Source organism: Aquirufa sp. (genome assembly GCF_044377215.1).
In the GTDB taxonomy this organism is placed as follows: Bacteria; Bacteroidota; Bacteroidia; order Cytophagales; family Spirosomataceae; genus Aquirufa.
This window is the reverse complement of the sequence record NZ_JBILJM010000001.1, coordinates 1-57,671: the sequence shown is the minus strand read 5'-3', so window position 1 is coordinate 57,671 and position 57,671 is coordinate 1. Positions and strand designations below refer to the sequence as shown.

At 40.2% G+C, this 57,671-nt stretch carries 56 protein-coding genes and 1 tRNA gene (1 of these 57 running past the window's edge); 21 read left to right on the top strand and 36 right to left on the bottom strand.

Translation table 11 applies throughout. From position 1 onward, the window contains the following. The 5 genes from typA to cysS form a co-directional block, all read right to left on the bottom strand. Positions 1-1,268, bottom strand: partial view of a translational GTPase TypA gene (gene typA, locus ACIQ6T_RS00285; RefSeq protein ID WP_395783025.1) — the 5' portion only. The gene continues 541 nt to the left of window position 1, outside the view; the window shows 1,268 of its 1,809 coding nt (coding positions 1-1,268); its start codon is at positions 1,266-1,268; the stop codon falls past the left edge of the window. Positions 1,269-1,383: 115 nt separating this feature from the next. After that, entirely contained in the window at positions 1,384-3,342 is a 1,959-nt protein-coding gene (gene dxs / locus ACIQ6T_RS00280) for a 1-deoxy-D-xylulose-5-phosphate synthase (RefSeq protein WP_395783023.1), read from the bottom strand. A 58-nt stretch (positions 3,343-3,400) separates the two neighbouring features. Further along, positions 3,401-4,252, bottom strand: a complete 852-nt coding sequence (locus ACIQ6T_RS00275) for a rhomboid family intramembrane serine protease (protein WP_395783021.1) — start codon at positions 4,250-4,252, stop codon at positions 3,401-3,403. A gap of 1 nt (position 4,253) precedes the next feature. Next, complete coding sequence (locus tag ACIQ6T_RS00270; protein WP_395783019.1) at positions 4,254-4,994, bottom strand: rhomboid family intramembrane serine protease; 741 nt, start codon at positions 4,992-4,994, stop codon at positions 4,254-4,256. Between the two features lie 2 nt (positions 4,995-4,996). Next, on the bottom strand, positions 4,997-6,487 hold the full coding sequence (gene cysS, locus ACIQ6T_RS00265) for a cysteine--tRNA ligase (protein ID WP_395783017.1): 1,491 nt from the start codon (positions 6,485-6,487) through the stop codon (positions 4,997-4,999). Between the two features lie 128 nt (positions 6,488-6,615). On the opposite strand from cysS, the gene ACIQ6T_RS00260 reads away from it, so the two are divergent. After that, a complete protein-coding gene (locus ACIQ6T_RS00260; RefSeq protein WP_395783015.1) occupies positions 6,616-7,785 on the top strand; it encodes a hypothetical protein in 1,170 nt (389 codons plus the stop codon). An 11-nt stretch (positions 7,786-7,796) separates the two neighbouring features. Next, positions 7,797-8,705: a PfkB family carbohydrate kinase gene (locus ACIQ6T_RS00255; RefSeq protein ID WP_395783013.1), complete on the top strand. Its 909-nt coding sequence runs from the start codon at positions 7,797-7,799 to the stop codon at positions 8,703-8,705. On the opposite strand, the gene ACIQ6T_RS00250 is transcribed toward ACIQ6T_RS00255, so the two are convergent. The 11 genes from ACIQ6T_RS00250 to ACIQ6T_RS00200 form a co-directional block, all read right to left on the bottom strand. Then, positions 8,702-9,973 (bottom strand): M16 family metallopeptidase, encoded by a 1,272-nt coding sequence (locus tag ACIQ6T_RS00250; protein WP_395783011.1) that lies wholly within the window; start codon positions 9,971-9,973, stop codon positions 8,702-8,704. The two genes, ACIQ6T_RS00255 and ACIQ6T_RS00250, sit on opposite strands and share 4 nt — an antisense overlap. Before the next feature lie 77 nt (positions 9,974-10,050). Beyond that, entirely contained in the window at positions 10,051-11,223 is a 1,173-nt protein-coding gene (gene porV, locus ACIQ6T_RS00245; RefSeq protein ID WP_395783009.1) for a type IX secretion system outer membrane channel protein PorV, read from the bottom strand. A 102-nt stretch (positions 11,224-11,325) separates the two neighbouring features. Beyond that, positions 11,326-14,556: a type IX secretion system sortase PorU gene (porU, locus tag ACIQ6T_RS00240; RefSeq protein ID WP_395783007.1), complete on the bottom strand. Its 3,231-nt coding sequence runs from the start codon at positions 14,554-14,556 to the stop codon at positions 11,326-11,328. Next, positions 14,528-15,148 (bottom strand): hypothetical protein, encoded by a 621-nt coding sequence (locus ACIQ6T_RS00235; RefSeq protein WP_395783005.1) that lies wholly within the window; start codon positions 15,146-15,148, stop codon positions 14,528-14,530. The genes porU and ACIQ6T_RS00235 overlap by 29 nt, the downstream gene beginning before the upstream one ends. A gap of 60 nt (positions 15,149-15,208) precedes the next feature. Next, on the bottom strand, positions 15,209-15,382 hold the full coding sequence (locus ACIQ6T_RS00230) for a hypothetical protein (protein WP_377983060.1): 174 nt from the start codon (positions 15,380-15,382) through the stop codon (positions 15,209-15,211). 207 nt (positions 15,383-15,589) lie between these two features. Then, entirely contained in the window at positions 15,590-16,081 is a 492-nt protein-coding gene (locus ACIQ6T_RS00225; RefSeq protein ID WP_395783003.1) for a GtrA family protein, read from the bottom strand. Between the two features lie 12 nt (positions 16,082-16,093). Further along, positions 16,094-17,491 carry an NADH-quinone oxidoreductase subunit N gene (locus ACIQ6T_RS00220; protein ID WP_395783001.1) on the bottom strand — a complete coding sequence of 466 codons (1,398 nt, stop codon included), beginning with the start codon at positions 17,489-17,491 and terminating at the stop codon, positions 16,094-16,096. A gap of 21 nt (positions 17,492-17,512) precedes the next feature. After that, a complete protein-coding gene (locus tag ACIQ6T_RS00215) occupies positions 17,513-18,964 on the bottom strand; it encodes a NuoM family protein (RefSeq protein WP_395782999.1) in 1,452 nt (483 codons plus the stop codon). 21 nt (positions 18,965-18,985) lie between these two features. Continuing rightward, positions 18,986-20,866, bottom strand: a complete 1,881-nt coding sequence (nuoL, locus tag ACIQ6T_RS00210) for an NADH-quinone oxidoreductase subunit L (RefSeq protein WP_395782997.1) — start codon at positions 20,864-20,866, stop codon at positions 18,986-18,988. Positions 20,867-20,896: 30 nt separating this feature from the next. Beyond that, on the bottom strand, positions 20,897-21,226 hold the full coding sequence (gene nuoK / locus ACIQ6T_RS00205; protein WP_377983055.1) for an NADH-quinone oxidoreductase subunit NuoK: 330 nt from the start codon (positions 21,224-21,226) through the stop codon (positions 20,897-20,899). 62 nt (positions 21,227-21,288) lie between these two features. Next, positions 21,289-22,098 (bottom strand): exonuclease domain-containing protein, encoded by an 810-nt coding sequence (locus ACIQ6T_RS00200; RefSeq protein WP_395782995.1) that lies wholly within the window; start codon positions 22,096-22,098, stop codon positions 21,289-21,291. A 51-nt stretch (positions 22,099-22,149) separates the two neighbouring features. Between ACIQ6T_RS00200 and ACIQ6T_RS00195 the strand changes: the two genes are divergently transcribed. After that, positions 22,150-22,830, top strand: coding sequence for a YjjG family noncanonical pyrimidine nucleotidase (locus tag ACIQ6T_RS00195; RefSeq protein WP_395782993.1), 681 nt, complete (start codon positions 22,150-22,152; stop codon positions 22,828-22,830). Here ACIQ6T_RS00195 and ACIQ6T_RS00190 read toward each other — a convergent pair whose 3' ends face one another. Genes ACIQ6T_RS00190 through ACIQ6T_RS00170 form a run of 5 tightly spaced genes read right to left on the bottom strand, consistent with a single transcriptional unit; the run spans position 22,831 to position 25,518 of the window. Continuing rightward, positions 22,831-23,454, bottom strand: coding sequence for a hypothetical protein (locus tag ACIQ6T_RS00190; protein ID WP_395782991.1), 624 nt, complete (start codon positions 23,452-23,454; stop codon positions 22,831-22,833). A 6-nt stretch (positions 23,455-23,460) separates the two neighbouring features. Further along, positions 23,461-23,763, bottom strand: coding sequence for a (2Fe-2S) ferredoxin domain-containing protein (locus ACIQ6T_RS00185; RefSeq protein WP_395782989.1), 303 nt, complete (start codon positions 23,761-23,763; stop codon positions 23,461-23,463). Then, a complete protein-coding gene (locus ACIQ6T_RS00180; RefSeq protein WP_395782987.1) occupies positions 23,763-24,536 on the bottom strand; it encodes an exodeoxyribonuclease III in 774 nt (257 codons plus the stop codon). The genes ACIQ6T_RS00185 and ACIQ6T_RS00180 overlap by 1 nt, the downstream gene beginning before the upstream one ends. Before the next feature lie 5 nt (positions 24,537-24,541). Further along, entirely contained in the window at positions 24,542-24,892 is a 351-nt protein-coding gene (locus ACIQ6T_RS00175; protein ID WP_395782985.1) for a hypothetical protein, read from the bottom strand. Between the two features lie 8 nt (positions 24,893-24,900). Then, the gene (locus ACIQ6T_RS00170) at positions 24,901-25,518 is read right to left on the bottom strand and encodes a hypothetical protein (RefSeq protein WP_395782983.1); all 618 of its coding nucleotides are present in this window, start codon (positions 25,516-25,518) and stop codon (positions 24,901-24,903) included. Positions 25,519-25,745: 227 nt separating this feature from the next. Between ACIQ6T_RS00170 and ACIQ6T_RS00165 the strand changes: the two genes are divergently transcribed. Continuing rightward, positions 25,746-26,990: a 4-hydroxy-3-methylbut-2-enyl diphosphate reductase gene (locus ACIQ6T_RS00165; protein WP_395782981.1), complete on the top strand. Its 1,245-nt coding sequence runs from the start codon at positions 25,746-25,748 to the stop codon at positions 26,988-26,990. Here the strand turns inward: ACIQ6T_RS00165 and ACIQ6T_RS00160 are convergent. The 6 genes from ACIQ6T_RS00160 to rpmH are packed head-to-tail and all read right to left on the bottom strand — an operon-like array spanning position 26,976 to position 31,353. Beyond that, positions 26,976-27,860, bottom strand: a complete 885-nt coding sequence (locus ACIQ6T_RS00160) for a fructosamine kinase family protein (RefSeq protein ID WP_395782979.1) — start codon at positions 27,858-27,860, stop codon at positions 26,976-26,978. The two genes, ACIQ6T_RS00165 and ACIQ6T_RS00160, sit on opposite strands and share 15 nt — an antisense overlap. A gap of 22 nt (positions 27,861-27,882) precedes the next feature. Next, entirely contained in the window at positions 27,883-28,410 is a 528-nt protein-coding gene (locus tag ACIQ6T_RS00155) for a DUF2480 family protein (protein ID WP_395782977.1), read from the bottom strand. A 1-nt stretch (position 28,411) separates the two neighbouring features. Then, complete coding sequence (tsaB, locus tag ACIQ6T_RS00150) at positions 28,412-29,095, bottom strand: tRNA (adenosine(37)-N6)-threonylcarbamoyltransferase complex dimerization subunit type 1 TsaB (RefSeq protein ID WP_395782975.1); 684 nt, start codon at positions 29,093-29,095, stop codon at positions 28,412-28,414. A 4-nt stretch (positions 29,096-29,099) separates the two neighbouring features. Next, on the bottom strand, positions 29,100-30,749 hold the full coding sequence (locus tag ACIQ6T_RS00145; RefSeq protein ID WP_395782973.1) for a S41 family peptidase: 1,650 nt from the start codon (positions 30,747-30,749) through the stop codon (positions 29,100-29,102). Beyond that, the gene (gene rnpA / locus ACIQ6T_RS00140; protein ID WP_395782971.1) at positions 30,746-31,138 is read right to left on the bottom strand and encodes a ribonuclease P protein component; all 393 of its coding nucleotides are present in this window, start codon (positions 31,136-31,138) and stop codon (positions 30,746-30,748) included. Before rnpA ends, ACIQ6T_RS00145 begins: the two co-directional genes overlap by 4 nt. Positions 31,139-31,197: 59 nt before the next feature. Then, positions 31,198-31,353, bottom strand: coding sequence for a 50S ribosomal protein L34 (gene rpmH / locus ACIQ6T_RS00135; protein WP_127802947.1), 156 nt, complete (start codon positions 31,351-31,353; stop codon positions 31,198-31,200). Positions 31,354-31,466: 113 nt separating this feature from the next. Between rpmH and ACIQ6T_RS00130 the strand changes: the two genes are divergently transcribed. Next, the gene (locus ACIQ6T_RS00130; protein ID WP_395782969.1) at positions 31,467-32,219 is read left to right on the top strand and encodes a glycosyltransferase family 2 protein; all 753 of its coding nucleotides are present in this window, start codon (positions 31,467-31,469) and stop codon (positions 32,217-32,219) included. A gap of 54 nt (positions 32,220-32,273) precedes the next feature. On the opposite strand, the gene rpsJ is transcribed toward ACIQ6T_RS00130, so the two are convergent. Then, positions 32,274-32,579: a 30S ribosomal protein S10 gene (gene rpsJ, locus ACIQ6T_RS00125; RefSeq protein ID WP_092014386.1), complete on the bottom strand. Its 306-nt coding sequence runs from the start codon at positions 32,577-32,579 to the stop codon at positions 32,274-32,276. Positions 32,580-32,685: 106 nt separating this feature from the next. Next, the gene (locus ACIQ6T_RS00120; RefSeq protein ID WP_395782967.1) at positions 32,686-34,836 is read right to left on the bottom strand and encodes a hypothetical protein; all 2,151 of its coding nucleotides are present in this window, start codon (positions 34,834-34,836) and stop codon (positions 32,686-32,688) included. 176 nt (positions 34,837-35,012) lie between these two features. Between ACIQ6T_RS00120 and atpD the strand changes: the two genes are divergently transcribed. The 6 genes from atpD to ACIQ6T_RS00090 all read left to right on the top strand — a co-directional run bounded on the left by atpD (position 35,013) and on the right by ACIQ6T_RS00090 (position 40,655). Further along, positions 35,013-36,530 (top strand): F0F1 ATP synthase subunit beta, encoded by a 1,518-nt coding sequence (gene atpD / locus ACIQ6T_RS00115; RefSeq protein ID WP_395782965.1) that lies wholly within the window; start codon positions 35,013-35,015, stop codon positions 36,528-36,530. An 8-nt stretch (positions 36,531-36,538) separates the two neighbouring features. Continuing rightward, positions 36,539-36,769, top strand: coding sequence for a F0F1 ATP synthase subunit epsilon (locus tag ACIQ6T_RS00110; protein ID WP_395782963.1), 231 nt, complete (start codon positions 36,539-36,541; stop codon positions 36,767-36,769). Positions 36,770-36,775: 6 nt separating this feature from the next. Beyond that, positions 36,776-37,312 carry a hypothetical protein gene (locus tag ACIQ6T_RS00105; protein WP_395782961.1) on the top strand — a complete coding sequence of 179 codons (537 nt, stop codon included), beginning with the start codon at positions 36,776-36,778 and terminating at the stop codon, positions 37,310-37,312. Positions 37,313-37,404: 92 nt separating this feature from the next. Further along, entirely contained in the window at positions 37,405-37,875 is a 471-nt protein-coding gene (locus ACIQ6T_RS00100) for a MarR family winged helix-turn-helix transcriptional regulator (protein WP_395782959.1), read from the top strand. Beyond that, on the top strand, positions 37,872-39,662 hold the full coding sequence (locus tag ACIQ6T_RS00095) for an acyl-CoA dehydrogenase family protein (RefSeq protein WP_395782957.1): 1,791 nt from the start codon (positions 37,872-37,874) through the stop codon (positions 39,660-39,662). Before ACIQ6T_RS00100 ends, ACIQ6T_RS00095 begins: the two co-directional genes overlap by 4 nt. A gap of 90 nt (positions 39,663-39,752) precedes the next feature. Then, the gene (locus ACIQ6T_RS00090) at positions 39,753-40,655 is read left to right on the top strand and encodes a flagellar motor protein MotB (RefSeq protein WP_395782955.1); all 903 of its coding nucleotides are present in this window, start codon (positions 39,753-39,755) and stop codon (positions 40,653-40,655) included. Between the two features lie 48 nt (positions 40,656-40,703). Here the strand turns inward: ACIQ6T_RS00090 and ACIQ6T_RS00085 are convergent, their stop codons facing one another. Both ACIQ6T_RS00085 and ACIQ6T_RS00080 read right to left on the bottom strand, forming a co-directional pair. Further along, positions 40,704-41,018 (bottom strand): LytR/AlgR family response regulator transcription factor, encoded by a 315-nt coding sequence (locus ACIQ6T_RS00085; protein WP_395782953.1) that lies wholly within the window; start codon positions 41,016-41,018, stop codon positions 40,704-40,706. Positions 41,019-41,305: 287 nt separating this feature from the next. After that, a tRNA-Met gene (locus tag ACIQ6T_RS00080) sits at positions 41,306-41,378 on the bottom strand. 98 nt (positions 41,379-41,476) lie between these two features. Between ACIQ6T_RS00080 and era the strand changes: the two genes are divergently transcribed. Then, entirely contained in the window at positions 41,477-42,379 is a 903-nt protein-coding gene (era, locus tag ACIQ6T_RS00075; RefSeq protein WP_395782951.1) for a GTPase Era, read from the top strand. Between the two features lie 12 nt (positions 42,380-42,391). Further along, positions 42,392-43,714 (top strand): ribosome biogenesis GTPase Der, encoded by a 1,323-nt coding sequence (gene der / locus ACIQ6T_RS00070; protein ID WP_395782949.1) that lies wholly within the window; start codon positions 42,392-42,394, stop codon positions 43,712-43,714. Here der and ACIQ6T_RS00065 read toward each other — a convergent pair. Both ACIQ6T_RS00065 and ACIQ6T_RS00060 read right to left on the bottom strand, forming a co-directional pair. Then, positions 43,694-44,731 carry a WD40/YVTN/BNR-like repeat-containing protein gene (locus tag ACIQ6T_RS00065; RefSeq protein WP_395782947.1) on the bottom strand — a complete coding sequence of 346 codons (1,038 nt, stop codon included), beginning with the start codon at positions 44,729-44,731 and terminating at the stop codon, positions 43,694-43,696. The two genes, der and ACIQ6T_RS00065, sit on opposite strands and share 21 nt — an antisense overlap. A gap of 49 nt (positions 44,732-44,780) precedes the next feature. Then, the gene (locus ACIQ6T_RS00060) at positions 44,781-47,132 is read right to left on the bottom strand and encodes a T9SS type A sorting domain-containing protein (RefSeq protein WP_395782945.1); all 2,352 of its coding nucleotides are present in this window, start codon (positions 47,130-47,132) and stop codon (positions 44,781-44,783) included. Between the two features lie 257 nt (positions 47,133-47,389). Here ACIQ6T_RS00060 and ACIQ6T_RS00055 point away from each other — a divergent pair, with 257 nt between their 5' ends. Then, the gene (locus ACIQ6T_RS00055; protein WP_395782943.1) at positions 47,390-49,060 is read left to right on the top strand and encodes a glutamine--tRNA ligase/YqeY domain fusion protein; all 1,671 of its coding nucleotides are present in this window, start codon (positions 47,390-47,392) and stop codon (positions 49,058-49,060) included. On the opposite strand, the gene ftsY is transcribed toward ACIQ6T_RS00055, so the two are convergent. From ftsY to rpmG, 3 genes are all read right to left on the bottom strand, one after another. After that, complete coding sequence (ftsY, locus tag ACIQ6T_RS00050) at positions 49,061-50,041, bottom strand: signal recognition particle-docking protein FtsY (RefSeq protein WP_395782941.1); 981 nt, start codon at positions 50,039-50,041, stop codon at positions 49,061-49,063. It abuts the gene before it with no gap. A 94-nt stretch (positions 50,042-50,135) separates the two neighbouring features. Continuing rightward, the gene (locus ACIQ6T_RS00045) at positions 50,136-50,288 is read right to left on the bottom strand and encodes a DUF4295 domain-containing protein (protein ID WP_109324168.1); all 153 of its coding nucleotides are present in this window, start codon (positions 50,286-50,288) and stop codon (positions 50,136-50,138) included. An 18-nt stretch (positions 50,289-50,306) separates the two neighbouring features. Further along, the gene (gene rpmG, locus ACIQ6T_RS00040) at positions 50,307-50,489 is read right to left on the bottom strand and encodes a 50S ribosomal protein L33 (RefSeq protein ID WP_395782939.1); all 183 of its coding nucleotides are present in this window, start codon (positions 50,487-50,489) and stop codon (positions 50,307-50,309) included. 185 nt (positions 50,490-50,674) lie between these two features. Between rpmG and ACIQ6T_RS00035 the strand changes: the two genes are divergently transcribed. The 7 genes from ACIQ6T_RS00035 to ACIQ6T_RS00005 form a co-directional block, all read left to right on the top strand. Then, positions 50,675-51,889: an NADH-quinone oxidoreductase subunit D gene (locus tag ACIQ6T_RS00035; protein WP_395782937.1), complete on the top strand. Its 1,215-nt coding sequence runs from the start codon at positions 50,675-50,677 to the stop codon at positions 51,887-51,889. 1 nt (position 51,890) lies between these two features. After that, a complete protein-coding gene (locus tag ACIQ6T_RS00030) occupies positions 51,891-52,868 on the top strand; it encodes a polyprenyl synthetase family protein (RefSeq protein WP_395782935.1) in 978 nt (325 codons plus the stop codon). Between the two features lie 60 nt (positions 52,869-52,928). Then, a complete protein-coding gene (locus ACIQ6T_RS00025; protein ID WP_395782933.1) occupies positions 52,929-53,543 on the top strand; it encodes a rhomboid family intramembrane serine protease in 615 nt (204 codons plus the stop codon). Next, positions 53,540-54,703 carry a 1-deoxy-D-xylulose-5-phosphate reductoisomerase gene (locus ACIQ6T_RS00020; RefSeq protein ID WP_395782931.1) on the top strand — a complete coding sequence of 388 codons (1,164 nt, stop codon included), beginning with the start codon at positions 53,540-53,542 and terminating at the stop codon, positions 54,701-54,703. Before ACIQ6T_RS00025 ends, ACIQ6T_RS00020 begins: the two co-directional genes overlap by 4 nt. Before the next feature lie 2 nt (positions 54,704-54,705). Beyond that, positions 54,706-56,085 (top strand): RIP metalloprotease RseP, encoded by a 1,380-nt coding sequence (gene rseP / locus ACIQ6T_RS00015; RefSeq protein ID WP_395782929.1) that lies wholly within the window; start codon positions 54,706-54,708, stop codon positions 56,083-56,085. Positions 56,086-56,114: 29 nt separating this feature from the next. Further along, entirely contained in the window at positions 56,115-56,576 is a 462-nt protein-coding gene (locus tag ACIQ6T_RS00010; protein WP_395782927.1) for a DUF6702 family protein, read from the top strand. 94 nt (positions 56,577-56,670) lie between these two features. Further along, positions 56,671-57,671: LON peptidase substrate-binding domain-containing protein (locus tag ACIQ6T_RS00005; protein ID WP_395782925.1), on the top strand; the 1,001-nt coding region annotated here is incomplete at its 3' end.

The window sequence follows — 57,671 nt, the reverse complement described above, 5'->3', positions numbered from 1 at the left end:
CCTTTTCCTTGCGTGGCTAATTCGATTACTTTACCAGCCACTTCAGCCGGAACGTCTACGACTAATGATTCGATAGGCTCTAAGCGCTCACCATTTGGACCTTCTTTGAAGATAACTTGTGGCTGACCTACCTGTAACTCATATCCTTCACGACGCATGGTCTCAATTAACACGGACAAGTGTAGAATTCCACGGCCAAAAACTAAAAATTTATCTTCGCTTTCTGTGGTAACAACCTTTAAAGCTAAGTTTTTCTCCGTCTCTTTGAACAGACGATCACGGATGTGGCGCGAGGTAACTAATTTCCCTTCCTTACCAAAGAACGGGGAGTTATTGATCGTGAACAACATATTCATCGTAGGCTCATCTATCGCAATACGTGCTAAAGCCTCTGGATTTTCTGCATCAGCAACGGTGTCACCAATTTCGAAATCTTCAATACCTGTAATGGCACAGATTTCGCCACATTCTACCTTGTCAACTTTAACTTTACCAAGACCTTCAAAAACTTGAAGCTCTTTGATTCGCATTTTTTTCGTGCTTCCATCTGCCTTGCAAAGCGCGATTTGCATTCCCTCTGTCAAAGTTCCACGCTCTAAACGACCGATCGCAATACGACCAACGAATGAAGAATAGTCTAACGAAGTAATCTGCATTTGAGGAGTACCTTCTTGAACTTTAGAAGCTGGAATATGCTCGATAATTGCATCCAATAATGGGATAATGTTATCCGTTGGTTGTTTCCAATCAGTGCTCATCCATCCTTGTTTCGAAGAACCGTAAATACATGGGAAATCTAATTGATCTTCCGATGCCTCTAGGTTAAACATCAAGTCGAACACACTTTCGTGCACCTCGTCTGGACGGCAATTCTCTTTATCTACTTTATTGACGATAACGATTGGTTTTAAACCCAAAGCTATAGCCTTTGATAATACAAAACGTGTTTGAGGCATTGGGCCTTCGAAGGCATCCACCAACAAGATAACACCGTCTGCCATACGTAGAACACGTTCTACCTCACCGCCAAAGTCGGCGTGACCAGGTGTATCAATAATGTTGATTTTCACCCCATTGTAACGAACGGATACGTTTTTTGACGTAATCGTAATACCGCGTTCACGCTCTAAGTCGTTATTATCTAGGATCAAATCTCCAAATTCTTGGTTTTCACGGAAGATTTTAGAGGCATGAATAATTTTGTCCACAAGAGTCGTTTTACCGTGGTCAACGTGGGCAATAATGGCAATGTTACGAATGCTTTGCATAAAAATGTAGGCGTTGAATGAATTAAAATTCTCCTTAGTCGGGGAATTTAAGGTGCAAAGGTAGGTATAATTTCTTTGAAAAGTGCTAATTGATTAAAAATCAGCGCGCGTGAATTTAGTGGGCCACAGAGTGAACAGCCTTTTGTGCAGGTTTAACTTGATATAGTTCCTCTATTTTTTGTGCAATTCCAACAGAATCTATCCCACATAGGTGATATAATTCAGCTTGTTCTCCGTGTTCGATTAGTGAATCTGGAATTCCCAATCGGATCAGCTGGTTGGTATACCTATTATCTACCATGAATTCTGCAATGGCAGAACCGAAGCCTCCTACGATGGATGCATCTTCTACGGTGATTACCGAGGGGTATGCCTTGAAAACATCATGTAATAGCGCTTCATCGAGCGGTTTTACGAAACGCATATCGAATAAAGCTGGTTCTAAACCTTGTTCGCGTAATAAATGACATGCTTTTTCTGCCTCATTACCAATATGGCCAATGGACAATACAGCAACTTGTTTTCCGGCTAAGACTTGTTGGCCTTTCCCAATTTCCAATTGCTCAAAATCAGTCCGCCAAACGGGCATAACGCCCTCGCCACGTGGATAGCGAATCGACATGGCCATGCCTAAATCCTTAAATGAATCTAGCTGGGCTGTAAACATCATGTTGCGTAATTCTTGTTCATTACGTGGTGCAGCCACGATCATGTTTGGAATGCAGCGCATGTAGGCTAAATCCAGGTTGCCATGGTGTGTTGCCCCGTCTGCCCCAGCGAGTCCTGCCCGATCTAGACAAAAGATAACGGGTAGTTTTTGGATACATACATCATGAATGACTTGGTCGTATCCACGTTGCATAAAGGAACTATAAATATTGCAAAATACGGTTAAGCCTTGTGTGGCTAAGCCGGCTGAAAATGTAACGGCGTGTTGTTCCGCGATGCCCACATCAAATGCGCGTTCGGGCATGGCACGCATCATAATATTCATGGATGATCCGGAAGGCATCGCTGGCGTGACCCCCATGATTTTTTCATTTTTCTCCGCGAGCTCGAGTAAGGTATTACCGAAAACCTCCTGGTATTTAGGTGGCTGAGGATTATCAAATGTCTTTTTATGAATTTCGCCCGTTATCTTATCAAACTTGCCCGGCGCATGCCAAAGCGTTTGATCTTTTTCAGCCAAGGAATATCCTTTGCCTTTTGTGGTGATGCAATGTAAAATTTTGGGTCCAGGAATATCCTTTAAATCGCGAAGAATTGTAGCTAGGTTATCCACATCGTGGCCATCAATGGGTCCGAAATAACGCAAGTTAAGGGACTCGAATAAGTTACTTTGGTTTAACAAAGTAGCTTTTAATCCATTTTCTATTTTGGAAACAATTTCCTGAGCAGACTTTCCAAAGGTGGACATTTTACCCAATAAGTTCCATACGTCGTCCTTTACCTTATTATAGGTGTGCGAAGTGGTAATATCTGTTAGATATTCCTTTAATGCACCTACATTGGGGTCAATGGCCATGCAGTTGTCATTTAAAATGATCAACATGTTATTTGGAATATCTCCTGCATGGTTCATGGCCTCGAACGCCATACCCGCTGTCATGGAACCATCGCCAATAACGGCAATATGCTGGCGATCGAATTCTTTCTTATATCGTGATGCAACTGCCATACCTAAAGCAGCAGAAATGGACGTACTTGAGTGTCCTACTCCAAATGCATCATATTTACTTTCGGAACGTTTAGGAAATCCACTAATTCCTCCGAAAAGTCGGTTCGTATGAAATACCGGCTGTCGGCCCGTTAAAATCTTATGTCCATACGCTTGATGACCTACGTCCCACACCAACTGGTCGTCGGGGGTATTGAAAACATAGTGTAGCGCTACGGTTAATTCTGTGACACCTAAAGAGGCACCGAAGTGACCTCCATTGACAGAAACATGATCGATGATATATTGTCTCAATTCCTGGCATACAGCGGGAAGCTGATCCGCGGGAAGCTTGCGCAAATCCGCTGGGGATTGAATCTTGCTCAGTAAAGGCCCGGCTGGGAATTGGGTTGACACGATATAAATTTATTCAAGTGAAAGATTAACCACACAAAGGTAAAAATGTTTTTCTGGCTTATTCATTTTTTTGACTCGCTTGGAACAATCTCTTTTTCTCTAATTTACTTAAACTATCAAATCCAGATTTAGAAATTTTATCCAAAATCTGGTTAAGTTCCTCTTCGTCAACTACTTCTGAAGTTGTAATCGACACGGTTTTTTGTGCAGCGACCGTTACATAAGTTAGCACTTTTTCTATTTGCTGGGTAGCAGTCTGTGTGCGTTTGCTATATAATGCAAAAAGCACCCCCACAAGAGCTCCTCCTAAATGAGCAATATTCCCACCGCCATTGGAACCGACGCTTTCTAGCACGGACCAGATTACGTAGAAACCTGAAATGTATTTGATTGCAATGGGTCCAATTAAAAACAAATGGACTGTGTAATTTGGCCGTAAAGTGGCGGCGGCGGTAACGATCGCATATACGCCTGCCGATGCCCCCATTAAAAAAATGGGTCCTTGATTCACGTAATAAGGGATGGAGTTCAAGGCGCCAATATAGGTGACTGCACCAGCCAAGCCTCCAATGAAGTATAATTTTATCGTTTTGTTTTGGCCTAAAAAATCCTGTAAAATTTGTCCAAACCAGTATAAAAACAGCATATTGAAAACCACATGCATCAGATCCACATGGACGAAAAAATAGGTTAGAAACGTCCACGGTTTCCGACTAAAATCTGCGAATGCGGATGATAAGCTTAGTTGCTCCAAAAAAGACTCGAAAAATTCAGATTTTCCTGCTAGGATAAGGGTAACCTTTGTGAGCATCAAGGCAATAAATATTCCTACATTGGTCACGATCAACTGCATCAGACCACGATTGGGCTGCTGGAATATTAACTTCATATCTTGCCAAATGCTGCGCATATCAATAGAAATTATTTCGTTTTGTTCCCCAAAATTTTAATAAAATCACCGCAAAAATCATTCCACCAATGTGTGCAAAGTGAGCAACATTATCTCCTTCGTATTGTTGGATGCCTTGATAAAGCTCATATAGGCCATAAAAACTCACAAAGTATTTAGCTTTGATCGGTATCGGAAGTGGGAATAAAAACATCTCTGAATTCGGGAAAAGGTACCCGAACGCCATTAATATGCCAAATATTGATCCTGAGGCACCTCCTAAAATACTGCGATTGATAAATTCGTCATAATTGGCATGTACCCATTCGATATTGAGCGCCACACCTTGCGGAGATCCAATTACAGCATAATGCTGCGCGTAGTCCATTAAATTAAATGAGCTTGGATTGCTTAATACAAGTTCAGTTGCGCGTCGAATATCTGCAAAATCTACAAAATGCTGGATCCCCACATAGAGTACACCCGCACCAATACCGCAGAAGAAATAGAAGAAAAGAAATCGCTGAGCTCCCCATATGCGCTCAAGTAAAGAGCCGAACATATAAAGTCCAAACATGTTGCCCAGCAAGTGAAAAAAGCTGCCATGCACAAACATGTAGGTAACCAGCTGAAATGGATAAAAATCCTTCGCGCCAAAATAATGTAAACTTAGATATTCATCTGGCAAAAACGATTTAGCCAAAAACATACCTACGTTAATGAGAATCAATAAACGAACGTTGGGTGTTAAATCTCTAAACATATTTATTCCTCGTAGCCCCAGTCGATGCGGGTTTTCATGTCTTTAATTAATAGACCCATGGATTTGAAACTAGCTCGTATCTCATCCACTTTGTCATATTGACGGTTGGCCTTAAAGTCTTGATACAATTGCAACATACCTTTGATTAGTTGGTCCTGATTTTCAGGAAACTCCTCTAATAAACCAAGGACATCCTCCATAAAGCTGATGTAATTTGATTTTAAAGCATCAAATCCAGCTTGTCCTAATTGCTCAAAACTAAGTTGGCCCGTATACAATTGATTAATCTTCTTTAATAACGAAAATAGGCTGGCAATTGTTACGGCCGTATTTAAGTCGTCATTCATCCCGTCGTAGCATCCTTGTATGTCGGCATGAATTTCAGCTAAAATCGCACTGTCCACAGACTCGTTTAGATCCGCAGGATATGTCATCGATTTAATGATGCGCAACCCATTAGCCATGCGCTTATAGCCTTTTTGGGCAGCTTTTAAGGCATCGTTTGAAAAGTCTAATGTGCTTCTGTATTGCGATTGCAACATGAAGAAACGTACCGTCATGGGACTATAAGGCTGTTCCAAAAGCGGGTGATTCCCTGTAATTAATTCGTTGGGTAAAAATGAATTACCGAGGGATTTACTCATCTTTTGGCCATTGACAGTAAGCATATTTGTATGCATCCAATAGCGTACGGGGGCGCGTCCATGGGCTGCTTTTGCTTGTGCGATTTCACATTCGTGGTGTGGGAATTTTAAGTCCATTCCTCCTCCGTGAATATCAAAGGTGTCACCTAGATATTTGTGGCTCATACATGTACATTCGAGGTGCCAACCAGGAAATCCGTCTCCCCATGGGGAAGGCCAGCGCATGATATGTTCAGGAGATGCTTTTTTCCAAAGTGCGAAATCGAGTGGGCTACGCTTTTCACCTACGCCGTCTAAATCCCGTGTTTCGGTTAATAAATCATCTAAAATACGCCCTGATAATTTACCGTAATCACCTCCTTGTTTGTTATAGGCCTCGATGTCAAAATAAATTGAACCATTCGATTCATACGCCATGCCTTTATCTAGCAAGGTTTTTGTCGTTTCAATTTGTTCCACGATATGTCCTGTAGCCGTGGGTTCAATGCTAGGAGGTAATAAATTGAATTTCTGCAGTACTTCGTGAAAATCATTGGTATACCGCTGTACTATTTCCATAGGCTCCAGTTTCTCCAATTTAGCCATTTTGCCAATTTTGTCTTCGCCTTCATCACCATCACCCACTAAGTGGCCTACATCCGTGATATTGCGCACATAGCGTACTTTATAGCCAATTTTCTTTAAATACCGATGGAGTATATCGAAGGAGGTAAACGTTCGAATATTACCTAAATGAGCATAATTATAGACCGTTGGCCCACAAACATACAATCCCACATGTGGCGCATTGATCGCTTCGAAGATTTCTTTTTCTCGACTTAGGGTGTTGTATATTTTGAGTGGCTGCATGAATACCGGATCTGGGTTCTGTATAAGGAATTAAAATTAATCGTATTCTTTTAATTCACCAAACAAATGAGGGGCTTGCGAATTGTATTATCTTTGTATGTTTTTGGTCAAAAAATGCTTTCGCCAATATGGTTTTAAAGGAAATAGGGGACGATAGAGCTCTTAAACGAGAATTTTTAAGAATAGCTGTAGAACTATATGCGACAGATCCGAATTGGATTCGTCCGTTAGATAACGATATTGAGTCGATATTTGATCCGAAAAAAAACACACAGTTTAAAAATGGCGAAGCTATCCGTTGGATATTGCTTGACAATACCGGAAAAACAATCGGCCGTGTGGCTGCATTTTATTCGAAATCATCCGATGAAGTACCCGTGGGTGGGATGGGATTTTTTGAATGTATCGAAGACAAGACCGCGGCGTTTAAATTATTTGATGCCTGCAAGCAATGGTTGATTTCGAAGGGGATGGAGGGCATGGATGGGCCGATTAACTTTGGGGAACGCGATAGCTTTTGGGGCTTGATGGTGCAGGGCTGGGAGTATGAGCCAACGTATAAAATGCCTTGGACGAAACCTTATTACATCGCTTACTTTGAAGCTTACGGATTTCAAGATTATTTTAAGCAGCATGTTTTTGTGTCCTCGATTACGGGAGCCAATGTAACTGCTGGAATCGAAGAAAAAGCAGAACGAATTTATCAGAATCCGGATTATACGTTTAAACATATCGAAAAGTCGAATCTGCCTAAATATGCAGAAGATTTTCGAATCATTTTTAATGCAGCATGGTCTAAGTTCCCTGGAGTTTCTGCCATGTCCTCCGAACAAGCACAGAAACTAGTGCAGAAAATGAAACCCATCATCGACGAACAATTACTTTGGTTCGCCTATGGTCCAGCCGGAGAACCGGTTGCCTTTTTTATTGTGATTCCGGATTTAAATCAAATCGTTAAACATTTAAATGGAAAATTAAATGTTTGGGGGATGATTAAGTTTGTTCTCTTAAAGCTCCGTGGAACGCTTACGCGCACGTGCGGATTGATTTTTGGTGTGGTTCCGGAACATCAGGGAAAGGGCGTTGAGTCTGCGATTGCACTTCGTTTTCGTACGGCTGCACGTGAAAATCCATTTTATCCCTACACGACCATGGACATGAATTGGGTCGGGGATTTTAATCCGAAAATGCTTCGATTTGTTTCGCAGTTAGGCGCGACAAACGACAAAACATATATTACTTATCGTTTATTTTTTAACCCCAATCAGCCGTTTAGTCGGTGTGCTAAAGTTGGCTAAAATCATCCCTTATGAGTTTATTAACAATTGGAACCGTAGCGTTCGACGCTTTAGAAACGCCTTATGGCAAAACAGATAAAATTATCGGTGGGTCATGTACGTACATTGCTTTGTCTGCTGCATTTTTCCAACCCAAAGTAAATGTGGTCGCTGTGGTAGGCGACGACTTTCCTCAAGCGTACATGGATACGCTGGAGTCCAAAGGAATTAACTTAGATGGTCTTCAAATTAAGGCTGGAGAAAAGTCTTTTTTCTGGGCTGGGAAATACCATAATAACATGAATTCTCGGGATACGTTGGTGACCGACTTAAATGTATTGGCTGATTTCAAACCTGTGATTCCTGCTAGCTATCAAGATTGCGAATACTTGATGTTAGGTAATTTAACGCCTCAAGTTCAAATCGAAGCGATCGAAGGTCTTAAAAAACGCCCTAAGTTAGTGGTGATGGATACCATGAATTTTTGGATGGATGTAGCGATGGATGATTTGAAACGTGTGCTAAAGATGGTTGATGTGCTTTGTATTAATGACGAGGAGGCACGCCAATTATCTGAACAATATTCGTTGCGCACTGCTGCGAAATTAATTATGGCGATGGGACCTAAAACCTTAATCATCAAAAAAGGAGAACATGGTGCGCTCTTGTTCCAAGGATCGGACATGTTTTACTGCCCAGCTTTACCACTTGAGGAGGTATTTGATCCAACAGGTGCTGGCGATACGTTTGTAGGTGGTTTTATTGGCTACTTAGCAAAAACAGATGATATCTCATTTGAGAATATGCGCAAAGCCATAGTTTATGGATCAGCCATGGCATCTTTCTGTGTGGAGAAATTTGGTACGGAACGTTTGTTGGAAATCACCGACCAGGATTTAGATGGTCGGGTGAATGAGTTCCGTGAATTAGCGCGCTTCTAAATTGCGCCTACAATAACTTCGTGAAGATTTGAGGGATCTAGATATTGATTTGCTAGTTCTCTCAAATCTTTCGATGTACATGCCATGATTTGATGCTGAAAATGATCATAAAAATCAATTGGTAGCCCTTCCAAATAGATAATTTTTAGCTTGTCGGCAATATCAAATGCCTGCGTAAGCTCTCCCGTAAAACTGCCCATTAAATAGCTTTTAACAATCTCAAGTTCGTCTGATGGGATTAAATTTGTACGAAGTTCTTGGATTTCTCTTCTGATTTCACTGCAAGTTTCAGCTGCATTTTCTTTATTGACATCAGTGCCTATTACCCAATACCCTGCTCGCTTTAAGGGTACTAATGAAGAAGAAATTCCGTATGTGAATCCTTTTTCTTCACGAATATTTTTTTGCAATCGCGATCCGAAAAATCCACCCAGAATCGTATTCAAAACGCTGAATTTGTAATAATCTGGATTTTGGCGATTCATGCTCACTTGACCCATTCGAATCGAACATTGGAGTGCCTGCTCACGTGATTCATGCGTGCGTGTGGCACGTGGTGAAACCAGTACTGGGCGTTCAAAAAGGGCTGTTTTTGGCGTAATGGATAGGTCAACTAACGAGGCGACACACGCTATGGCCTCTGCACTTATTTGGCCCGAAAGAAATATGGTTGGTTGTTGGCCTAACCAATTAGTCTGATGAAACCCCACTAATTCTTCTCGTGTAATTTCTTGTAGGCTTTCCGCATTGCTTACTCGCCCATAGGGGTCGTTGGGGAACAATTGTGAGCGAAAGATTTGACTAGCGCTAAAAGCGGTCTTTTGCCAATTCAATTTATTCTTTTGAATTTCAATGGCGATTTCTTTTTCAAACTCATCTGTCGGAAAGGTGGCTTGGGTAATGATTTCAAAAACCAATGGCATCAATGATTCGAAGTGCTTGGTTAAACCGTATACGGTGAAGGTAGCATGATCTAGGCTTGATTGGATATCCCAAAATGCGCCATAAAAATCAAATTTTTGATTTAGCTCCTGCGCGGTATGCTGTTGCGTTCCACGTTTCATCAACATGGATGTAAGACTCGCTACACCCGCCCTTGTTGCTTCGCTCGCGCCTGCATGAATCGTATACTCGAATTTAAATACGGGCTGCTCTCCTAATGATATTGAATGGATATGTACACCTTGTTTAGTTGTGTATGTATTTGTGGTAGGAAACTGAATCCAATCAATGGGATAGGCAGGGGGAGCAAGTGTCCGATCAAGCATGTAGGGGAAGTTGGAGGTAGGCTTAAAACACAAATGACATCCCGAGAGATGTCATTTGATGAAAAAATAGCGTTAATTTATTTTCTTTCTTGATTGATTGCTGCCAATAAAGAAATACGTAATGTATTAGCAAGTGGGCTGCTAGATCCTGTAGGAACTAAATAAGCAAAATCAAAACCATATTTTTGGTCTAATTTAAACCCTATACCCATAGTGAAATATTTACGATCACCTTTCATGGCACTTTCGTTGAAATAACCACCACGAATTGCAAATGTATTATTGTAAAGATATTCAGCACCTAATGAAGCCGTTACTTCTTTTAACTCCTCGCCAAATCCATCCGGAGCATCAAACAACGAACCGAAAATTCCTCCGATAGCTGTTGTGTTGTTAGGATCTGTACCTGTTACGGCTCCGTTTGCATCAACCGACTGTGGCGTTGGAACCATTAATTTGTTTAAATCTAACGTCAAGATTAACTTGTTTTTCTCATCGATATTCTTAACTCCAGCAATTCCGGCACGCAGGTTTGTTGGAATGAAGTTTTTGTCTAAACCACCATAAGAAACTTTACCTGAAATGTTAGATAAAACTAAACCATAAGTTAAGTTCCAATTTTTCTCTGTTACTGAGTTCCAATATAATGCCAAATCAGCAGCAACTGTTTGAGCAGGCTTCATCTGAGAACCTTGCGCCTGGTAGCCACCAGTTAAATTTGAATTGATATATTTTAAATTAACACCCAACGATAATGCATTAGATAATTTACGAGCATGCGCTAAGGTTAGTGCGTATTCTTTGGAATTAAAATTACCAGCACTTGTTCCATTTGCTGTAGTAGCTTGGAAAAGGCCTTGATCAAAATAGTTGATTGAGAATCCGAAAGCTTGATCTTTCGATGTTTTCTTGTATCCCGCAATGTTATACAATGCCATGTCATTTACTAAATTACGTAACCATGGGGTGTATGAAATAGCGAATCCTAAGTCTTTATCTGCTGTCGCTAATTTGGCCGGATTCCAATAAATTGCATTAACATCGGATGAAATGGCAACACCTGCGTCTCCCATACCTGCAGAACGTGCATCAGGAGAAACATTTAAAAACAACATGGTTGGGGTTGGAACGCGACCTGCGTTCGTTTGACCTAAAACGGTAGTTGGTAATTGCCCAAAGGTTAGCGTGCTAATAGATACAGCAACTAAAGTAAAAACTACTTTTTGGATGATCGAATAATTCGTTGTCATTGTATAAAATTTATAAGAGAGTCTCTTAGCATTAAAGCTAGATTCAAAAATAGTTATTTTTAAGGTAAATGTTTGAAATTTAAAAAAAATCTTTGTCAAAATTTATTTTAGGGTCAATATTTTAGATTTAACGGTTTCGATGATTTTACCTTGGCTATCAAGTACATTTAGCTTAACAAAGCCCATTCCACCTGTACCAAGCATATTCACTGAAAATTCAAATCCAGCTTCTTGATTCGACATTTGAATCAAATCACCTGTTTGCTGAAATATTCGCTCCCCGACCACATTAAAAATTTCAAGTTCATATCGATCTGAGCTCCACACTCGATTAAGTTGCGTCCTGAATGTCATTTTCTCTTGTGCAGGATTGGGGTATAATTTCCAACGCTGGGAAATAGGAGCATTTTCGCCAACTGTAAATTTAAACGATTGTAGGCTCGCATTATTGTTGCTATCCCAACAATTCACCCGTAAATCATGTGAGCCAGCTTTCAGGTTTGTAAACATGTAACGCAAACTGCCTTGATTGGGTTTGTCCAAGCTGGGTTCCCAATACGGTAGCATGGGGATTTGTAATGTATCGTTCAACGTTAAAAAGGCAATTTCATTTTTTGGCCCATGCCACTGTAGTCCTTGGTCATCTGAAATAGTAATCTCACATGTTGGATTTGCCGAAAAGACCCCTTGAATTGGTTCATCCGGAAACGTAATCTGAATTACGGGAGGCTTTGTATCTGTCAATTCCATCTGTTTTCGCTGGACTAGTTGGTGCCCTGAAATAGCAATTCCTGATTTCGCTTGACCAATAAGCTTCATTTCCATTTTGCTTTTCGATGTGGGTAGACTGTTAGCGGAAATGGACGACATTCCTTGTTTTAGCACATGTGTGGACTTCCCAATAAGCTTTCCTGGTAATTCATAGCTAAATGCAGCGCCTTTCGTTCCCAAGGTTTTTGCTCCCGTATTGGCTGCATAATAATAAGCAGTTAATGGGCCTTCCGTTTCGCTTTCTGATTTGACCAAATAATTTGGCCCATCAGGCGCAATTGTTAAGGCATTACTTTGCCAGGGTAATGGACTGCTCGGGTCGCCCAACAAACTTATATTGCGGTTAATGACTCCCGTTTTGCTATCATTTTTTGTATCTCGAAATAAATCCCCCAATCGGTAGTTAGAAGATTTCATATTAGCGGATACATATTTGTAAAAGGCTTTTCCGAAAATATAATTGCTACTTTGAAATACAGGTCTTGTTGTACTGATTAGCGCAATGGAGCCCCCTTGTGGAGAAAGTAAGGCGATTTCTCCCCCTGAAAGTTGGTTCGGATCATCAAACCTTCCGAACTGGCAAGTTGCGGTCAAAAGTATAGGTAGGTGTTGGCTATTTTTTAGGCCAATGATATCATTGTTTGTCAGAATCTTTTCATCTGTCCATCCACTTTCTGACCCATGGCCGATGAAGTGGATGAAATCAGCATCTTGTGTAAATAAGGAAAGAACTTGTTTTTTTGCTGCGGAAGAGGTGTATTGGCCGTTGGAAACCTCCATTGGAAATTGATCCAAATAGGTTTTTTGATAATCAAATGCGAATTTACCTGCTTGCATGTAAGCCGAAAAATCTTCCGCATCCTGCATGTGAATGGAGAAATCGCCGTCATCAGCGACCCAACTAAACCGGTAGGGTCTTCTAGTTGCGGGTGAAGTTTTAGATTGGTAATCAATTAATTTTTGAATAAACATGTTGGCCTCAATCGGATTTTTTGCTGGAATTCGGCCGATGGCAAGTTGGAGATTCGGTTGTGTATTCTCCCAATCTCCCGCTTGCGAATCTATGATGCCAAAGTAATCGTCAGACGAATAACTTACTAAGGGCTGTGTGGATTCCAGGCTTTGATAGGTAGGGACGTAGCTGTTTTTTTCTAAGGCGCTAGCTACGGTAGACTTACCTTTGTAGTCGATGGATGCATCTCCTAAAATCAACACATAACGCAAGGTCGTCTGACTTGCCAAAGCCTTCAGGTAATTTCGAATAGCACTCACATCTTGTTTGCCTCCTGAAAATTCATGATAAATTTGAGCTGTTGTGACTATTTGAGTGGGTATTTTTTGGATGTTCGACTTGAATTTTGCTAGTTTTTCTGCTGCTTGTTGCAAAGGTGGGCTTGTGATAATAATAAGCTGCAACTTGGGGTCTTGGGCTAAGAGGTCCTGATTCGAAATCCGCTCTCGCCAAACAGGATATGCTGCTAGGCTTGAATTTCCAAGGGCTAATTGGCTGCCTGGGGAAAAACGAATTTCCATTTCTGCTCCGGGAGGTTGTATTTGTTGCCATTCATTTTGACCATTTTTCAGCCAAAGAAGGCTCGAAGCTTGTAAATTTGGTATTTGCACATTAGCCGTTGTGTCACGGGAATTGGTAAATAAATATAGAGGCTGGTCAGTAGTCGCATTGAATTTTCGTTTGTAGGCAAATTGAATATAGTCTATATATCCAGCTCCTGAAGTAGTTTGATACGCGATGTTCCAATTCCAGTTTGGGCCGGAAGAATTCATCTTTATGGGTTGTTTTACATCCGCAAAAAATGCTTTTTGGTCATACCTATTTCCTGAAATAGCAGGAATTTCGATTGATATAGGGGAATTTCCTGGAATGGCGAGCGTGAATTTACTTGGGGTGGTTCCGCCAGCATAAAAACGTGCTTTTAATTCAGCAGATGTGCCATCAAGGACATCTCTAATCACATATTGAAGGGCTAAATTTCCTGTTCCGAAAAATGCATCTCCAAGCCATGTCCGTCCAGATTGAATTAGATTATATTTTTCAGGTTCGTAGTGGGATAAGGTATGGGCGAAGTTTAATGGATTCCCGATTCCTTTTGGTGGTTTTAGCGTGGTAATGCGAAGCGGCTTTGGGTCGTCTACTCGCAAATAATAATAGCTTGAGTCTGAATACGTATTCGTTTCTTGGTTCCAGGAAGCGGATTTTACATCAAATTGAAGTTGGTTCGGGGATTCTCCCCAAAAAATCAGTTGGCCATTTCCTTCTATCGCAATCGGAACTGGGAATAGGTTATTCGTGGGAGCTTTGGCTGGATTTTGTGGAAGCATGCCTGGCGCAGAGGTGTACAAACCGAAATTTTGTGAATTGCCGGTGATTTGATGTTTTTTCAACCACGCTTGATCGATCCGATAAAAACCTGAAGAAGCAATAGCGATGCGGTGCCAAGTACCTTGCTTTAATATAGATTGGGCAAATGAAGCAAGCGGGAGGCCAATGAGTAAAATGCCGATAAATCGGAATTTAGACCAAAGGTTCTTGCGGTTGTACATATGCGTTTTTGGCAACTAAATAGTTTTTTCTTGACTGAGAATCCTGACAAATGTAACGTGTTCTGCGAAGTTTCCCTTTGATGAGGATCAGGTTTTTTAGTTGGAACACAGATCCTTCTTCTAAATCAATAAGCCGAGTGCCTATCGCTGGTTGTGTATCGAATGATGCTAATACGGTAACAAGTGGGGCATACCCCGTAGAGGTAGCCGCAGGATTCTGAAGGTATTTCCTAAGTACGTGAACGAGCGAGGCAGGTAATAATTCCTCATCTAAAATAGGCTCAAATAGTTCATAGAAATTCCGTTTCCATTCGATCCCATGCGGATTTACGTTGCTTTTGTGGATATCATAAGTTACTCGATGTGCCACTTCATGTATATAGGTGACTAAAAAGGCATACGGGTTTAAGTTGTGATTTACTGTAACTTGATACCCTTTTGTAGGCGAGTAGCGAAAGTCGCCAAGTTTTGTACCGCGTGCTTTCGAGACGATAAAGTCGAATGGATGGTCTTGCCATAATTGAAAGCAGTATTCGGCCACCTCAGGAGGGAAGTGATCAAAGAATGATTCTATTTTTTTGCTTTTCGTCATTCGAGGGAATAAAAAAAGTCCTCCACAAGTGAAGGACTCTTTTCTGTAGCTTGGCTAAAATTATTTAGCAGCAGCAGTGTCAGCAGCAGCAGTGTCAGCAGCAGCAGAATCAACTGGTGCAGCAGCAGCAGTATCAACAGCAACTGAATCAGCAGCAGCCTCAGTTTTTTTCTCACCACAAGATGCTAAAGTTACCATACCAGCAACGAAAGCTAAAGCGAATACTTTTTTCATTTTTGTAATATTTTAAGGTTTGAGTCTCAAAAGTAGTAGGAAAAATTAGAATACCCAAAGAATTGCTTAAAATTTTAAGATTATTTTAAGTTTTGGATAATTTTTTATCAAAAAGCCCCCTTTTGTGGCCTAATGGCCACATTCAATCTTTGGAAAATTAAGTTTAAATTAAGGTGTTGGGCAGGTATCCCTCAGAAATGCGGTGTTTTACTTAATTAAATCCTTAAATCGGTCGTAAAAGCCACTACTTTTAAAGGTGAAGGATTTGTGTAAAACATAGTTTGACACAAAACTAAATCCCATGCCAGTTACCGTGGTCGAAACCTGTGTGACATTGATGCGTTTAATCGAATAAGGTATTTGAATAAAATAATCTGCGTAGTTGCGCGAAATAGCCGAATAGGGTGTAACGCTAAAAAACCAAGTTACAAATCCGGAAAAGGTAGCAACGAGCAAAAATTTAATCATTTCGCGTTGGGTTTGTTTCGTCTGCCGGGCGTTAAAGGCAAATAATTTGGTAAGGATAAAGCCCGCAATTAAAGAAACAAAATACGCGGGTAAAATGGTGGACTCGTACGACATGCGAAACCAATCCTTCAATAAACCACCTGCTAAAAGCTGAATCAATGCCCCAATCCCCGCAATAATAAAATATGCGACTAAATCTTTTCGATTAAATAGGCTTGATTGCTTCTTCAAATCTTTGGCGTCTTAAAATAACGATTTCACAATTGTTGGATAAATACCGAGTATCAATGTCGCCAAGGTACTCATGATTAAAGCTACTTGATACAATCCAGGAATATAAATTACTTCCATTTCGCTCGTTTTAAAATAAGCGGCAATGATTCCTTTGAAATAATAATAAATACCTACGGCCGACATTAATACGGCTACGATAATTGAATAGGTAATGTTGCGGTGGAACGTGTCCGCAAAAACAAAAAACTTTCCCCAAAAGCCAGCCGTTAATGGTATGCCTGCAAGCGATAATAGTGATATGGTCAAGCAGAAGGCCAACAATGGATTCTGTTTCGCTAAACCTTCAAATGCTTGAAAATTTTCTGGTTTTTCTACCCGGCCTGTTTGATATTCCGATACGATTTTGAAAATCGCAAAGGCGGTAACTGTGGCTAAGGTGTAAGCCAACGAATAATATAAAATGGTGGAGGTTGTCGATGATTGATTCGCTGAAATGGTCATCAGCATATATCCCGCATGCGAAATACTCGAATAGGCTAACATGCGCTTCATGCTTTGTTGGTATACCGCCGTCACATTACCAATCACCAGCGTTAACATACTGATGAAATAGATCGGTAATGCCCACGTAGCATATAACCCACCGAACATACCTGAAAAAACATGGAAAAGAGCTGCAAATCCAGCTGTTTTTACGACTGTCGACATAAACATCGTAAAGATTGTTGGTGCGCCATCGTATACATCTGGCGTCCAAAAATGAAAAGGAGCCGCTGAAACTTTAAATAGCATGCCTACAAGCATCAAAAGAATTCCTGCATACAGGAAGGTTGGCATGGATTCTTTGGGGGTACTTGCAATTGCGTTTGCAATATTGGCGATATAAAATGAGCGCGTAGCTCCATAAACTAAGGTAATGCCAAATAGTAAAATTCCGGTGGCAAAAGCACCCATTAATAAATACTTAATCGCTGCTTCATTGGATCGAAGGTTACGTTTGTCGGACCCTGTCAAAACATACATGGAGACGGAAAGGATTTCAAGGCCAACGAACAGCATGATTAAATGGTCGAAGGAAACCATTAATATGGCCCCAATAACTGAGAATAACATGATGGCATAGTATTCAGCCGGGTGAGTATGCTCGTCATCTTGTCCGAAGGCATTCGAAAATGCGACCACAAAAAATGCAGCTAATTGAATAATAATGCTAAAATTAATTGAGGTATTCGTCGAGCGGAACATATTTCCGAACCACATATATTCATGATTCCAATCCGCCACTGTTAAGCCCATGCTAATGGCTAGAAAACCTAACGTGAATGTTTGAATGGTTTTTCTTGAAAGCCAAAAACCCAAAAATAAATTACTAATTCCAAAAATTGATAAAGCAATAATAGCCGTCATAATAGATGCGTTATATAGATCTTAGTTAAGTAATTGCGTTAATTTCTCCACGCTTTCAGCGCTGTAATTAAGTACGGTTTGCGGAAAAATTCCACCCACAAGTACAAGTATTACAAGCGGTACTAAGACCATTTTTTCTGCTGATGTTAAATCTTCAAATTCTTTTGTGATGCGTGAAACATTACCAAACATGCTTTTTTGAATCAAGCGTAACGTGTAAACCGCTCCCAAAATGATGGTAATTCCGGCAATAATCCCAATCCACATGTCTTGATCAAAGACACTTTTCAATAACAGAAACTCGCCGATAAACCCATTCGTTAATGGTAAAGCAACCGAACCCAAACTTAACACAACGAATGCCACGCTCAACATATATGATGCTTGCGTAATTCCTCCTAATTGGGCAAGTTCGCGTGTTTTTGTTCTACGCTCAATGATTTCAATGATGAAAAATAATCCCACTATATTTATACCATGCGAAAGCATTTGGTACAAAGCTCCTTGAATACCTGCCAAACTACCTGTTAATATCCCTGCCGACATAAGTCCTACGTGTGCAAAAGAAGAATAGGCAATGAGGCGTTTCGCATCTTTTTGTTGGATTGCGATGATTGAACCATATATAATACCAATCACCGAAAGTATTGTTACCGTAGTTCCCCACGTAATCATTCCCAATGGGAACATAGGTAATACAAGTCGAATCACGCCATAGGTACCCATTTTTAACATGATTCCGCCCAGCAACATACTTCCTTGCGCAGGCGAAGTCGTGTAGGTATCTGGTTGCCAAGTGTGGAAAGGGAAAATGGGCATCTTGATTGCAAACGCAATGAAGAATGCTAGAAACAAATAGTTTTGAGAAGTCGCAGGTAAACTACGCGCCGTCTCAACTAAGACATCAATATCAGCGGAACCGACTGCTCCTGGTGTGCGCAGATACACGTAGATTAAACCAATTAATAAGAATAGCGAACCAAAAAGGGTGTAGACAAAAAACTTAAATGTGATTGAGATTCGATTTTCCCCGCCAAACTGCGCAGATAGAAAGTAGATGGGCAACAAAGAAGCTTCAAAGAAAAAGTAAAATAAGAATGCGTCTTTCGCTAAGAATGAACCCAACAAAGCAGTCTGCATTGTCAAAATCAACCCTTGGTAGACGGGGTTATTAGCTCTGTCCGTATTTGCCGTGCTCCCAATGATAAACGGAATCAATAAACCTGTTAAACCAATCAATATCCCATTAATTCCATCCACCCAAAGTGAAAACGAAAGCCCTGCTTCTGGAATCCATGGATAGGAAATAGCGATGGCATTAGCGGACTGACTTGATTGAATTAACACATAAGCAACTATAATCGCCTCAATGATCGACCCAGTTAGGGAAATGACAAATGCATTTTTAGGTTTGGCGATTAGTAAATAGCTACCTAATGCAAGTGGAAATAAAAGAATAAAAAGTAAATACATGCCTTTAGCGTCGATTAAAGATTATAAAATCCAAGTCTTTAGACCCAAAAATAAAATGACAGTTACCGAAATAACAATCATAAAAATATAGTAGCCTACGTTTCCCGTTTGGATCCGTCGGAATTCTGAGGAGGCATACTGGACAATTTTACCCACACCCTCTACCAGTAGATCCAAAACTAAAAACTCGAAAATTTGATGCAAGAAATTGCTCAAGAGGCTAATTGGCCGAACAATAAGCATGTCATACAATTCATCGATGTAGAATTTATGGTATATAACCTTTTGAATTCCAGTAACTGATGCATCCGATCCTGGTACAGATTTCTGCATACCAAAAATATAGATTGCCAGCGCCGCAGGTAAAAATGCGGCCAATAATGGCGCGCCACCTTCTAAACTCAAGAAATTAACTTCAGCTGCCTCACCAGCTGCAGGAAGCAGTGGGGCTAACCAATGAGCTAAGAATTCATTCCCGCCAGCAAAATGAGGCAAGTTGATGATTCCACCTCCCACAGAGAATATGGCTAAAATAATTAATGGCAGTGTCATTGTCCATGGAGATTCATGCAAGTGATCTGCTTGTTTTTGCGAACCTCTGAATGCACCAAAGAATGTTAAAATAAATACACGGAACATGTAGAATGACGTCATGGCGGAACCTAAGATAGCCAACCACCACATGATTGGATCGTGATGATACAAGCTAGCCAATATCTCATCTTTAGAGAAGAAACCAGCAAAAGGAGGTATACCTGCAATGGCAATTGTGCCTAACAAAAATGTGACGTAAGTTATAGGCAAGTGGCTTTTTAATCCACCCATTTTCCGAATGTCTTGCTCGTCGGACATCGCATGAATAACCGAACCCGCCCCTAAAAACAACAATGCCTTAAAGAATGCATGCGTCATGACGTGAAAGAAAGATGCCGTATAAGCTGAGGCGCCGAGTCCCATAAACATATAGCCCAATTGGGATACGGTAGAATAGGCTAATACTTTTTTGATGTCGTTTTGGAATAAACCAATAGCTGCACCGAGTAAAGCGGTAGCAAGTCCAATCCATCCTACAAAATGCAATACTTCTGGGCTCAATTCGAACAACACATTGGCTCGAATAACCATGTAAATTCCTGCCGTTACCATGGTTGCCGCGTGAATTAATGCCGAAACCGGTGTAGGGCCCGCCATGGCATCCGGTAGCCATGTAAATAATGGAATCTGTGCAGATTTCCCCATGGCGCCAACAAACAAACAGAAGGCGATTAATCCTACATTATCAGGTACATTGCCCTCGTTAATGGATGTAAAAATGGAGGTGTAATCTGTAGTGCCAAAATTTTGTATCAATAAGAAAATACCCACCAAGAATCCCAAGTCACCAATGCGGTTCATGATAAACGCTTTACGCGCCGCATCACCATAGCTATTTTTTTGGTTCCAAAATCCGATTAATAGATAGGAGCATAATCCTACACCTTCCCAACCAATAAACATGACGACGAAATTTGCGCCTAAAACAAGTATCAACATAAAGAAGATAAACAAATTTAGGAAAGCAAAAAATTTGCCCAAACCCGCATCATGTGCCATATAGCCCATCGAATACACATGAATCAACGTTCCAACACCCGTGATAATAAGGAGCATTAAGAGGGATAATTGGTCTACTTGAAAAGCAAATGGAATAGACAATTCGCCTATTTTAATCCATTCGGCTAATGTGTAAATCTGCGTTTGACCGTCAAAATTTAAAAATAATTGCAAGGATAAAGCAAAAGCCACCACAGGAGGAATGGTTCCGATTATACCGGCTAATTGCTTATTTAATTTGGGGAATGCGAGTCCATTTACTAGAAAACCAATAAACGGAAGCAAGGGAATTAAATAGAATAATGACATATGATTAGGCTGATTGAATGTGTGCTGGAATTAATTTTTTAATTTATTAAGCACACCGATATCAATACTTTGAATGTTTCGGTAAATCATAACAATAATGGCTAGGCCTACAGCAACTTCAGCCGCGGCAACTGCCATGATAAAGAAGACAAAAATTTGACCTGCTGGATCTGAAAAATAAGATGAAAATGCGGCCAACAATAAATTGACGGCATTCAACATGAGTTCAACGGCCATGAATACAATAATTGCATTGCGGCGGGTCAAAACTCCCAAAATTCCAATGCAGAATAAAGCGGAGCTTACAAGAATGTAATGAGTTAGTGGTATTGTGCGTAATACTTCTGGAATCGATTGCATAGTCGTTATTTAAATGCATTTATGCGAGGCAAAAATACGAATTAAACTGAATTTTATAGCCCCTAACGTTGAAAACCTTGTAATTTTATTTCAGTCAATTTCCGTTTTGTATCCATAGGGAAATCACCCTTCATCATCCAATCGTAATAGGATGGATCTGATTTGAGGACTTCCAAAATAGGTCTACCAATATGTTTGCCAAAATTAAAAACGGCAATTTGATCTTTATTATAAACCATACGATTGGCAAAATCGATCGAATTCGATGCGCTTAATTCATGTAATTTTTGGACATCATTTTGGATTGGGAAATAGTCATTCCCATCCGCATCCTTCAGGCTGGTGTTTGCGTAGTGTTTTACCTGGGCGTTTAAAACTTCTAATGTGGCTAGCACATCGGCTTCAGCTCCGTGTGCTCCCACTAATTCTTTATTACAATAAAATCGGAAAGCAGCTGTTAGATTTCGAGGTTCCATCATATGGAAAATTCGTTGGGCATCCACTAATTTTCGATTTTTCATATCAAAATCTACATCATTGCGTAGAAATTCTTCAACCAACATGGGCACATCGAAACGATTCGAATTAAAGCCTGCTAAATCACAACCATCTAAAAAAGTCGCTAAGGATTTCGCTACTTGCTTAAAATTTGGCTCATCTAGTACGTCGGCATCATAGATTCCATGAACTAAAGATGCCTCTAATGGAATTGGAATACCCGGATTAACACGTCTTGTTTTTACCTCTACGGAGCCATCGATATTAGCTTTGGCAATGGATATTTCGACGATTCGGTCGCGATTGACCATTATTCCGGTGGTTTCTAAGTCGAAAAAGGCCAACGGTCTTTTGAGTTGCAATTGATGCTCCATAGCTTTTGAATTTTAATAGGCGTAAAGGTAGCTTATTATTACCTTTGTTCGATGAAATTCACCCCTAAAGCCATATTTTTTGACTGGGATCACACGCTATGGGATCACGATCGAAATGCAAATGAAGTGTTAATAGAATTATTTGACGCCTTCAATCTGCCGTTGGCCGACGAGACCTTTATGTGGAGCACGTTTCAGCAAATCAATGATTCGCTTTGGGAGGACTATCAATTGGGGAGAATTTCGCAAGAAGTACTTCGTGAAACTCGGTTTATCAGGTTTTTCGATGAATTGCAAATCGATGGACCCACACGTGAATTTTCAGAGGCTTATTTACAAAAGACCCCTCGAAAAACAAATTTAATTCCTGGCGCATTTGAGGTGATTGAGCACTTGGCTCAAAAATACCCACTTTATATTTTAACGAATGGATTTACTGACATTCAATGGGTTAAAATCGATGGAGCTGGTATGCGGCATTTTTTTCAAGAAATAATTACCTCAGACATTGCTGGGCATAAAAAACCGGCTCGCGGTTTTTTTGATTATGCTTTAAAAATTGCCGGAATTTCTCCTGGAGAAGCTGTGATGGTGGGAGATCACTCCGTGATTGATATTCAGGGGGCTGCGTATGCGGGAATTCCTGGGATACACTTGAATCAACGAAATGAGGATTCATCGTGTAAAATTCAAATTTTGGAATTGCGTGAGCTTCTAGATTGGATTCACTAGTTATTCAAAAAGGGAAAGTTGGTTGTCATTGGCCTTGCGGTCGACTATCTTTTTGTCTCGAATGAAGCGCTTGTTCTCCTCTAAAAAAGCGGTAAACTTTTCGATTTGCTCATACAATGGATTGAAGTCCATGGTATTTAGATGATAGGATTCGACATAGACATCAGCAAAATCTGTGATGACATAATCCAGTTGCTCGATGCCAAATTTCTGTAGGCCTAACAAATACAGGTTTTGGTGATTTTTTAAAAATCTCCCTGGCTCATAATAGGATGTACTTTTTAAATCAAAGGCAACGTGCTCCCCAACACCATCCACATAGCCGTAAATTTGAGTGTTCTTATAGCGGGATTCGACGTAAAATTGCGTTTTGTATTTATCCGGAATTAGGTTGCGTGCTTTGTCGATAATTCCTTCGGCAAACAAATCTTCATTTTCACCTAAGGTTACAGCTCTTTCAAAATCGACGCCTTTTTGCTGGGCTTTTGTCGTTGGTTTTTTTACGCGATTAATACGCTCAATCATCTCAATTTCATCCACAATAATTTTCCCATTCACATCGCGCGTTTGGTTTAGATACAGAGAAAATGAATTTAAGAGCGTCGGGTATAGTCGGTAAATCATGGGTACTTATCCGATTTGAAGGCGTGTTACAGGTGTATTATTGACTAAATGCGATTCAGTAATCTCTTCTACATCCGAAAGCTGAACATTTCCATAAAATACGCCTTCTGGGTATACAACCAAGGTGGGTCCTTTTCCGCAAAAATCTAAACATCCTGCCTTTTGGATACGTATTTTGGTATCTAAGCCCTGTGCTGCCCAAGTTGATTTGAATTTGTCAATAAGTTCCATGCTATGACCTGAACCGCAACATTTTTTTGGGGCATCTTTGTCATTTGCGCAGATAAATACATGTTTTTCGAAGTGCATTAGGAGATAGGTTTAAGTTCAACAACAATAGGACAATGGTCAGAGTGCATCGCATCTGGTAATATATAGGCATTGTGAATACGTTCTTTCAACTTGTCTGAGGCAAGGTGGTAATCGATGCGCCAACCTAAATTTTTTCCTCGCGCACCGGCACGGTAGCTCCACCACGAATACTGATGTGGTTCGTCGGAACGAATCAGACGAAAAGTATCCACAAAACCATTTTGAATGAAGTTTTCCATCCATTCTCTTTCTTCGGGCAAAAATCCAGAACTAGTGGCATTTCCCTTTGGATTATGGATATCAATTGCGCGGTGACAAATATTATAATCACCTGAAATGATCAGATGCGGAATTTGAGTTCGTAATTTAGTTGAATACGCATGGAAGTCGGCCAGCCAATCCATCTTGAATGCTTGGCGTTCATCCCCACTAGAGCCCGAAGGCATATAGACACTCATCACAGAAACATGCTCGAAGTCGATTCGGATAACGCGGCCTTCTGAATCATATTTTTCAATGCCACATCCGATTTCAACATGATTTGGTTTGATTTTTGAAAATATGGCAACGCCAGAATAACCTTTTTTTTGTGCTGAATGCCAGTAGATGTGGTAGCCAAGCGCTTCAATTTGTTGCGAATCTACTTGCTCACGATCCGCTTTAAGTTCTTGAATACAAATAATATCAGCTGCTTGTTCAGCCAACCAAGCAGTGAATCCTTTTTGGATGGCGGCACGAATGCCATTTACATTGTAACTGATTATTTTCATTTAGATTAAAAGATTTCAGATTCAAAGTAATGCACAATATGTGCTTTCAGCAAGAGATCTTGTTCTTTTAAATTGAGGGTTGGCACAGGTTTAACTAAATTCCAATGGGGCCACCCTTCAGAATCTAGGCCTTCTAACTCATAAAACCCACTGTAGCTGAGTACTTTACACGTGGCAATATGCATCAAATCTTGCTTTTGTTCTTTTGTGAAATGTACATGGCCTTGCCCTAACTCTTGTACGCCAATCAAAAATAGAACAGATTCTAAATCGGTAGGTCGTTTTTGAAATTGATTTTCAAAAAAGTCTAATACCGCTTCAAATGAAGCGTGCACGATGGCGGGTTCAAATTCCATGGGAATGTTTAGGGAACGACAATAGAAACCTTGAATTTGGATGATTCCAATACGGCTTTTTGTCCTTTGGGATTATTACCAATAAGTACGAGGTTACCTTCAATTTCAGTATCAGACAAATACGTGATGTTTAGGCGTCCTACCCCATTTTGAACACCTGAGCTATCAGGCATTTTGGCTTCGTAAAAATTATTCTTATTTCTAAAATCTTCGAGATTATGTATGATGTTTCCGATGTTTCCGGAATCACCATCTCCAGGAATAAAATATGTCCCCGTACCTCTTAGCTGGAATATTTTTACATAAATGGTTTCTTTTGATTGCTCATTAGTGGCAATTAAACTCAACACTTTTTGGCCTGATTCAAGACGAACGCTTGCAGAAACAGCATCACATTGAATAACATGTTCGCCTTCATGGCCAAATTCTATTGTGCCTACTAAATAGCCTTTTTGTGTCGGAGTATCGCTAAACGAATTCTCAAAACTGATAATTAAAACGAATAATCCGAGGCCAGTGTAAAGAAAGTTGACAGGATTTTTAATGAAGGACAACACAAACGCTCCAATCCAGCTTGTTTTCACAAAACGCAAAAATCCATACTTACGTGAAGTAGAGTTGCTCATTTGGGTGAACGTTTTTTTAAAATTTTGACCTAATTCATTTTGAAAACAAAAATACGATAAGTTATTTAACGGACAAAGGCTAATTTAGGTCAAATTTGAAATTAATTATTTTAAGGTCATTTGTTCCCGATGAAGTATAGGCAATGAGGTGCTGATTTGGTAAATTTGAAATCTCGTTGGCGTTACAATCATTTTTAAAGCTAGTTAATTACTTAATTTGAGTTTCCATGAAATCATTTTCGATTCCTTCACTTTTCAAAAGTAATCTTATTGGTCGTATTAAAGAGGTTCGCCGACTTCGTGATAAATTAAAGCGAGACTTTAGTCCTTCAAAGTTAGATTTTGGGCCGATAGAGGTTCATCTTTCGCGTCATTTTGGGTTTTGCTATGGGGTCGAAAATGCCGTCGAAACAGCCTACCGAATTATCGAAGAAAATCCAGATAAACGTATTTTTTTACTTTCCGAAATGATTCATAATCCAGCGGTTAACGCCGATTTGTTTGATAGAGGCGTACGATTTTTGCAGGACACCAAGGGGTTACCGCTTGTTCCATTTTCTGAGTTGAATGCAGCTGACATTGTGATAGTTCCAGCTTTTGGCACTACTCTAGAAACGCAACAAAGATTACAATTGCAAGGAATTGATACGTATGCGTATGATACCACCTGCCCGTTTGTGGAAAAAGTTTGGAATCGGGCGGACGCAATTGGCAAAAATAATTACACCGTTATCGTACATGGTAAACCAAGCCATGAAGAAACCAAAGCGACTTTCTCGCATTCGAAGGCGATTACGCCAACTTTAGTAATAAAGGATTTATCTCAAGCCAAATTACTTGCGAATTTTATCCGCAAGGAATGTGCTGCAGATGAATTTTACGATATGTTTGAGGGGCAATATTCTGTGGGATTTAATCCGGATACTGATTTAGTTCGATTAGGGGTTGTTAATCAAACCACAATGCTGGCAACAGACACGCAGGAAATAGGTGAATATTTGCGCGATGTATTGGTCGAGTACTACCAATTAAGTCCAGATCAAGTTACTCAGCATTTTGCTGATACACGTGATACGTTGTGTTATGCCACGAACGACAATCAAAGTGCAACCTACGGATTGCTTCAAGTAGAAGCCGATTTTGCGCTAGTTGCCGGCGGGTATAATTCTTCAAATACAGCACATTTAGTTGACCTATGTGCCGAAAAATTACCCACGTATTTTATAAAATCTGCAGATCAACTCGTTTCCAATCAAGAGGTGATTCACTTTAACAATCGGAAAAAGGCAGAAGTGAATTCGGTGAATTACATTCCAAACAAAGAAAAAATCGTCGTTTTATTAACTTGCGGAGCCTCATGTCCAGACGCAGTAATCGAGGAGATTCTCCGGAAATTAGTTTCTTTTTTCCCAGGTTCTGTTTCTCCAGATGATGTGGTCGAGGCGTGGGAAGCTAATTTAAAAAGTAGCTAAAATCTTATTTACCGCAGGGAGGTAGCCTTCTCCAAACAAATTTACATGCACCATAAGCGGATATAAATTGTATAACGGAATGCGTTCATGAAAACCCTTTTCTATTGGGAAATTTGCATGGTATGCGTCGTAAAATTTTGTATCAAAACCGCCAAACATCGTAGTAAATGCCAATTCAGCTTCACGGAATCCATAATAACAACAGGGATCAACAAGTGTGATGAGTCCTTGATCATTAACCATGGCATTTCCCGACCATAAATCTCCATGGATCAGGGCCGGTGCTTCATGAGGCAATAAACTAGGTAATCGCTCGTAAAGTGTTTCAAATTTTTCGGCTACTTCAGGTGTGATTTTTCGATCGTATAAGGCACGGCCAACTTGCTTTTTAAGGCGATTTTCGATAAAAAACGTCACTCCATCCAAAGTCCAAGAATTTTCTTGGGGAGCTGCGCCTATAAAATTCGTATAGGCTAGTCCGTGTCCGTGTGCTGTTGTATTTTGATGTAAATGGGCTAATTTTTCTCCAAAATCTTGCCAATAATTTGTTTGTTTATCAGCCGATTCAATGCCTTCCATCATCAAATATTCCTTTTCTTCCAACTGGCCTACACCCAATACACGTGGTACTTGGATTGCACCAGTAGCGTGAATCGTTTCTAGATTTTTAGCTTCTGCTTCAAATAGGCCTTGATAATCTCCTTGCGTCCACTTAATGAAATATTCGGTATTTTTTATGCGCAGTCTTACCGCCAAATTAAAATTTCCCCCATAAAAAAATTGAAAGTCATCGATATGTGCAGATTCCCCAGCATGTTTGCTCAGTATTTGGGCAATAAACTGATATTGTTCTTGGGATTGTTGTGACATAGCATTAAAATCGATGACAAATCTAGGAATTATTTTTTGGCTGCGCAGGTTTTTTGAAAAGTGGGACTGTGCTACATGGTTCACCAAAAAATATACTCTTAGCTACAGGTTGTAATTTTTGCATAAGTGCCACATAGGCATCCGTTGGCACAGCCTCCTTCGAACATCCTTTAATGACAATACGCGTGTCTTTAAATTCTTCCGTATCCATTGCTTCAATTTGAGCTAAATACAATGTTTTTTCTAAATCAGCTAGTGAGCCAAATACAACTGTATGTGCAACAGGATTGAGGTAGCTTGCGGCCAACATGTAGGCCCAGGTTGGGATTATTGCATCTGCAGAACAACCGATGGCGATGTGTTTGTCTTTGTATAAAGACCAGTCGTGTCCGGATAAATAATCACGGTAATCTTTCTCTTTAAGCGCTAAGCCCATAAAAAGAAGCGGAGCCAGGTCGAAAAACAACCGATCACCTGGCTTGCGCATGGTCTCTAAATCCAATTGAAGTAAGCCACTTTTATTGACACGATTGATGATAGTTTCTTCCATATTAATTTTGGTGTGATTTAGGTTTCGTGCCCATAAACTCTTTTAAATAGTTGGGCTCCACAGTAACTATGTGGGCGAATGCCTTTTTTTCAAATTGCTTAAATGCAAGCATTCCCATATTTCTTGCCTTTGGAAGTGGGTGCGCCTCTGAAAATTCAATTTTTGAATGTTGGCATGTTTCTCGCCATTTCATCGCGCCATTGCCAAACGCAATCATTTGTTGGTCGATTACCTGAAATGTATCCGGCTCCAAAATAACAGCCGCCGTATGTAGGACAGTCGATCCATCCTTAGGATCCAAAATAGTGGCGTAAACTTCCATTCGTCGCGCATCCAGCATGGGAAGCAATAGTTTATTACTGCTCTTTTCTTCCCAAGCCGCAGCCATGATTTCTAGTGTATGTAGCGTTATTAGCGGGATGTCTAGTCCAAAGCAAAGGCCTTTAGCGGTGGCTAATCCTATGCGTAAACCTGTATAGGAACCGGGGCCATTTGAAATTGCAATCGCGGATAACTGATTTAATTGAATTCCAGATTGATTCAATGTTTTCTCGATAAGCCGGGTTAATTTTTTACCATGCACCCCATCCTCCTGTGATTCACACGAAAAGCACAATTTCCCCTCTTTGTGGAGTGCCACAGAACAGAGAGGAGTTGTTGTTTCGATGGAAAGGATGTAACTCATTTGCTTATTTTGAAGTCAAAATGGTTTGATACGTATGTACTTTTTGTACTAATGCTACGCCTGCTTGAATCACCGGATCGTGTAGGTTTGACCATTGATTCACCCCTAGCTGTAAATAATAATGTAAGATAATTTCTTGACTCAGTAACTGCTTTAACTCAGCTTGATTTGCTTCTATTTCTTGATGCAACGCTAGTTTTTCATTTGCTTTGGTTGCGAGTAAAGTTTGATGTAATGAAGCGTAAGCAGGATTTTTTTCAGTCAAGGTCATTAATGATTTAACTTGTGAATGAATACTATTTTCAAACTTATAATCACTTTGGGCTAGCCAATTTTCAAAATTAGCCAGATCGGAATTTGTCAATTCAAATCGGGCTGCCGGAGAAATTGTAGGGTTTTTAACCCGATAGCTCAGCGCATAAAGATAGAGCTTGTATTGTTTAAGTAGGGACAGGATAAATGGGGATTGATGCGATTTTTGAAAAACTTGATCGGGAGTAATGCCCCCACCGTCAACAACTTTGCGCCCATTTTTTGTAAGAAAAATACGGTTTATTGAATCTGCATGAATAATAGCTGATCCATTTTTATATTCAACTGCTTGAATGCAGCGCCCACTTGGTGTATAATATTTCGCCGTGGTGATTTTAATTTTTGTATGAAATGGCAAATCACGCGTTACTTGTACAAGTCCTTTGCCATAGCTTTTCTGACCAATAATCACAGCCCTATCATAATCTTGAAGGACACCTGCTACGATTTCTGCTGCCGAAGCTGAATTTTTATTGATTAAAACGACGATTGGAGTTTCAGTATCAAAGCTCGCATTTAAGCCTTCGTACGATTTATTCCATTCTTCGATTTTTCCACGCGTTTCAACAATTTTGCTTCCTTTGGGTAGAAATAAATTACAAATATCGATTGCTTGTGTAAGCAAGCCCCCAGGGTTATTTCGTAAGTCCAAAATAAGCGATTTCATTCCCTGTTGTTTCAAAGAAATAAGCGCACTTTTCATCTCTTTGGCCGCACTTGCATTGAATTCATCTAATTGAATATACCCGACACCAGGCTGGATAATTCCATAATAGGTAACGTTTTTAATTTGTACGGTCGTACGCGTTAAGGTAAATGTTTGTGTGCTTTGCGCGCCAGGTCTTTGAATTTCGAGCACCAATGGGGAATTTGCAACACCTTTCATCAGTAGTGCAGGATCCTTTTCTGTTTTGTCAGTCATGCGAATATTATTGACTGCCACCAATTGGTCCCCGATATGTAAACCGGCCTTTTCGGCTGGGCTTGCTGATTCGATGAAGGTTATGTGATGCTTCTGATTAATTTCACTAAGCTGAATGCCTATTCCTTGGTATTTCCCCGTGGTCATTAACAAAAAATCTTCCAATTCGTCCTCAGGGTAGAAAACTGTATATGGGTCAAAGGATTTTAGTAAGGCATCAACTGACGTTTGCATCGCTTTCTTAGGATCTACTTCGTCAACGTAATATTTATTGAGTTCCTTGAAGACCGAAGCGTAGATGTCTAGATTTTTGGCAATTTCAAATAAACGATCGTTTGAGGCAATAAAAGAAGCGCAGGCTAACGACACACCAAGTATAATGCAGATACTAATTCGCGAATATTTTTTCTTTAGACTCATGATTTTGCCGTGCTAAACTCCTGTACTATGGATTCCATTCGTTTTTTGATCAGGTCATAAGGTTCAATAGCGGATCCAATATAAACAAAACCAATGTAGCAAGGAAGCGATTGAAAGTCTTCCCCTTCAAAAAATGGCTTGGTTAGTCGGTAGGCCTCTCGGATCCGACGTTTAATCAGATTTCGATCTACGGCTTTTTTGAATTTTCGCTTAGGTACCGATATGACGATTTGAGGCGTATTATGGCTCGATACGGAGGAACTTACTTGGTACAAAACTCGAAAAGGATAGACAAATCGGCTACGTACCGTTTGACTATCCTTTTGGAATAAAGAATCAATAATTTTAAGTTGCGTTAACCGCTCTGATTTCGGAAAATTGAATTTCACGGCAAGAATACTTTTTAAGTAACAGCTAGCCAGAAATCAGCTCTACTCTAATCTATGGCTTATTTACCTCTTTTCTCGTCAGAAACAGACAATTTATGACGACCTTTAGCGCGACGTGCTGTTAACACACGACGACCATTTGCAGTAGACATACGCTCACGAAATCCGTGTTTGTTCTTTCTTTTACGTACTGAGGGTTGAAAAGTTCTTTTCATTGCTTTATTAATTTAAATCCGACCGTTAGAATCGAATTGGGTTTGCAAAGGTACGTAAAAATATATTTTTGTCAAGCCCCAAGTAAAAAAAATATAATATTTAAATTTGTTCTTTGTCCCACGCCGTGAAAGTATCCATTTTAACTGTTGCCTATCAATCGGCTGCCACCTTGCGGCAGACCATAGACAGCGTATTAGGTCAAGATTATTCCAATATTGAATATTGGGTCATTGATGGGGGATCGACCGACGGAAGTGTGGAAATTCTAGAATCCTATGCTGGAAGAATTCAATATATTTCTGAAAAAGATTCCGGTATATACGATGCGCTTAATAAAGGACTTTCGCGTATCTCCGGTGAGATTGTTGGTGTAATTGGCGCCGATGATTTCTACCCCAGCCACGATGTAATTTCATCTGTCGTTTCTAGTTTTCAAACCAATCAAACCGAGGCTATTTACGGTGATATTCAATTTGTTGATCCTGAATCAATGCGCGTAGTTCGGTATTGGAAAGCTGGAGCCTATCATCTAAAAAACTGGCTGTATGGTTGGATGCCTCCTCATTTATCTTTTTATGTACGGCGTGATGTATATGAGCGATTAGGAAATTACCGAACTGATTTTACGTGTGCTGCCGACTACGAGTGGATGTTGCGGGCATTATATAAAAATCGTATTTCGGTTGCTTATTTGCCTAAGTTACTGATGACAATGCGGAACGGAGGAACGAGCACCGCTTCTTGGAGACACCGCTGGGTGGCTAATCGAGAGGATCGAAGAGCATGGGCATTAAATGATTTAAAGCCGTATTTTTTTACGGTAACCCTTAAACCCATTCGTAAAATCATGCAACTGTTTCAATAAAAAAACCTCTTCAGGAAACTGAAGAGGTTTTTTGTGTGCGAAGTCAAATGAAAGTTAAACTTTGATTTCAACATCAACACCGGAAGGCAATTCTAATTTCATCAACGCGTCTACTGTTTTGGCAGAAGAAGAGAAGATATCAATTAAACGCTTATACGTACATAATTGAAATTGCTCACGCGCTTTCTTGTTCACGTGTGGTGAACGCAAAACGGTAAATTTCTCAATTTTTGTAGGTAATGGGATCGGGCCTGAAACGACAGCACCTGTTGCTTTAACCGCCTTAACGATTTTTTCAGCTGATTTGTCAACCAATGTGTGGTCGAACGATTTCAACTTAATGCGAATTTTTTGATTCATAAATTTGGTTCATTTAGTGAATACCGAGCGAAAGAACCATTAACTCCGCTGGGCATTAAATTCAGTTCGCAAAACTAAACTATAATTGGCTGACTACCAAATCCATTTAGAATTTTTGTCGGCCTATAGCTTGTTGTAATTCCTGGTCAAAGATAGGCTTACGCGCCATAAACAATTTTGGATCCTGAGATAATGCATGATTCATAGCCTCTTTGGCATAATCGATTTCTCCTATTTTTAGTGCCTGAAGAGCATATATCCATTGAAATGTAGCATCTTCTTCATTCCAACGTGCTGCTTGCAAACTGGCCTCATAGGCTTGTTTTTCATATTTATTGGCATTTAAAATCAAGATAGCCTCTTGAAGAATATCCGCTTGGAAGGGGTAGGCCTCAATCGCATGTAGGGCTGATTTTAAGTCTTTGATCTGTACTTGACCGTGTGGCATGCGCATGGATTTATGCCAGAATTCTAGGATGTTTTTATAGGCGTCCAACTTTCCTGTAGCGTCAGAATCCAGGAGAAGGCTAAGTTTTTCAAGTGCACGCAGTGGTTTGTTGTGGTAGTAGTCTTGCCATGCGTCAAGCAGTTGCAACTCAGGGAAAATGGTATTTCCGTACCCTTTTGCAATCCATCGCTGGGTTGGAAGTATTCCTAGTTTGCCTTTGAAATAAAGCATGGAGTTGTAGATGTTTGCCCAATCGCGTAAATCACCTGTTGGCTCAAGATTTTCAATTGAAGGGGTGTTGGTCGAAAAAGTGCCGTTTTTGAGTGAAATGGCAAGGTTATTTGTCCGAATTGACGGGTCATCTAATGGCAAATCTAGTAATGCCTTTTTCTTGCTATATAATAGGTTAGCTTGCGCCAGTGCATTTTTTGGAAAGGCTAACGCTACTTTTTGGTAAAAATACTGAGCGGAATCGATGAGGTTGAGGCTTTCGTATGTGTGGGCCAGTTGGGTCAATATTTGAAGGTTGTTAGGAAATAGTTGATTCCCCTTTTGAAGGGTAAAAAGCGCCTGAAAAATCTGATTTTCTTTTTGAAATATGTTGGCTAATCCAACAAAACTAGCATATGTCGGATGTTTTAATTGGCTCGTGCTTAAATAATAAGCTGCAGCTTCAAAATCGTTTGATTCAATCGCCAAATTAGCTAATCGAAAGCTGCTCTGACCATTTAGTTTACTATGCCCCATGGCTTTATGGTAGTCAAATTCTGCCTGCTTTTTATTCTGGAATAACCAGGCGATATCGCCTGATTGGTTGGCCATTGCGGCTCTTGTTTGATGCCAAACACTTCCGTTTCGGGCAAATACCCAAGCAAGACCAAGGATGCAGATGCCGATGTAAATTAAATTTATTGGGACTCGTGGCGCCTTGTGTGTAATTTTATGGACAGGTAAATTTTGCTGAATGGGCGATTGAAAATTACTTAGCAAGAATAAGGGAAATAAAAATGCCATGGTTATTTGACATATCAAGATCCAATGTTGGCTTGCCGCGATGCCAGCATCGTTCCCCAACGACGCCCAAGTAAAAAGGGTGGTAATGGCCAAGGTTCCAAGGCTCATACGAAGGAGCCTATTTGTTTTATTGTTCCATATGAATAAAATCCAGGCTGCAATTCCGAAGAGTAATGGCGGAATGGATATGCTAAGATCCCAATAAAGGTGCGTGTTTCCGTAACTCAGTAATATATTTACCAGATAAAATCCCCCTAAAATCAACCAGTTTTTTAGGCTTTGGGAGTAGCTTTGGGAGTGGCCCAACTGAAAAATTAATTGTGGAATTGCTGCAGACGATAAGACTGAGATTGCGAGGATAGCTAAAATGCCGAGTAGGTTTATGAGCTCAGCGAGCAATTGAAAAGATTCTAAGGAATTAATTTTGGGAGAATTCAAGCTAATGATGCCTATGCCGAGTACTATGCCGGCTAAAAGAAATGCCCATGAAATATTTGTGATTTCTTTGAAATATAAAACGAGGGTAATTAATCCAACTACAGAAAGGATGCAAGATATTAGTAGTGGCCAAACGGCAGGCATATTAATGGCCAAATCAAAAGATTGTCGGACAAATAAGATGGTCGTTTTTAATTGTAAAGCTTGGTTTTGATCTACAATTCCTTGGTCTGGAATTAATTCACTTAATTCTTTGACTTGAATAAGTTCGGGTTTTAGCCAGAAAAAAAATATGAGGCAAGCGAGGCAAAGGAAGCTTAGAAGGCTAAGAACTATCGTTTGAATTTTTTGTTGCACGATTTTGGCTTATTTTTAAAAATCTAATTTCTACATAAACTTTAATTCATTCAAAGAATCGGGCCGATATTGTCAAAAAAAAGGAGAAAAATACAATATCCGTTTTGCATATTGGAATTTACACACTAATTTTGCAGTTCGAATGGATATCTCATTTTCATATAATTTTTTTTCAAATGGCAAACGCAGTTAATAAAGGGAGAGTTGCTCAAGTTATTGGGCCGGTAGTTGATGTAAGTTTCGAGGGAGAAGGGTCACATTTACCAGCAATTTTAAGTGCCCTTTCTGTTACTAAATCAAATGGTCAGCATCTAATTTTAGAGGTTCAACAACATTTAGGCGAAGATCGTGTAAGAACAATCGCAATGGAGGGTACGGAAGGTCTTCAACGAGGCCAAGAGGTGATTGACAAAGGAACTCCAATGATGATGCCTACTGGTGAGGGGATTAAGGGTCGTTTGTTTAATGTGGTAGGAGATGCAATTGATGGCATACCTCAGCCTAAATCTGACAAGGGCTTGCCGATTCACCGTGCTGCGCCGAAATTTGATGAATTAGCAACAACGACAGAGGTATTATTTACAGGAATTAAAGTAATTGACTTGTTGGCACCTTACGTTAAGGGAGGTAAAATTGGTTTGTTCGGTGGTGCCGGTGTAGGTAAGACCGTATTGATTATGGAGTTGATTAATAATATTGCGAAGGCTTACGAGGGTTTATCTGTGTTTGCAGGAGTAGGTGAGCGTACGCGTGAAGGGAATGACTTACTACGTGAGATGATTGAGTCTGGCGTAATTAAATATGGTGAAGAATTTAAGCATGCGATGGAAGCTGGAGAGTGGGATTTATCAAAAGTAGATCAAACTGAATTAGCGAAGTCCCAAGCTACATTGGTGTTCGGTCAAATGAACGAGCCTCCTGGAGCACGTGCTCGTGTGGCTTTGTCAGGTTTAACTGTTGCGGAGCACTTCCGTGACGGTGATGGTGAAGGTCAAGGTCGTGATATTTTGTTTTTTATTGATAATATCTTCCGTTTTACACAAGCAGGTTCTGAGGTTTCTGCCCTTTTGGGTCGTATGCCATCTGCTGTAGGTTACCAACCAACGTTGGCAACGGAAATGGGGGCGATGCAAGAGCGTATTACATCTACGAAGCGTGGTTCGATTACATCTGTGCAAGCGGTTTACGTACCTGCCGATGACTTAACGGATCCAGCCCCGGCAACAACGTTTGCCCACTTAGATGCTACGACGGTATTGTCTCGTAAAATTGCTGAATTAGGTATTTATCCGGCGGTGGATCCATTGGATTCGTCATCTCGTATTTTATCTGCTGAGGTTTTGGGTGATTCGCACTACAATACAGCTCAACGTGTTAAAGAGATTTTGCAACGCTACAAAGAGTTACAAGACATAATTGCCATCTTAGGTTTGGACGAATTATCTGAGGAGGATAAATTAGTTGTTTCACGTGCGCGTCGTGTTCAGCGGTTCTTGTCTCAGCCTTTCTTTGTGGCTGAACAATTTACTGGTTTAAAAGGCGTTCTTGTTGATATCAATGATACCATCACAGGATTTAATGCCATCATTGATGGAGAATATGATTATTTGCCAGAAGCGGCATTCAACTTGGTAGGTACTATCGAGGATGCGGTAATTAAAGGAGAAAAATTGATTGCGGAAGCTGCCAAATAAATTAAACTATGTTTGTAGAAATAATTACACCAGATCGTAAAGTTTTTGCTGGAGAGGCATCTGTTGTCACTTTGCCAGGCGTGGATGGTTCTTTTCAAATTTTGAATGATCACGCAGCTTTAGTAAGTACGCTTGAAAAGGGTACATTAACTGCCGACAAAGATATTTTTCAAATCGAAGGTGGTGTCGTTGAAGTTTTAAACAATAAAGTTTTGATCCTTGCCGAAGGCATAAATTAATCATCTATGAAGCGTCTTGCGATTTTATTGGTTGGTTTGGGGATGCTGTCTTCTTGTTCAGAAAAGACGCAACTTACGGGTTCGTTGATGACATTAATCAAAGAAAACCAATTACCGTTAGATAAAATCCAGTTCTACAACGACAATGCCTTGTTTTTGGAACGGGAATTAAATGCATCAGATGCGAATGTAAAGTCAGGAAAGGTAATGATTGTTAATGGCAAGTCGATAAATCGCGTAAATCTTGAACCACAAACTCCAGGTGTTTTAATCAAAGAGCAACAAGAGCAGTTATTGATATCATTCGAGGCTGGTGCTGGTATTGAGAAAAGCTTACATTTTGCGCCTGTTTTAGGGGAGCGAGGTGAATATTTTTATCAATTAGTTGATGATTTAGGTAGTCCTACTTTTTCGCGTTTGCAATATGATGGCAATAAGTATCTATTATACAATAAGAAAAAAGTTCGCTTGTTGATTATGAAATCTTCATTCTCAGGTTTGAAGGTCAATAGCAAACGTATGCGCGGAAATCGAATTAAATAAGTTGATTTAACAAATTTTGAAAATAGGATGCTTGCATCCTATTTTTTTTTGTCTCAAATTTACTTTGGTATGCGCGCACACCAAGGTAAATTATGAAAGCAGAAAAAACAATCGATTTCCAAATTAAGTCTAGTTGGTACGCTATTTCGCGCATGTACAACACATTTTCCGCACAATTTGACATGACCATGGCTATCGGCTATGTGCTGTTGCACATAGACAAAGAGGGCACGTCTGCGACTAAGATTGCACCTGCGTTAGGATTAGAGTCAAGGAGTTTAACGCGTATGTTGAAGACTTTGGAGGACAAAAAGTGGATTCGTCGGGAGGCGAATTATGCGGATAAGCGTGTGGTTAAAATATTCCTAACTGATTTGGGCAAACAAAAGCGTGATCAGGCGAGGCAGGGCGTCATTTTGTTTAATGAACTTGTTTATCAGCGTTTAGGAGAGCAAAAAATTGCTGATTTTTTTGAGGTGATTGGTGCGATTAATCAAATCTTGGAGAAAGAATCAAATACTATTTTTGAGTCAGTGTCAACAAAATTAAAAATAAAGCCATGAGTAGTTTAACCGCCATAAAAGGAGGTGAATTTTTGATTCGCCCGGTAGTGCCATCGGAGGTGTTCATCCCGGAGGATTTTACGGAAGAACAAAAAATGATTGGTCAAACTTGTCTTGATTTCATTAAGACTGAGGTTCACCCTATCTTGGATGAAATTGATTATGCTACAGATACTTCTGTGATGGTTGGCTTATTGGACAAGGCGGGAGAATTAGGATTATTAGGAACATCAGTTCCTGAGGAATATGGAGGCTTTGGGATGGATTTTAATACATCAATGCTTGTGGCAGAAGCTTGCGGAGCCGGACATTCATTTGCAGTAGCGTTGTCGGCCCACACCGGCATAGGGACATTACCTATTGTATATTATGGTACGGAGGCACAAAAGCAGATGTATCTGCCCAAATTAGCAACTGGGGAGTGGAAGGCTGCATATTGCTTGACAGAGCCTGATTCTGGATCTGATGCGAATGCGGCAAAGACGAAAGCGAGGTTAAATGAAGCTGGGACACATTATATAGTTAACGGTCAAAAGATGTGGATAACGAATGGTGGGTTTGCAGATTTGTTTATTGTGTTTGCGAAGATAGCGGAGGACAAAAAATTGACTGCATTTCTGGTTGAAAAGACATTTCCGGGAATTACGATGAACGCGGAAGAACATAAAATGGGGATTAAAGGGAGCTCGACGCGTCAGGTTTTTTTTACGGACTGTGAGGTACCGGTAGAAAATTTATTGTTTGAACGTGAGGGGGGCTTTAAGATTGCAGTGAATATTTTAAATATTGGTCGGATTAAACTGGCGGCTGCAGTTTTGGGAGGTGCTAAGCAAGTGGTGGATCAAGCAGTAAATTATGCGCGTGATCGGAAACAGTTTGGTCAATCAATACATGCATTTGGTGCGATACAGGCAAAGATGGCTTCGATGATTGTGAAAATATATGCTTCAGAATCAGCTTCGTATCGGGCGGGGCAAAACATTGATGAGTCGATTCTTAGTTTGAAAGCTGCCGGTATGGCTGATGCTGAAGCTAAGTTAAAAGGAGTTGAACAATTTGCTATTGAATGTGCTATTTTAAAAGTCCATGCTTCTGAGGTTCTTGATTATGTAGTTGATGAAGGTGTTCAGATTTTCGGTGGTATGGGATTTTCGGCTGAGGCACCTATGGAGCGAGCTTATCGAGATTCGCGTATAAATCGCATTTTTGAAGGAACAAATGAAATTAACCGATTGCTTGCGATAGGAACAGTTTTAAAGCGGGCGATGAAAGGGGAAATTGAATTAATGCCAGCAGCTATGGCGGTAGGGAAAGAGATTTTAGGGGTACCTGATTTTAGTACTTCAGTGCCTGATGGAATATTTGGAAGAGAATATCAGGTGATTGCGAATTTAAAGAAAGCTATTTTGATGGTTGCAGGGGCGGCTTTACAAAAATTCACTACGGCTATTGAGAACGAGCAGGAAATATTGATGGGGGTATCTGATATGATGATTGAAGTTTATATAGCGGAGTCAACTTTAGCCCGAGTGGATAAATTAATTACGCGCGATGGCCAAGATAAACATCAGGTAGCGTATGAATGTGCGCTCGTTTACCTTCACGAGGCCGTTGAAAAGATCCATTATTCGGGGAAAGAAGTGATTATGGGTTTTGCGAAAGGGGATGAGTTGACTGTATTATTGATGGGGCTAAAACGTTTTACGAAAATAGCTCCAAAGAATTTGATTGAATCAAGGCGTATGATTGCTCAGGCTGCAATTGTAAAAAATGGATATATTTTTTAATTTTTTTCGCTTTTAAGGACAATTTATATATTTTTCATTTATACTTTTGTGGAAGTCTCATTTACTATAGTTACTTAACTTAAACTTTTTATGAAAAAACTACTCTTAGTCTTGGCGATGATGCCCTTTTTCTTTTCGTGTTCGAGCAAAAAAAAGATGGCTGAATTACAATCACGTTTAACAGAATTACAAACTAGCAGTGATCAAGCCGTGTCACGTGCTAAATCAGATTTGGCTGATTGCCAATCATTAACAGCAAGTCTTCAAGGGGAGATTAAGAAAAGAGATGCTGATTTAGAATCAAGAACAGCAGCTTTGAAGTCAATTCAAGAGCAATTAGATTACATGAAGAAAACAAATACAAATTTGTTGGATCGCTTATCTGATCTTTCTGTAATTAATAAATCAGGTGCTGAGAGTATTCGCAAGTCATTAGATGCATTGAACGAACAAGGTAAGTACATCAAGGATTTGAATTCATCAATACAAAAGAAAGACTCTGTAAATTTATCATTGGTTATGAATTTAAAGCGTTCTTTGGCTGATATTAATGATGAAGATGTAACAGTTGAAGTGAAAAAAGGGGTCGTATACATCTCAATTTCTGATAAACTAATGTTTGCATCTGGTTCTGCGAATGTAAATTCAAAAGCTGAAACAGTTCTTGCGAAGGTTGCGAAGGTTGTAAATGATCATAAAGAATTAGATATTTTGGTAGAAGGCCACACGGATGCGGTGCCAATTTCTACTCCTGAATTTAAGGACAACTGGGATCTTTCAGCAAAGCGTGCTACTTCGGTAGTTCGTCTATTGCAATCGAAATTCGGTGTTGATCCGGAGCGAATGACTGCAGGTGGTCGTGGCGAGTTCGTGCCTCAATCGGGTAACAATAGCCGCGCAGGTCGTAAGCAAAACCGTCGTACGGAAATAATCGTAACGCCTAAATTGGATCAATTCTTTAATTTAATGGCGCCTCCAACTTCTGGAAATTAATTAACAAATATTTTGTTTTAAAGGCCTCATGTAATGTGAGGCCTTTTTTTATGCGAATGTTCTTCGAACGAAATCTAGTTTCCGACGCGATATCGGCAAGGTAGTTCCAAGTGCAGTAGGAACCTCTGTTGCTCCTTTGGAATCAAATGTTGGAATGTTCTCTTTATTAACTAAATAGGATTTGTGTATCCTTACAAATTGATTCATTCGCAATTGAGCTTCGAACTTTTTAAGTGTTTTTGCCATAACCACCTGTTTTAGATTCTTTAGGTGGACAATGCTGTAATTTCCCTTTCCTTCGATGTAGACAATCGTGTTTACTGGACAGTTTTCGATACCGGGTAATTTGATGTCAATTTTCATACGTTTGAGCAATTAGACTTTTAATCGATACAAACCTAGAAATTTGATGCAATGTACAGCAAAATGACTTATCTAACGGTTGGTTTTTTATCAAGTGGCCGTTTTTGACGTTATATAATGCAAAAAGGTCTTCGTATGAAGACCTTTTTTTCTCTGTATCGGGGGCCAGACTCGAACTGACGTCCGTCAGCTTTTTCGGAATAAAGTGCATAGGAGACAAACATGATTATAAAGGTGGTTAGTGTAAAATGCAAAAAGGTCTTCATTTGAAGACCTTTTTTTCTCTGTAGCGGGGGCCAGACTCGAACTGACGACCTTTGGGTTATGAGCCCAACGAGCTACCAACTGCTCCACCCCGCGGTATAATTGGAGTGCAAATATGCGGGGTTTTTACGGGAAAAACAAGTATCTTTGCTAAAATAATCAATTATTTCCCTTTCGGGCATCGTTGTTTTAATATGGCCCATCAGCATAAAGCAGGTTTTATAAGTATCATTGGTAAACCCAATGTTGGGAAGAGTACGTTGATGAATGCGCTTGTTGGTGAACGACTTTCAATTGTGAGTTCGAAAGCCCAAACAACGCGTCACCGTATTTTAGGAATGCTTAATGGTGTACATAATGAGGATGAATACCAAATCATCTATTCAGATACGCCTGGTGTACTCCTACCTAAATATGAATTGCATAAGTCCATGATGGCTTTTGTAAAGAATTCGTTGGAGGATGCTGATGTCGTTCTTTATGTGACTGATGTGTTCGACACGTATGAAGACCTTGAGTTCCTGACAAATTGGAAGGATCATACGGAAACGCCTATTGTGGTGTTGATTAACAAAATTGATTTAGTAACTGAAGAGCGCCTTCGGGAATGTTTGGATTATTGGCAAGGTATTTTCCCGAGTCGGGCCATCTTGCCTATTTCAGCTCAGGAAGGAGTACATTTGGATCAGATTTTTAAACATATTGTTGATAATTTACCGGTTCATCCACCATTTTTTGATAAGGATGAATTAACAGATAAACCAGAGCGTTTTTTTGCAGCTGAGATTATTAGAGAAAAGATTTTAATGAATTACAAAAAGGAAATTCCGTATTCCTGTGAAGTCGTGGTTACTTCTTTCAAAGAGGAGCCTACTATTTTACGTATTGCGACGGAGATTTATGTGGAACGTGTTTCTCAGCGTGCCATTATTATTGGGCATAAAGGGGAAAGTATTAAGAAGGTTGGGATTCAAGCACGGGCCGACTTAGAAACGTTTTTTGGTAAGAAAGTATTTTTAGAGCAATTTGTGAAGGTAGAGCCAGATTGGCGTGCAAAAGCAGATAAATTGCGATCATTCGGGTATTCACCTGATTAATTTTTAAGACAAATGTCAAATATTGTAGCCATTGTAGGCCGTCCCAATGTGGGAAAATCAACGTTGTTCAATCGTTTAATTGAACAGAAAAAAGCGATCATGGATAATATGTCGGGCGTTACGCGCGATCGGCATTATGGTTATGGCCAATGGACCGGAAAATTCTTTTCCGTTATCGATACCGGTGGATACGTTCATGGTTCCGAAGATATTTTTGAAGGAGCCATTCGTGAACAAGTGGAATTGGCAATTGAAGAATCTGCTGTATTATTGTTCGTCGTAGATTGTCAAACGGGGCTTACCGATTTAGATAAAGATTTTGCCAAAGTATTACGCCGGTCAAAAAAACCTGTAATTCTTGTTGCAAATAAGGCAGATACGCATGAAAAAGCCATGGCATCAGCTGAATTTTATGAGTTAGGTTTAGGAGATCCTTTCCCAATTGCTGCTGAGAGTGGAAGTGGTACAGGTGATATGTTGGATGTAATGATCTCGCATTTTAAAGACGAAGGAATTGAAAATCCGGAAGCTGGTGTGCCGCGTGTTGCTATTCTTGGACGCCCGAATGTAGGGAAATCATCCTTTTTAAATGCGTTGCTTGGGCGTGATCGTTCGATTGTGACGGATATAGCTGGCACGACGCGCGATGCAATTCAAAACCGCTACACGCTATATGGAAAAGATTTTATCATTACTGACACCGCAGGTATTCGTCGGAAGGCGCGTATTGATGATAATATTGAATACTATTCCGTGCTTCGTTCAATTAAAGCCCTGGAGGAATGTGATATTGCTATCATATTGATTGATGCGACAACGATTGATCCGTTAACAGGTTTAGAGGCGCAGGATATGAATATTGTCAGTATGGCCGATAAAGCTAAGAAAGGCATTGTATTGATGGTGAACAAGTGGGATTTAGTTGCTAAAGATACCAATACGGCAAACGCACTTGAAAAGGCTATCAAAGAACGGATGGCTCCATTGAATTATATGCCTGTGATATTTACATCTGTGATGGAGAAGAAGCGGATCTTCCAAGTTTTGGAAATGATGCTTCAGGTGTATGAAAATCGTTCGCAAAAAATTTCAACTTCAAAGTTGAACGATGTGATGCTCGAAGTGATTCAAAATTATCCTCCACCAGCTTGGAAAGGGAAATACATTAAGATTAAATATTGTACGCAGGTTTCAACACCTTACCCAACGTTCATTTTCTTCTGCAATCTACCTCAGTATATTAAAGAAAGTTATGAACGGTACATGGAAAATCAAATGCGAAAAAATTTCCAACTAGATGGGACTCCCATCTCTTTATTTTTCCGTAAGAAATAGTACATCAATCGACGAAAGGCTGATTTTTCCTAATTGGCCTTTCGCTCCGATTCCATAGATTTCTTTTCCTACTTGTATGATATTGTGATAGGAGCTAGGGCCTATGTTTTTCCATTGTTTCTTTTTTTCATGATAGGCCGCGCTTTGACTTGGTCCGCTTACTAGCCAATAAGGCTTTGCCCAAATTACTTTTTCCATGTAGAAGTTGGGGGTGTTGGTTAACACTTGCCAACTATCACCACTGTCCTTACTAGTCAAAATAGGGATATTATTTTCATTTAATTTCCGGTAATCTCCTCCTACTGCCCAATAGTTTTTTAGGTCTTTTGTCCCAATGGAAAAGTAGCCTTTTGCCTCACCTGTTTTTACTGAAGTTTCAATAAATCTCCAATCAGAGTTTAAGTCTTTTTTTTGGTAAATACGCGCTAATGGGGCACCTCCGCCAACAAGCAGTAAATTGTCCTTTTGAAGAATTAAACTAGACCCACTAGCGGCAAAGAATGCTTCATTTACTTGTAGCATGGGGGCTTTTTCTACATTGACAGGAGTGAAATTTTCGCCTTTAAAATGAAAAAGGGTTAATTTTTGTTTGACTGGATCAGCTAATAGCCAACCTTCTTTTTTGTTGTAATCCCATTGAATACAATCAAAGAAATACCCAGGTTCCTTCTTTTCAAATACTATTTTCCAATTCTCGCCTGCATCTAGTGTACGCCATATACTGGCTTTCCCTTCTTCAGATAGTCCCGCGCTCATAAGTAATACTTCCTGTTTGTTAAGAATAACGAGATCTCGGAAATCAAGTTTCTCAGCACCTGGAATTTGCATAAATTTCCAGGTCTTTCCAGCATCTGAAGAATGACCAAATGTGCCTTGTGTGCCACCTGTCCATATCTCATTACCCAATGACTTTAAGGCTCTAAAGGAAGATTTAGTTGGTATATCAATGGGTATCCATTGGCCAAAGCTTTGGCTTATAATACCTATGTAGCAAATTAGGATGTATTTTTTCATCATAAAAAAAGCCGCTCTTAGAAAAGAGCGGCTTTAGATTAATTGGGTTGATTTATTTGCTTACGATGATCTTGCCAACAAACGATTTATCGCCTGCTGCTTTGATTTGCAAAATATAAATTCCGTTTGCTAGGCCAGAAACATTTAGTTTATTGGTTCCTAGTGTATTTTCTAATTTACCTGAGAATACTGCACGACCGACCATGTCGAAGATAGTTACATCAGCATTTGTCCAATCCTCTAGTATTTGAATATCGATGTTTCCTGCTGTTGCTGGATTTGGATAAATCGCAACACCTGAGAATTCAGGATCAACAGCGTAGCTGTAGCTAACTGTTTTGGTGAAGCAATTTAAAGGAGTACCTTCGATAACGTAAGCGTATCTTCTTCTAACGGTATAGTCACCAGCTGTTTTCACTTTGGTGATAAACGATTTTGGAGTTAATAAGGTTGTACCAAATTTCCATTCGTAATCTCCTCCTTTACCTGCTCCATCAGTTGCAAGGAAGTTAAGTGCCTTTAAAGTATAGACACCTTCCTTCACAATTGATGCTGATGCTGATACTGGATTCTCTTGTGCGATAACTTTAATTTCGCTTGAGAATAAGGAGATACATCCATTTCCGTCAGTTACTTTAGCTGAATATGAACCGCTAGTTCGTACACCTGTATATACCTTACCTGTAGAAATGGAGTTTGTTCCTTTATTAATGAACCAGTTTGTCGTAAAATTGGTGGTGGCAACTAAGTTAACTGAGTTGAATACATTAAAGTCTGCATCAGAACGTTGGCAGAAAATCGGAGATAATCCATTCTCTACCGCAACAGTCGGTGCAGCAGGAAGTTTGAATACTTTTATTTCTGTCGTATCAGATGGCAATGAGAAACAACCTAAGGTGTCTATCGTACGAACTGTAAAGAATCCTATTTTTGAAATATCAATAATTTTAGTTGTCAATGCGTTATTCCACAAATACTTAGTCAATTGGCCATTAGGCAAGTCTGATGCTTCTAATTTGGCTTGAATTGGTTTGTCTTCGCAGAATCCAGTAGGAGTTAATGCCTTGATGGTTGGCTTAACCGGACGTTCATAATTTGTTACCGCTACCGAATCAGATTTATCTGACGTACAACCATAGTTTGAAACATAGTTGACAGAAACAGACACATTGCTGCCAATTACAAAGGTAGGTTTCGTTCCATAATTAGGAGCAGCAACTCCATTTACAAACCAGTTGAAAGATGCAGGTCTAGTTGGCTTACTATTTGCCGCATCAAATGGGTTATATTGGTAACCTTGATTAATTACGAATGCTGAATCTTTTACTGCTAAAGTAGTTGTTGCATCTAGACAGTATTTTGGATTTCCAACGATTGTTGGCTTCGGTAGCTTAATATACCACAACAAAATTTCGTTTGATGTTTTAATTGGACACTCTGCATCTTTTGGTCTTAACTGTATAAAGTATTTACCCCGGCTGTTATCTGCAATTAACTTAGCTGTTAATGTTTCAGTATCTGCTCCCGTAGCACCACGCGCTGCTGCACCATATAAGCCTCTTGATTCTGCCTCTTCAACAAGCCAATTGACGTCAATATATGGCCTATACTTATTAATATCATAATTTGAGTTAATGATAACACTTTCCCCCTTACAAACCTCCTTAGTAAAGGAATCAGGTGGGCCTACTGCTGAAATGGATACATTTGGTGCGCCAATTGCTCGTCTTAAACCAAATCTAAATCCTTTTTGAGAATAAAATCCATCTAAGCCAACTACATTATCAAATTTACATTCTGCAGTGTAGGTTCCTTCTTGAAATAAGTTACCGCTCAGTGTTAAATACTCATCTCCAGCATTCCAAACAGTGCCTAATGGGGTTACCCATCGTGTCGCACCAATACAACCATCCGCACGCAAACGGGTTGTACCCGTGTTAGTATCGTCCGCATCTGAACATTCTAAGCGTTGTACTGAGATAGTTGGCTTGTAATCACTTATGCGTGGAATCATTTGAATTGTTACACGCGTTTCAGGACCTAATGCACCATTGGGCCCCTTACATCTTACAAAATATGAATATGGGTCTTTACCATCACTTGCTGGGTCATTTAAAACGACAGTTTGAACATTAACGAGGCCATCAGCTCCCGTTCCAGTGCCGTACGCTAAATCCCAAGAGTCTTCCAATCCAGTTACAATTCCGTTTGCTGATTCAAAACGCCAATCGTAAGTGTAAGGGCTGGGGCATCCTGTTGCAGTAAATTTGCTAGCGTATTTGTCTACTCCTCTGACCACTATTGATCCGATTTTGTTTTCGATTTTAGCTACCTGCCCCCACACGGTAGTGCTAGCCAATAACACAAGGGCTGCAAAGAGGTTGATTTTAAAAGATTTAGTCATTATCGTAAGAAATAATTGAGTAGATGATTTGGATTTTTTTTACTTCTAATTTTCCAAGCCACAAGTTAAAAATTTTTTTCTGATTAAAAGAAGAAATTTATCGTTAGGTCACTTTTTGTCCATTTTTTTCATTCATGGAATTATGAGAATTGACTGTCGGCATTCATGAAATATTGTTTAAATTTGAAGCTTGATTCCAAGTTTAAGGAATTTAAATTATCTGAAGTAGTATTTTAGTTTTAATAATCATTGATTAAATGGAAGAGTTGCAATCGAAGCCGTTGAATTTTTTAGAGGAGATTGTTCAAGATGATCTGGCTGCTGGCAAATATCCTGATGGAGTTTTCACTCGATTTCCACCCGAGCCTAATGGGTACTTACACATTGGCCATGCCAAAAGTATTTGTTTGAATTTTGGTCTCGCGCAACGTTTCGGTGGTCGTACAAATTTGCGTTTCGACGATACCAATCCAATGACTGAGGAAACGGAATATGTGGAGTCCATCAAACACGATGTTTCTTGGCTAGGGTTTCAATGGGCCAATGAATTATATGCCTCCAATTATTTCGAGCAAATCTATCAGTTTGCCACAGCTCTTATCAAAAAGTCTTTGGCATATGTAGACGATTCTTCAGCTGAGGAAATCGCTGCTTTAAAAGGTACACCTACAACACCCGGGACAAATAGTCCTTTTCGCGATCGTTCAGTAGGTGAAAATTTGGCTTTGTTCCAAGCCATGCGCGGCGGAGAATACCCGGATGGCGCTAAAGTGTTGCGGGCAAAAATTGACATGGCCCATCCAAATATGCACATGCGCGACCCATTAATGTATCGTATTCGGCATGTCCCGCATCATCGGACGGGAAGTCAATGGTGTATTTATCCCATGTATGACTTTGCGCATGGCCAAAGTGACTCCATGGAAGGAATTACACATTCCATTTGTACGCTTGAGTTCGATGTGCACCGACCGCTTTATGATTGGTTTATTAATAAACTAGAGATTTTTCCTACGCATCAATATGAGTTTGCTCGTTTGAATCTTTCGCATACGGTGATGAGTAAGCGAAAACTCCTTCAAATGGTGAATGAGAAATTAGTAAGCGGATGGGATGATCCACGGATGCCTACCATATCAGGATTGCGTCGGCGCGGGTATACCGCCGCATCCATTCGAAATTTCTGCGATCGAATCGGTGTTGCGAAACGTGATAATCTAATTGACATCAGTTTGTTGGAATTCTGTATCCGTGAGGATTTGAATAAATCGGCTGACCGGGTCATGGCTGTCATGGATCCTATCAAGTTAATTATATCAAATTATCCAGATGGTCAAGTCGAAGATTTAATGATTGAAAACAATCCAGAAGATCCTGAAACAGGTAAACGTATTGTTCCATTTACCAAAGAACTCTACATTGAGCGTGATGACTTTATGGTTGACCCTCCGAAAAAGTTCTTCCGATTGGGGCCTGGCCTTCAAGTTCGACTAAAGGGGGCTTATATTGTTACGTGTGATCAATTTGAATTGAACCCCGATGGCTCTGTTAAGGAGATTCATGCAACTTATATTCCCGAGTCTAAGTCAGGCCAAGATACTTCAGGCATACATGTGAAAGGAACGATTCATTGGGTCTCAATTTCACATGCAGTTCAAGTAGAAGTTCGTTTATTTGATCGTTTGCTTATCGTGGAGGATGCTGGGGAATTAGGAGATGATTTTACAAAATTCATCAATCCTGAATCACTCGAGGTGCTAACCCAAGTATACGTAGAGCCAAGTTTGAAAGAAGCAAAAATTGAAGAAGCGGTCCAGTTTATCCGAAAAGGATATTTCTGCCTGGACAAAGATTCAACTCCAGATCATTTAGTATTTAATCGGACTGTATCATTAAAAGATACCTGGGCGAAAGAACAAAAGAAGTAATTATTTTTTAGCGAAAAGGGAATCGACAAAAGCGGTCTTGTTAAACACTTGCAAGTCGGAGACTTTTTCGCCAACTCCAATATACTTAACTGGAATTTTGAATTGATCCGAAATTCCAATTACAACTCCACCCTTCGCAGTTCCATCTAATTTGGTTATTGCGAGTGCCGTGATCTCTGTTACTTTCGTGAATTCTTGCGCCTGAATAAAGGCGTTTTGGCCCGTAGATCCATCCAGCACGAGTAATACTTCATGCGGCGCATCAGGAATAAATTTCTGAATCACACGTTTGATTTTCCCTAGTTCAGTCATCAAATTGACTTTGGTATGCAATCTGCCAGCCGTATCAATAATCACAATATCAGCCTGCATGTCCACGGCCTGTTTCACCGTATCATATGCCACAGCCGCTGGATCTGTATTCATTCCATGATCAATAACTGGGATACCCACGCGCTCGCCCCAAAGTTTTAATTGGTCCACCGCTGCTGCACGAAATGTATCCGCAGCTCCTAGAACAACCTTTAATCCATTTTGATGAAACTGCGAGGCTAATTTTCCAATGGTCGTCGTTTTTCCAACTCCATTAACACCCACCACCATGATCACATAGGGTTTTTGGGTAGGTTCTGCAAAAGCATTTTCGATGTCGTATGATTTGTTCTCGTCCAACAACGCCGCAACCTCCTCGCGTAATACTTGATCTAATTCCTCTGTAGAAACAAACTTATCGCGTTCCACACGTCGCTCAATCCGCTCAATAATTTTTAACGTGGTTGCTACGCCAACATCCGATGTTAATAGAATTTCTTCCAGGTCATCTAAGACGGAATCGTCAACTTTGGATTTCCCCAAAACCGCACGGCCCATCTTTGAAATCAAGCCTTCCTTGGTCTTTTCCAAACCCTTATCCAAGGCCTGCTCGAGGTCCGCTTGCTCCTCAGGAGCCGGCTTCTTCTTGAAAAAATCAAATAATCCCATCCGCTTGTGCGTATTTTATGAGGTGAAGGTAATAAAAAAAAGTCCCTGATGAAGGGACTTCAAATATTCTAGCTAAAAATGTGCCGACGAAAAACTAGTTTTTCAACGCTGCATTTACTTCATCTTGAAGAATGATTTCTTCTTTGAAGGTATATGCGCCTGTCGTAGGGTTTTTAACCGCTTTGATGATTTTAGCGTACTTAACGCCTCCTTCTTTCTTTAGTGTTGCAACTACTTTCTTTGCCATAATTCCTGGGTATTAAACCTATTTAATTTCCTTGTGTAGAGTAACTTTCTTCAATACAGAGTTATATTTTCTTAACTCAATACGAGCAGTTGTATTTTTACGATTTTTCGTCGTGATGTAACGTGACATCCCTGGTAGCCCCGACTCTTTGTGCTCCGTGCATTCTAAGATTACTTGAATACGATTTCCTTTCTTTGCCATAATTGTAATTTGGTTACGCCTCTATTCGAAACGGACTGCAAAGGTAGAAGAATTATTTTTTTCGCCAAAGGCTTTGCTGAAAATATATAGTAAAAACCTGATAAATTTTCTTGGGTTCAGGCATAGGCCTCTCAAATACACCAATGAGGCTTTTATTTCTCCTTTAGTTTCTTCATTTTTGTTTAATGAATTCAATTCAATACGATTTCCGTCCGGATAATTTTCAGCTTTCAGATCCTAATCAATATGATTTGGCCAACCTGAAAGCCGAGGAGATGATTATTTCGATCGGGCCTCAGCATCCGTCAACCCACGGCGTATTACGTTTAGAAGTCATATCCGATGGAGAACTCATTGTTGACGTTGTTCCTCACTTAGGGTATTTGCACAGATGTTTCGAGAAACATGCCCAATCCCTTCCGTATAATCAGATCATTCCCTATGTAGATCGTCTCGATTACATGGCCTCCATGAACTCAGAACACGCCTACGTGATGGGTATCGAGAAGATGTTAGGTATCACGGGGACGCTACCCAAACGTATTGAATACATTCGTGTTTTAGTCGCAGAATTAAATCGCATCGCTTCACATTTTGTCGCTGTTGGGACTTATGGGTTAGATATTGGTGCATACACACCATTTTTATGGCTCATGCGGGATCGGGAACATATCCAACGCTTATTAGAATGGCTTTCCGGTGCCAGAATGTTATATAATTACGTTTGGGTTGGTGGATTATTTTACGATTTACCCGTAGGTTTTGAAGAACGTACCGCGGAATTAATTCCCGTGTTAAAAAATACGATTCAGGAAGTCCAACAAATCGTAGAAGGAAATAGTATTTTCATTAAGCGTACGGCCAATGTAGGTGTTTTACCCCTAAATCTAGCCATAAATACAGGCTGCACTGGACCGGTATTACGCGGTTCAGGTTTGGCATTTGATTTACGGCGTGTGGACGGATATTCCGTTTATCCTGAATTGGAATTTGATATTCCTGTCGGGGCAGGGTTACACGGTCAAACGGGTGATTGCTGGGATAGAAATCATGTGCGCGTACTTGAATGCATTGAATCTATTCGAATCATTGAGCAGTGTTTAGAAGCGCTAACTGGAGTACATAAACGTACAAAAGAATTTAATCCCCAGGAATTTGTTCCTAAAAAAATACGACCAGCTGCACAAGATATATATGTGCGGGCTGAAAATCCCAAAGGAGAACTCGGCTTCTTTATTCGAGCCGATGGAAAATCAGACATTCCTGCGCGGATGAAAGTGCGTGCCTGCTCTTTTCACCACCTTTCCTTGATACCAGATTTGGCCAAAGGGGCCTATTTAGCAGATTTAGTAGCCATCATCGGTTCCATGGATTTAGTCATGGGCGAAGTAGATAGATAATATGACACACGCATTTTTACCTGCCTTGGAGGCAGAGATTAGTCGCCAACAAATGGGTAAGGAGCCCAAAGAATTGTATGATCCAATTCATTACCTCATGCAATTGGGAGGGAAGCGTATTCGCCCCGTCTTATGTTTGTTGAGCTACTCTTTATTTAAATCAGACTGGGAAAAAGTTGTTCCTTCGGCTTTATCGATTGAAATTTTTCACAATTTCACCCTGATGCACGACGACATTATGGACAAAGCACCCCTTCGAAGGGGCAAGCCAACCGTACATGAAAAATGGAATGACAACATCGCAATTCTCTCGGGTGATGTCATGCTCGTCAATGCGTATCAATATCTGAATCAATGCGATCATCTAAGTTTAACTGCCTATCAGTATTTATTGACGCGTTTTAATCGGACGGCTGCGGAGGTTTGTGAGGGCCAACAAATGGACATGAATTTCGAGACGCGAACAGAAGTTAGCGTGGAAGAATACATTGAAATGATCCGTTTAAAGACTTCGGTTTTAATCGGGTTATCCATGGAGATGGGGGCAATTTTGGCAGAAATGGATAGGCCAACTTCCCAGGCCTTGTATGCGATTGGAGAAGCGGTTGGATTAGGCTTTCAATTGAAAGATGATTTACTAGATGTTTACGGTGACCCCGAGAAATTTGGCAAGCAAGTGGGTGGAGACATCCTAGCAAATAAAAAAACCTATTTGTTGATACGCGCTTTTGAAACGGCCAAACGAGATCAATTAACTGAACTCACAAATTGGGTCAATAAGTCAAATCCAAATCCGCTCGAAAAAGTCCGCGCTGTGACGCAACTTTACACGGATTTGGGTATTCGAGAAGAAACGGAGGCCAAAATCAATGCTTATTTTGATCAGGCATTTGAAGCCGTTGGGTTACTAGCCATCGAACCGGATAAAAAATCAGCCTTACGCAAGTTTATGGCTGGGTTGGTTGATCGGGAAGTTTAGTGTAGTTTTGTAGTCTTGTCAAAACTTCCTTGCGGAGCTTTTTATGTTATGGATCAATCAATGTCAATTAGTTTACTAATCATGGGAATTACCGTGGCTATCTCAGTATTAGCTATGCAAAAGTCTAGCTGGATGAGCGCGATGACCATGAATCCATATCGGATTTCCAAAAAGCGTGAATATTGGCGTTTTATTACTTCCGGTTTTATCCATGCCGATTTTACCCATTTGTTTTTTAACCTGTTCTCGTTTTACTTTTTTGGGGGTCAATTAGAGTACATTTTTAATATGATATTTCCTGGATATGGGGTGGCCATGTTCGTGCTATTTTATTTGTCAGCTATCGTTGCAGCCGATTTACCTACGTATTTCAAGCAGCAAAAAAATCCATATTTTAATTCCCTAGGAGCTTCAGGAGCAGTTTCGGCCGTCATTTTTGCCGGAATTTTATTCTTTCCTACCGAGAAAATTTATCTCTTTGGCCTATTAGGTATTCCCGGATTTATCTATGCAGGATTGTTCACGTGGTATTCGATCGAAATGGATAAGCGTGGACGCGATTATGTAAATCATTCAGCTCATTTATACGGAGCGCTTTATGGCATTGTTTTCATGACATTGACTTACCCGCAAGTTTGGGTAACATTTGTTCAACAAATTAAAGCCATGCTATGATAAAACGGATCGCCATTTTAGGGTCGACAGGATCTATCGGAACGCAAGCATTAGCGGTTATTCAACAACATTCAGATGCCTTTGCGGTTTCTGTATTAACAGCTCAATCAAACGCGGATTTATTAGTTGAACAAGCAATAAAATTTCATCCAACACACGTGGTGATTGGGGATGAGGCGAAATATGCGTTCGTCAAAAATGCGCTTTCAGGAACAGATATTCAAGTTTTAGTTGGAGCAGAAGCATTGGAAGAGGTTGTTTGTTACGAACATGTAGATGTTGTTTTGACTGCTTTGGTCGGATATGCTGGTTTACTTCCTACTGTGAAAGCAATCAAAGCAGGAAAGCCAATAGCCTTAGCCAATAAAGAAACATTGGTTGTCGCAGGAGCACTTATTATGCCATTAGCGCGAGAAATGGGTGTGCCTATTTTGCCCGTAGATTCGGAACATTCAGCCATTTTTCAATGTCTGATGGGGGAGTCGCACAATCCGATTGAAAAGGTCATATTGACTGCTTCAGGAGGTCCATTCCGAGGAAAGAAGCGTGGAGATTTAGAGCAGGTGACGCGTGCGCAAGCATTGAAACACCCCAATTGGACCATGGGGGCAAAGATTACCATTGACTCTGCTAGTCTCATGAACAAGGGCTTGGAGGTGATAGAAGCCGCTTGGTTATTCGATGTGCATGCTTCTCAAATCGATGTGGTAGTTCATCCACAATCCATAGTTCATTCGTTGGTTCAATTTGAGGATGGCTCGATCAAGGCGCAATTGGGATTACCCGATATGAAATTGCCTATCCAATTTGCGTTAGGGTATCCTAATCGAATGCAGGCGGATTTTCCAAGATTTGATTTTAAAGACTACGCATCCTTGACTTTTGAGCAACCGGATGTTGAAACATTTCGGAATTTAGGCCTTGCCTTTCAAGCGTTAGAAAAAGGAGGCAATATGCCTTGTATTTTAAATGCTGCCAATGAAGTGGCCGTTGACGCTTTCCTAAAAGATCAAATTGGATTTTTGCAGATGTCAGATTTGTTGGCAACTTGCATGGATCAGGGAACTTTTTTGTCCTCTCCGAGTTTAGAGGATTACATTAATACAGATAAAACTACACGAATAATGGCCCAGGAATGGGTTTCTAAATTAAAGCACTAGGTATGGAAGGTTTGATTATGGCAGGGCAGTTGATTTTAGGACTGTCGATTTTGGTAACGTTACATGAATTTGGCCATTTTATTACGGCAAAATGGTTTAAAATGCGGGTAGAAAAATTTTATCTGTTTTTTGATTTTCTTTTTCCAATCCCAACGGTCTTAAATTTTGCTTTGTTTAAAAAGAAGGTTGGTGATACCGAATATGGTCTCGGTTGGTTTCCGCTGGGAGGATATGTATCGATTGCTGGTATGATTGATGAAACTCAGGATGCGGCCGACTTGGCTAAAGAGCCTGAACCGTGGGAATTCCGCGCGAAACCAGCTTGGCAACGATTGATTGTTATGTTGGGCGGTGTAATTATCAATGTCATTACAGGTGTGGTCATTTTTGTTTGTTTGACGTATTCAAATGGAAATAATTATATTTCAAAGGATGAATTAAATAAAAACGGGATTGTTGCGCTGGAGTTGGGCAAGGAAATTGGTCTTCAAACCGGCGATAGGATCGTGAAAGTAAACGGTGCGGATTTTAAGTCGCTTGCCGACTTGCGTACATCGGATGTATTGTTGGGCGATAATTCTTCTTACACCGTCTTACGAGGTGATCGGACACTTGAGGTTAAAATTCCATCTGATTTTATTGAGAAATTAAGTGATAAAAAAGCTGGATTCATTGAGCCAATATCTGCATTTAAAGTGGCAGCGGTTGCGGCACCTGAAGAGCCGTCCATGTTTGGTGGATCTGCGGGGGAGATGTTGCCGGCTTTTTCAGCGGGATTAAAAGAGGGGGATTACATTACCTCCGTTAATCAAACGCCGATTCATTTTTATCATGAAGCAAAGGATGCGATTTCGAAAGAGGCAGGAAAACCAATTCGCTTGGGTATTTTACGCCAAGGGAAAGCAGATACCTTAGAGATGGTTGTCGCTAAAACTGGTCAAATTGGATTTGCGCCTGAGTTGTTGCTCCAAATGAAACACGATGATTATAGTTTCGGCGAGGCCATGGGTATCGGAACGGGACGTGCTTTTTCTGTCATCTCGGATAATGTGCGTGGTTTTAAGAAAATTGCAACAGGCGATGTTTCTGCTTCGAAGGCGTTGAGCGGTCCCATTGGAATTGCACAGATGTTTGGCGGTGTTTGGGATTGGAATCGCTTTTGGATGTTGACGGGTTTATTATCCATGGCTTTGGCCTTCATGAATATTCTTCCTATTCCTGCGTTAGACGGAGGCCATGCTATTTTCTTATTGTTTGAAATGATTACAGGTAAACCTGCATCTGAAAAGGTATTAGAAAAGGCCCAACAAGTAGGAATGTTAATTTTGTTAGCCTTAATGGCCTATACATTTGGCAACGATATTTTTAAGGCATTTTTCTGATATTGAGAACTGTATTAATTCTTTTGATGATGATGACGACGCCCATTTTTGGGCGTTCGTTGCATCCATTCCATTCTAGTGTGGGTGATTGCATCTATAATGCAAAAGATAAAGTATGGGAAATCAGCATTCGGCTTTTTGAAGATGATTTAACTTTAGGTATAAGTCAATTTACCGGATCCCCATTTTCATTTCAAAAAAACCCGCAAGTCGATCCCATTTTAGAGAAATACGTCCGAAATTATTTTGGCATTCAGGTTAATCAAAAAAGAACTACCCCTTACCGATGGATTGGCTGGGAGTCTGTTGACGATATGATCTGGGTTTATCTCGAAATTCCATCTGACCAAGAACTATCCGGTGTTTTTATTGAAAATAGCTTGTTGGCCGACTCATTCCCTGATCAAACTAATTTATTACAAGTAGTACGAAATGCCCAAAAACGAAGTTATTTGTTCCGTAAAAACGAATGGGTTCAACGGCTTGAATAGGTGAATGTCTGCCAAATGGTCATGTGGCATGAAAATTGATAATTAGAGTCCCACTTCGGGAATTAAATCGAGGGGGAATTTATAAATAGTGTGTATGAATAATTCAAACGACCTTTTTAAGCATTTGCGCGTATCAGACATGTCTGATTTTGAGAATATAGAATTGATTCCGATCGGATCAGAGGGGATGGGGCAGGATGACAAAATGGGCGTTTTGTCAGAGGAATTACCGATACTTCCCATTCGCAACATTGTTTTGTTTCCAGGGATGGTGATTCCGATTACGGTAAGCCGACAAAAATCTGTGCGTTTAGTTAAGAAAGCTTATAAAGGAGATCGGACCATCGGAGTTTTAGTGCAAGCAAATAATTCCAAGGAAGAACCTCAGCCAGATGATTTATACAAAATCGGAACGGTGGGTCACATCATTAAAATGTTTGTGTTGCCTGGTGGAAATACGACGATTATTGTCCAAGGTCGCAAGCGTTTTGAGGTAAAAAATTACATTAAAACTGAGCCTAATTTAATTGCCAAAGTAGCCTATATTGAAGATACTTTTCCCAAAAAATTAAACAAGGAAAACAAAGCCTTGATATCAACTTTAAAGGAAAACGCAACTAAGATCTTAAACCTAAACCCTGAGATTCCGCGTGAAGCTCAAATTGCGCTCGATAATATTGAGTCCAATTCGTATTTGGTACATTTTCTCTCCTCTAATATTAATGCTGAGTTAATTGAAAAGCAGGCTCTTCTGGAAACATTAGATGGGATAGGCCAAGCGACAAGGTTACTGGGTCACATGCTTACGGACATTCAGTTACTTGAATTAAAGCGGGAAATTCAGAGCAAGGCTTCAAGTGATATTGATCAGCAGCAGCGGGATTATTACATACGCCAACAAATCAAAGTATTACAGGAAGAGTTAGGTGTAGAAAGTCCGGAGCAAGAACTGGATGGATTGCGGGCGAAGGCAGCTAAGAAAAAGTGGACAAAAGAGGTCAATGATTTCTTTCACAAGGAACTTGCCAAATTGCAGCGTACCAATTCCATGTCACCCGAATACCCGATGCTCATGAATTATGTGGAGCTTTTGGT

Coding starts and splice junctions, on each gene's coding strand:
- nuoK (WP_377983055.1), bottom strand. CDS start 21,226: ATGCAATCGATTCCAGAAGTATTACGCACAATACCACTAACTCATTAC.
- ACIQ6T_RS00180 (WP_395782987.1), bottom strand. CDS start 24,536: ATGAAAATAATCAGTTACAATGTAAATGGCATTCGTGCCGCCATCCAA.
- ACIQ6T_RS00110 (WP_395782963.1), top strand. CDS start 36,539: ATGTTTGTAGAAATAATTACACCAGATCGTAAAGTTTTTGCTGGAGAG.
- ACIQ6T_RS00105 (WP_395782961.1), top strand. CDS start 36,776: ATGAAGCGTCTTGCGATTTTATTGGTTGGTTTGGGGATGCTGTCTTCT.
- nuoL (WP_395782997.1), bottom strand. CDS start 20,866: ATGTCATTATTCTATTTAATTCCCTTGCTTCCGTTTATTGGTTTTCTA.
- ACIQ6T_RS00055 (WP_395782943.1), top strand. CDS start 47,390: ATGGAAGAGTTGCAATCGAAGCCGTTGAATTTTTTAGAGGAGATTGTT.
- ACIQ6T_RS00185 (WP_395782989.1), bottom strand. CDS start 23,763: ATGCACTTCGAAAAACATGTATTTATCTGCGCAAATGACAAAGATGCC.
- ACIQ6T_RS00260 (WP_395783015.1), top strand. CDS start 6,616: ATGGTTTTAAAGGAAATAGGGGACGATAGAGCTCTTAAACGAGAATTT.
- ACIQ6T_RS00190 (WP_395782991.1), bottom strand. CDS start 23,454: ATGATTTACCGACTATACCCGACGCTCTTAAATTCATTTTCTCTGTAT.
- ACIQ6T_RS00020 (WP_395782931.1), top strand. CDS start 53,540: ATGATAAAACGGATCGCCATTTTAGGGTCGACAGGATCTATCGGAACG.
- rpmH (WP_127802947.1), bottom strand. CDS start 31,353: ATGAAAAGAACTTTTCAACCCTCAGTACGTAAAAGAAAGAACAAACAC.
- ACIQ6T_RS00250 (WP_395783011.1), bottom strand. CDS start 9,973: ATGCTTGATCGGACACTTGCTCCCCCTGCCTATCCCATTGATTGGATT.
- ACIQ6T_RS00065 (WP_395782947.1), bottom strand. CDS start 44,731: ATGATGAAAAAATACATCCTAATTTGCTACATAGGTATTATAAGCCAA.
- ACIQ6T_RS00010 (WP_395782927.1), top strand. CDS start 56,115: ATGATGACGACGCCCATTTTTGGGCGTTCGTTGCATCCATTCCATTCT.
- ACIQ6T_RS00145 (WP_395782973.1), bottom strand. CDS start 30,749: ATGAGTCTAAAGAAAAAATATTCGCGAATTAGTATCTGCATTATACTT.
- ACIQ6T_RS00230 (WP_377983060.1), bottom strand. CDS start 15,382: ATGAAAAAAGTATTCGCTTTAGCTTTCGTTGCTGGTATGGTAACTTTA.
- ACIQ6T_RS00175 (WP_395782985.1), bottom strand. CDS start 24,892: ATGGAATTTGAACCCGCCATCGTGCACGCTTCATTTGAAGCGGTATTA.
- cysS (WP_395783017.1), bottom strand. CDS start 6,487: ATGCAGCCACTCAAAATATACAACACCCTAAGTCGAGAAAAAGAAATC.
- ACIQ6T_RS00165 (WP_395782981.1), top strand. CDS start 25,746: ATGAAATCATTTTCGATTCCTTCACTTTTCAAAAGTAATCTTATTGGT.
- tsaB (WP_395782975.1), bottom strand. CDS start 29,095: ATGAGTTACATCCTTTCCATCGAAACAACAACTCCTCTCTGTTCTGTG.
- ACIQ6T_RS00030 (WP_395782935.1), top strand. CDS start 51,891: ATGACACACGCATTTTTACCTGCCTTGGAGGCAGAGATTAGTCGCCAA.
- der (WP_395782949.1), top strand. CDS start 42,392: ATGTCAAATATTGTAGCCATTGTAGGCCGTCCCAATGTGGGAAAATCA.
- ACIQ6T_RS00090 (WP_395782955.1), top strand. CDS start 39,753: ATGAAAAAACTACTCTTAGTCTTGGCGATGATGCCCTTTTTCTTTTCG.
- ACIQ6T_RS00200 (WP_395782995.1), bottom strand. CDS start 22,098: ATGGAGCATCAATTGCAACTCAAAAGACCGTTGGCCTTTTTCGACTTA.
- rseP (WP_395782929.1), top strand. CDS start 54,706: ATGGAAGGTTTGATTATGGCAGGGCAGTTGATTTTAGGACTGTCGATT.
- ACIQ6T_RS00275 (WP_395783021.1), bottom strand. CDS start 4,252: ATGCGCAGCATTTGGCAAGATATGAAGTTAATATTCCAGCAGCCCAAT.
- ACIQ6T_RS00085 (WP_395782953.1), bottom strand. CDS start 41,018: ATGAAAATTGACATCAAATTACCCGGTATCGAAAACTGTCCAGTAAAC.
- ACIQ6T_RS00025 (WP_395782933.1), top strand. CDS start 52,929: ATGTCAATTAGTTTACTAATCATGGGAATTACCGTGGCTATCTCAGTA.
- ACIQ6T_RS00155 (WP_395782977.1), bottom strand. CDS start 28,410: ATGGAAGAAACTATCATCAATCGTGTCAATAAAAGTGGCTTACTTCAA.
- porU (WP_395783007.1), bottom strand. CDS start 14,556: ATGTACAACCGCAAGAACCTTTGGTCTAAATTCCGATTTATCGGCATT.
- ftsY (WP_395782941.1), bottom strand. CDS start 50,041: ATGGGATTATTTGATTTTTTCAAGAAGAAGCCGGCTCCTGAGGAGCAA.
- ACIQ6T_RS00160 (WP_395782979.1), bottom strand. CDS start 27,860: ATGTCACAACAATCCCAAGAACAATATCAGTTTATTGCCCAAATACTG.
- ACIQ6T_RS00060 (WP_395782945.1), bottom strand. CDS start 47,132: ATGACTAAATCTTTTAAAATCAACCTCTTTGCAGCCCTTGTGTTATTG.
- ACIQ6T_RS00035 (WP_395782937.1), top strand. CDS start 50,675: ATGAATTCAATTCAATACGATTTCCGTCCGGATAATTTTCAGCTTTCA.
- ACIQ6T_RS00270 (WP_395783019.1), bottom strand. CDS start 4,994: ATGTTTAGAGATTTAACACCCAACGTTCGTTTATTGATTCTCATTAAC.
- rpsJ (WP_092014386.1), bottom strand. CDS start 32,579: ATGAATCAAAAAATTCGCATTAAGTTGAAATCGTTCGACCACACATTG.
- atpD (WP_395782965.1), top strand. CDS start 35,013: ATGGCAAACGCAGTTAATAAAGGGAGAGTTGCTCAAGTTATTGGGCCG.
- ACIQ6T_RS00170 (WP_395782983.1), bottom strand. CDS start 25,518: ATGAGCAACTCTACTTCACGTAAGTATGGATTTTTGCGTTTTGTGAAA.
- ACIQ6T_RS00220 (WP_395783001.1), bottom strand. CDS start 17,491: ATGACGGCTATTATTGCTTTATCAATTTTTGGAATTAGTAATTTATTT.
- ACIQ6T_RS00195 (WP_395782993.1), top strand. CDS start 22,150: ATGAAATTCACCCCTAAAGCCATATTTTTTGACTGGGATCACACGCTA.
- era (WP_395782951.1), top strand. CDS start 41,477: ATGGCCCATCAGCATAAAGCAGGTTTTATAAGTATCATTGGTAAACCC.
- porV (WP_395783009.1), bottom strand. CDS start 11,223: ATGACAACGAATTATTCGATCATCCAAAAAGTAGTTTTTACTTTAGTT.
- ACIQ6T_RS00100 (WP_395782959.1), top strand. CDS start 37,405: ATGAAAGCAGAAAAAACAATCGATTTCCAAATTAAGTCTAGTTGGTAC.
- ACIQ6T_RS00095 (WP_395782957.1), top strand. CDS start 37,872: ATGAGTAGTTTAACCGCCATAAAAGGAGGTGAATTTTTGATTCGCCCG.
- ACIQ6T_RS00215 (WP_395782999.1), bottom strand. CDS start 18,964: ATGTATTTACTTTTTATTCTTTTATTTCCACTTGCATTAGGTAGCTAT.
- rpmG (WP_395782939.1), bottom strand. CDS start 50,489: ATGGCAAAGAAAGGAAATCGTATTCAAGTAATCTTAGAATGCACGGAG.
- ACIQ6T_RS00235 (WP_395783005.1), bottom strand. CDS start 15,148: ATGACGAAAAGCAAAAAAATAGAATCATTCTTTGATCACTTCCCTCCT.
- ACIQ6T_RS00045 (WP_109324168.1), bottom strand. CDS start 50,288: ATGGCAAAGAAAGTAGTTGCAACACTAAAGAAAGAAGGAGGCGTTAAG.
- ACIQ6T_RS00255 (WP_395783013.1), top strand. CDS start 7,797: ATGAGTTTATTAACAATTGGAACCGTAGCGTTCGACGCTTTAGAAACG.